The sequence below is a fragment of the Undibacterium sp. Di27W genome (assembly GCF_049340345.1).
In the GTDB taxonomy this organism is placed as follows: Bacteria; Pseudomonadota; Gammaproteobacteria; order Burkholderiales; family Burkholderiaceae_D; genus Undibacterium.
Genome location: NZ_JBMPOS010000001.1, coordinates 634,384 through 692,054, shown reverse-complemented (window position 1 = coordinate 692,054; position 57,671 = coordinate 634,384). Strand labels below are relative to the sequence as shown.

52 protein-coding genes (2 of these 52 only partly in view) are annotated in these 57,671 nt (G+C 49.7%); 18 read left to right on the top strand and 34 right to left on the bottom strand.

From position 1 onward, the window contains the following. A protein-coding gene (gene hrpA / locus ACO0LF_RS03100; protein WP_423011787.1) for an ATP-dependent RNA helicase HrpA crosses the window boundary here: on the bottom strand, positions 1-140 show its 5' portion. Its footprint begins 4,009 nt before the window's first position; only the first 140 of its 4,149 coding nucleotides appear in the window; its start codon is at positions 138-140; its stop codon lies beyond the left edge, outside the window. 209 nt (positions 141-349) lie between these two features. Here hrpA and ACO0LF_RS03095 point away from each other — a divergent pair, with 209 nt between their 5' ends. The 3 genes from ACO0LF_RS03095 (at position 350) to ACO0LF_RS03085 (ending at position 3,271) form a co-directional block, all read left to right on the top strand. Further along, positions 350-1,501 (top strand): tetratricopeptide repeat protein, encoded by a 1,152-nt coding sequence (locus ACO0LF_RS03095; RefSeq protein ID WP_423011785.1) that lies wholly within the window; start codon positions 350-352, stop codon positions 1,499-1,501. A 135-nt stretch (positions 1,502-1,636) separates the two neighbouring features. Further along, the gene (gene argA / locus ACO0LF_RS03090) at positions 1,637-2,947 is read left to right on the top strand and encodes an amino-acid N-acetyltransferase (RefSeq protein WP_423011783.1); all 1,311 of its coding nucleotides are present in this window, start codon (positions 1,637-1,639) and stop codon (positions 2,945-2,947) included. A 51-nt stretch (positions 2,948-2,998) separates the two neighbouring features. Further along, positions 2,999-3,271, top strand: a complete 273-nt coding sequence (locus ACO0LF_RS03085; protein WP_423011781.1) for an oxidative damage protection protein — start codon at positions 2,999-3,001, stop codon at positions 3,269-3,271. A gap of 82 nt (positions 3,272-3,353) precedes the next feature. Here the strand turns inward: ACO0LF_RS03085 and rpiA are convergent, their stop codons facing one another. Together rpiA and ACO0LF_RS03075 are read right to left on the bottom strand one after the other, a co-directional pair. Further along, positions 3,354-4,025 (bottom strand): ribose-5-phosphate isomerase RpiA, encoded by a 672-nt coding sequence (rpiA, locus tag ACO0LF_RS03080; RefSeq protein ID WP_423011779.1) that lies wholly within the window; start codon positions 4,023-4,025, stop codon positions 3,354-3,356. An 82-nt stretch (positions 4,026-4,107) separates the two neighbouring features. Beyond that, entirely contained in the window at positions 4,108-5,115 is a 1,008-nt protein-coding gene (locus ACO0LF_RS03075; RefSeq protein WP_423011777.1) for a serine/threonine protein kinase, read from the bottom strand. A gap of 111 nt (positions 5,116-5,226) precedes the next feature. On the opposite strand from ACO0LF_RS03075, the gene ACO0LF_RS03070 reads away from it, so the two are divergent. Both ACO0LF_RS03070 and ACO0LF_RS03065 read left to right on the top strand, forming a co-directional pair. Continuing rightward, positions 5,227-5,928, top strand: coding sequence for a UPF0149 family protein (locus ACO0LF_RS03070; RefSeq protein WP_423011775.1), 702 nt, complete (start codon positions 5,227-5,229; stop codon positions 5,926-5,928). Between the two features lie 106 nt (positions 5,929-6,034). Continuing rightward, the gene (locus tag ACO0LF_RS03065; RefSeq protein ID WP_423011773.1) at positions 6,035-6,289 is read left to right on the top strand and encodes an acyl-CoA-binding protein; all 255 of its coding nucleotides are present in this window, start codon (positions 6,035-6,037) and stop codon (positions 6,287-6,289) included. Between the two features lie 9 nt (positions 6,290-6,298). Here the strand turns inward: ACO0LF_RS03065 and ACO0LF_RS03060 are convergent, their stop codons facing one another. After that, positions 6,299-7,270 (bottom strand): 2-hydroxyacid dehydrogenase, encoded by a 972-nt coding sequence (locus ACO0LF_RS03060; RefSeq protein WP_423011771.1) that lies wholly within the window; start codon positions 7,268-7,270, stop codon positions 6,299-6,301. 420 nt (positions 7,271-7,690) lie between these two features. On the opposite strand from ACO0LF_RS03060, the gene fdxA reads away from it, so the two are divergent. Continuing rightward, the gene (gene fdxA, locus ACO0LF_RS03055) at positions 7,691-8,014 is read left to right on the top strand and encodes a ferredoxin FdxA (RefSeq protein ID WP_110253797.1); all 324 of its coding nucleotides are present in this window, start codon (positions 7,691-7,693) and stop codon (positions 8,012-8,014) included. Between the two features lie 74 nt (positions 8,015-8,088). After that, the gene (locus ACO0LF_RS03050; protein WP_423011769.1) at positions 8,089-9,159 is read left to right on the top strand and encodes an NAD(P)/FAD-dependent oxidoreductase; all 1,071 of its coding nucleotides are present in this window, start codon (positions 8,089-8,091) and stop codon (positions 9,157-9,159) included. Positions 9,160-9,228: 69 nt separating this feature from the next. Here the strand turns inward: ACO0LF_RS03050 and ACO0LF_RS03045 are convergent, their stop codons facing one another. Together ACO0LF_RS03045 and ACO0LF_RS03040 are read right to left on the bottom strand one after the other, a co-directional pair. Continuing rightward, positions 9,229-10,353, bottom strand: a complete 1,125-nt coding sequence (locus ACO0LF_RS03045) for a response regulator (RefSeq protein WP_423011767.1) — start codon at positions 10,351-10,353, stop codon at positions 9,229-9,231. A 71-nt stretch (positions 10,354-10,424) separates the two neighbouring features. After that, positions 10,425-14,717 carry a response regulator gene (locus tag ACO0LF_RS03040; protein ID WP_423011765.1) on the bottom strand — a complete coding sequence of 1,431 codons (4,293 nt, stop codon included), beginning with the start codon at positions 14,715-14,717 and terminating at the stop codon, positions 10,425-10,427. A gap of 475 nt (positions 14,718-15,192) precedes the next feature. Here ACO0LF_RS03040 and ACO0LF_RS03035 point away from each other — a divergent pair, with 475 nt between their 5' ends. The 3 genes from ACO0LF_RS03035 to nth all read left to right on the top strand — a co-directional run bounded on the left by ACO0LF_RS03035 (position 15,193) and on the right by nth (position 17,880). Continuing rightward, positions 15,193-16,428, top strand: a complete 1,236-nt coding sequence (locus tag ACO0LF_RS03035; protein WP_423011763.1) for a polyhydroxyalkanoate depolymerase — start codon at positions 15,193-15,195, stop codon at positions 16,426-16,428. A gap of 112 nt (positions 16,429-16,540) precedes the next feature. Beyond that, positions 16,541-17,236: an electron transport complex subunit RsxB gene (gene rsxB / locus ACO0LF_RS03030; RefSeq protein ID WP_423011761.1), complete on the top strand. Its 696-nt coding sequence runs from the start codon at positions 16,541-16,543 to the stop codon at positions 17,234-17,236. Next, the gene (gene nth / locus ACO0LF_RS03025) at positions 17,233-17,880 is read left to right on the top strand and encodes an endonuclease III (RefSeq protein WP_423011759.1); all 648 of its coding nucleotides are present in this window, start codon (positions 17,233-17,235) and stop codon (positions 17,878-17,880) included. Before rsxB ends, nth begins: the two co-directional genes overlap by 4 nt. 71 nt (positions 17,881-17,951) lie before the next feature. Here nth and ACO0LF_RS03020 read toward each other — a convergent pair whose 3' ends face one another. Continuing rightward, positions 17,952-18,533, bottom strand: a complete 582-nt coding sequence (locus tag ACO0LF_RS03020) for a malonic semialdehyde reductase (RefSeq protein WP_423011757.1) — start codon at positions 18,531-18,533, stop codon at positions 17,952-17,954. Between the two features lie 112 nt (positions 18,534-18,645). Between ACO0LF_RS03020 and ACO0LF_RS03015 the strand changes: the two genes are divergently transcribed. After that, positions 18,646-19,074 (top strand): DUF1841 family protein, encoded by a 429-nt coding sequence (locus ACO0LF_RS03015; RefSeq protein WP_423011755.1) that lies wholly within the window; start codon positions 18,646-18,648, stop codon positions 19,072-19,074. Positions 19,075-19,145: 71 nt separating this feature from the next. On the opposite strand, the gene bamC is transcribed toward ACO0LF_RS03015, so the two are convergent. The 17 genes from bamC to ACO0LF_RS02930 form a co-directional block, all read right to left on the bottom strand. Continuing rightward, on the bottom strand, positions 19,146-20,309 hold the full coding sequence (gene bamC, locus ACO0LF_RS03010; RefSeq protein WP_423011753.1) for an outer membrane protein assembly factor BamC: 1,164 nt from the start codon (positions 20,307-20,309) through the stop codon (positions 19,146-19,148). A gap of 76 nt (positions 20,310-20,385) precedes the next feature. Next, on the bottom strand, positions 20,386-21,270 hold the full coding sequence (dapA, locus tag ACO0LF_RS03005) for a 4-hydroxy-tetrahydrodipicolinate synthase (protein ID WP_423011751.1): 885 nt from the start codon (positions 21,268-21,270) through the stop codon (positions 20,386-20,388). Positions 21,271-21,369: 99 nt separating this feature from the next. Next, positions 21,370-21,933: a class I SAM-dependent methyltransferase gene (locus ACO0LF_RS03000; protein ID WP_423012445.1), complete on the bottom strand. Its 564-nt coding sequence runs from the start codon at positions 21,931-21,933 to the stop codon at positions 21,370-21,372. Positions 21,934-21,970: 37 nt separating this feature from the next. Next, positions 21,971-22,645 (bottom strand): site-2 protease family protein, encoded by a 675-nt coding sequence (locus ACO0LF_RS02995; protein ID WP_423011749.1) that lies wholly within the window; start codon positions 22,643-22,645, stop codon positions 21,971-21,973. 53 nt (positions 22,646-22,698) lie between these two features. After that, positions 22,699-23,322, bottom strand: a complete 624-nt coding sequence (locus tag ACO0LF_RS02990; RefSeq protein WP_423011747.1) for an L-threonylcarbamoyladenylate synthase — start codon at positions 23,320-23,322, stop codon at positions 22,699-22,701. A 335-nt stretch (positions 23,323-23,657) separates the two neighbouring features. Continuing rightward, complete coding sequence (locus ACO0LF_RS02985; protein ID WP_423011745.1) at positions 23,658-24,512, bottom strand: 3',5'-nucleoside bisphosphate phosphatase; 855 nt, start codon at positions 24,510-24,512, stop codon at positions 23,658-23,660. A 160-nt stretch (positions 24,513-24,672) separates the two neighbouring features. Continuing rightward, positions 24,673-27,039, bottom strand: coding sequence for a TonB-dependent receptor plug domain-containing protein (locus ACO0LF_RS02980; protein WP_423011743.1), 2,367 nt, complete (start codon positions 27,037-27,039; stop codon positions 24,673-24,675). Positions 27,040-27,227: 188 nt separating this feature from the next. Continuing rightward, positions 27,228-28,544, bottom strand: coding sequence for an ABC transporter permease (locus ACO0LF_RS02975; RefSeq protein WP_423011741.1), 1,317 nt, complete (start codon positions 28,542-28,544; stop codon positions 27,228-27,230). A gap of 63 nt (positions 28,545-28,607) precedes the next feature. Continuing rightward, positions 28,608-29,555 (bottom strand): ABC transporter ATP-binding protein, encoded by a 948-nt coding sequence (locus ACO0LF_RS02970; protein WP_423011739.1) that lies wholly within the window; start codon positions 29,553-29,555, stop codon positions 28,608-28,610. A gap of 177 nt (positions 29,556-29,732) precedes the next feature. Beyond that, positions 29,733-31,253, bottom strand: a complete 1,521-nt coding sequence (gene purF, locus ACO0LF_RS02965; protein WP_423011737.1) for an amidophosphoribosyltransferase — start codon at positions 31,251-31,253, stop codon at positions 29,733-29,735. A gap of 22 nt (positions 31,254-31,275) precedes the next feature. After that, on the bottom strand, positions 31,276-31,764 hold the full coding sequence (locus ACO0LF_RS02960; RefSeq protein WP_423011735.1) for a CvpA family protein: 489 nt from the start codon (positions 31,762-31,764) through the stop codon (positions 31,276-31,278). 23 nt (positions 31,765-31,787) lie between these two features. After that, a complete protein-coding gene (locus ACO0LF_RS02955; RefSeq protein WP_423011733.1) occupies positions 31,788-32,828 on the bottom strand; it encodes an SPOR domain-containing protein in 1,041 nt (346 codons plus the stop codon). Positions 32,829-32,888: 60 nt separating this feature from the next. After that, a complete protein-coding gene (gene folC, locus ACO0LF_RS02950) occupies positions 32,889-34,178 on the bottom strand; it encodes a bifunctional tetrahydrofolate synthase/dihydrofolate synthase (RefSeq protein WP_423011731.1) in 1,290 nt (429 codons plus the stop codon). 63 nt (positions 34,179-34,241) lie between these two features. Continuing rightward, complete coding sequence (gene accD / locus ACO0LF_RS02945) at positions 34,242-35,117, bottom strand: acetyl-CoA carboxylase, carboxyltransferase subunit beta (protein ID WP_423011729.1); 876 nt, start codon at positions 35,115-35,117, stop codon at positions 34,242-34,244. An 85-nt stretch (positions 35,118-35,202) separates the two neighbouring features. Next, positions 35,203-36,000, bottom strand: a complete 798-nt coding sequence (gene trpA, locus ACO0LF_RS02940) for a tryptophan synthase subunit alpha (protein ID WP_423011727.1) — start codon at positions 35,998-36,000, stop codon at positions 35,203-35,205. Positions 36,001-36,138: 138 nt separating this feature from the next. Continuing rightward, complete coding sequence (trpB, locus tag ACO0LF_RS02935) at positions 36,139-37,407, bottom strand: tryptophan synthase subunit beta (RefSeq protein ID WP_423011725.1); 1,269 nt, start codon at positions 37,405-37,407, stop codon at positions 36,139-36,141. A 59-nt stretch (positions 37,408-37,466) separates the two neighbouring features. Then, positions 37,467-38,132 carry a phosphoribosylanthranilate isomerase gene (locus ACO0LF_RS02930; protein WP_423011723.1) on the bottom strand — a complete coding sequence of 222 codons (666 nt, stop codon included), beginning with the start codon at positions 38,130-38,132 and terminating at the stop codon, positions 37,467-37,469. Positions 38,133-38,288: 156 nt separating this feature from the next. On the opposite strand from ACO0LF_RS02930, the gene ACO0LF_RS02925 reads away from it, so the two are divergent. Further along, on the top strand, positions 38,289-39,080 hold the full coding sequence (locus ACO0LF_RS02925) for a WecB/TagA/CpsF family glycosyltransferase (protein ID WP_423011721.1): 792 nt from the start codon (positions 38,289-38,291) through the stop codon (positions 39,078-39,080). 84 nt (positions 39,081-39,164) lie between these two features. Here ACO0LF_RS02925 and aceA read toward each other — a convergent pair whose 3' ends face one another. Together aceA and ACO0LF_RS02915 are read right to left on the bottom strand one after the other, a co-directional pair. Beyond that, complete coding sequence (gene aceA / locus ACO0LF_RS02920; protein ID WP_423001656.1) at positions 39,165-40,463, bottom strand: isocitrate lyase; 1,299 nt, start codon at positions 40,461-40,463, stop codon at positions 39,165-39,167. 322 nt (positions 40,464-40,785) lie between these two features. Beyond that, the gene (locus ACO0LF_RS02915) at positions 40,786-43,194 is read right to left on the bottom strand and encodes a hypothetical protein (protein ID WP_423011719.1); all 2,409 of its coding nucleotides are present in this window, start codon (positions 43,192-43,194) and stop codon (positions 40,786-40,788) included. 47 nt (positions 43,195-43,241) lie between these two features. Here ACO0LF_RS02915 and ACO0LF_RS02910 point away from each other — a divergent pair, with 47 nt between their 5' ends. Then, positions 43,242-44,573, top strand: coding sequence for an O-antigen ligase family protein (locus ACO0LF_RS02910; protein ID WP_423011717.1), 1,332 nt, complete (start codon positions 43,242-43,244; stop codon positions 44,571-44,573). Between the two features lie 24 nt (positions 44,574-44,597). On the opposite strand, the gene ACO0LF_RS02905 is transcribed toward ACO0LF_RS02910, so the two are convergent. The 5 genes from ACO0LF_RS02905 to ACO0LF_RS02885 are packed head-to-tail and all read right to left on the bottom strand — an operon-like array spanning position 44,598 to position 49,877. After that, positions 44,598-45,647, bottom strand: a complete 1,050-nt coding sequence (locus ACO0LF_RS02905) for an acyltransferase family protein (RefSeq protein WP_423011715.1) — start codon at positions 45,645-45,647, stop codon at positions 44,598-44,600. Between the two features lie 3 nt (positions 45,648-45,650). Then, a complete protein-coding gene (locus ACO0LF_RS02900) occupies positions 45,651-46,610 on the bottom strand; it encodes a glycosyltransferase family 2 protein (RefSeq protein ID WP_423011713.1) in 960 nt (319 codons plus the stop codon). Between the two features lie 6 nt (positions 46,611-46,616). After that, positions 46,617-47,555 (bottom strand): polysaccharide biosynthesis tyrosine autokinase, encoded by a 939-nt coding sequence (locus ACO0LF_RS02895; RefSeq protein WP_423011711.1) that lies wholly within the window; start codon positions 47,553-47,555, stop codon positions 46,617-46,619. Beyond that, positions 47,542-48,972 (bottom strand): Wzz/FepE/Etk N-terminal domain-containing protein, encoded by a 1,431-nt coding sequence (locus tag ACO0LF_RS02890; protein ID WP_423011709.1) that lies wholly within the window; start codon positions 48,970-48,972, stop codon positions 47,542-47,544. Before ACO0LF_RS02890 ends, ACO0LF_RS02895 begins: the two co-directional genes overlap by 14 nt. A 5-nt stretch (positions 48,973-48,977) precedes the next feature. After that, complete coding sequence (locus ACO0LF_RS02885; RefSeq protein WP_423011707.1) at positions 48,978-49,877, bottom strand: polysaccharide biosynthesis/export family protein; 900 nt, start codon at positions 49,875-49,877, stop codon at positions 48,978-48,980. Between the two features lie 297 nt (positions 49,878-50,174). On the opposite strand from ACO0LF_RS02885, the gene ACO0LF_RS02880 reads away from it, so the two are divergent. Both ACO0LF_RS02880 and ACO0LF_RS02875 read left to right on the top strand, forming a co-directional pair. After that, positions 50,175-51,092 (top strand): glycosyltransferase, encoded by a 918-nt coding sequence (locus ACO0LF_RS02880; RefSeq protein WP_423011705.1) that lies wholly within the window; start codon positions 50,175-50,177, stop codon positions 51,090-51,092. A 59-nt stretch (positions 51,093-51,151) separates the two neighbouring features. Then, positions 51,152-52,570, top strand: coding sequence for an undecaprenyl-phosphate glucose phosphotransferase (locus ACO0LF_RS02875; RefSeq protein WP_423011703.1), 1,419 nt, complete (start codon positions 51,152-51,154; stop codon positions 52,568-52,570). A 7-nt stretch (positions 52,571-52,577) separates the two neighbouring features. Here ACO0LF_RS02875 and ACO0LF_RS02870 read toward each other — a convergent pair whose 3' ends face one another. Then, a complete protein-coding gene (locus tag ACO0LF_RS02870; RefSeq protein ID WP_423011701.1) occupies positions 52,578-53,633 on the bottom strand; it encodes a GNAT family N-acetyltransferase in 1,056 nt (351 codons plus the stop codon). After that, entirely contained in the window at positions 53,634-54,887 is a 1,254-nt protein-coding gene (locus tag ACO0LF_RS02865; protein WP_423011699.1) for a YihY family inner membrane protein, read from the bottom strand. It abuts the gene before it with no gap. Positions 54,888-54,961: 74 nt separating this feature from the next. Between ACO0LF_RS02865 and wrbA the strand changes: the two genes are divergently transcribed. Genes wrbA through ACO0LF_RS02850 form a run of 3 tightly spaced genes read left to right on the top strand, consistent with a single transcriptional unit; the run spans position 54,962 to position 57,388 of the window. Beyond that, on the top strand, positions 54,962-55,573 hold the full coding sequence (wrbA, locus tag ACO0LF_RS02860) for an NAD(P)H:quinone oxidoreductase (RefSeq protein ID WP_423011697.1): 612 nt from the start codon (positions 54,962-54,964) through the stop codon (positions 55,571-55,573). Beyond that, the gene (locus ACO0LF_RS02855) at positions 55,570-55,962 is read left to right on the top strand and encodes a DUF2069 domain-containing protein (protein WP_423011695.1); all 393 of its coding nucleotides are present in this window, start codon (positions 55,570-55,572) and stop codon (positions 55,960-55,962) included. The genes wrbA and ACO0LF_RS02855 overlap by 4 nt, the downstream gene beginning before the upstream one ends. A 16-nt stretch (positions 55,963-55,978) precedes the next feature. Beyond that, on the top strand, positions 55,979-57,388 hold the full coding sequence (locus ACO0LF_RS02850; protein ID WP_423011693.1) for an FAD-binding oxidoreductase: 1,410 nt from the start codon (positions 55,979-55,981) through the stop codon (positions 57,386-57,388). On the opposite strand, the gene ACO0LF_RS02845 is transcribed toward ACO0LF_RS02850, so the two are convergent. Beyond that, on the bottom strand, positions 57,383-57,671 hold the 3' end of the coding sequence (locus tag ACO0LF_RS02845) for a methyl-accepting chemotaxis protein (RefSeq protein WP_423011691.1). The gene runs 1,334 nt beyond the window's last position; the window shows 289 of its 1,623 coding nt (coding positions 1,335-1,623); the start codon falls outside the window, past its right edge; its stop codon occupies positions 57,383-57,385. The genes ACO0LF_RS02850 and ACO0LF_RS02845 overlap by 6 nt on opposite strands.

The window sequence follows — 57,671 nt, the reverse complement described above, 5'->3', positions numbered from 1 at the left end:
GGCGGTGCAATTCCACTTTCCTCAGACTTTGCAGCAGTGACGCGCAATTGTTGTCGAAGTTCGCGCAAGCCCGATAAACCATCTATCGCACCGGGCATTGCTTTTTTGGGGGAGTTTTTTGGTGTTTGATTTGAAGACATAGCGCTGCGCATTATCCCAGATTTTCAAGCAGGGTGCGCAATGTTGTTTTTTGTCTATGCCAATTCATCAAAACAGATCCTGATCCTTTCATATTTTGTGGCTACAAGAAAATAGTGTGAACTAATTTCTCCAAAAATTAATCTATACTGAATAGATCAAAATCGGTCGAAACCGGTCATCATTTATCGAGACATAAATGGAGCTTAAGATGAAAACCTGGATCATACTTTTCCTCACTTGCATCATGACTGCTTGCGCCACTCCCGCCGCGCAAAAACTCGGCAATATACATTTTCACGACCAGGCATTCAGTCCAAGCTCGACTCCCGTCAATGCTGAAAATGTGCTGACTGTCAGTAAGGAAATGCATGCTTACTTACAAGAAGTGATCATGCCACTCGCGCATAGACGTGGGCCACAAAAAGCCTTGTTTGAAGCCTTATCCAGCAAGCATCAAATCAAGCTGGAATATGATGCAGAAATGACACGCAATGCGGCCCAGGCTTTTGCTGCGCGCTCTGGCAACTGCCTGTCACTGGTGCTCATGACTTCTGCTTTTGCCAAACAAATGGGTCTGGACGTGCAATATCAAAATGTCTTCATAGAAGAATCCTGGAGCCGCAACGACGATTTGTATTTCGCCGCTGGCCACGTCAACATCGTACTTGGCAGGCGTCCGGGTTTTTTACGTAATACAGAAGAATACCAGCAGTCCATGGTGATAGATTTTTTACCTCCCAGTGAAATTCGCGGCCAAAAGTCGACGGTGATTGGCGAAGCGACAGTACTCGCCATGTATATGAATAATCGGGCAGCTGAATTACTGGCGCAACATAATGTCAATGATGCATATTGGTTTGCGCGTGAATCCTTGCGCATAGACTCTGATTTTATGGTTGCCTACAATACCCTGGGGGTGATTTACCGCCAGCACGGTGATTTGCAATTAGCAGAAAATGTATTCAAACAAATACTGCAAAAAGAGCCAGAAAACACGCTTGCACTAAGCAACCTGGTCGAGGTTTTGCGTAAATCTGCGCGTTATCAGGAAGCACAAGCTTATCTCAGTACATTAGAAAGATTACAGCCTTATCCGCCTTTCCATTTTTTCAATCGTGGTATGGCAGCCATGCAGCGTGGCGACTTCAAGGAAGCCAAAGCCTTGTTCAAACGAGAAATCAAACGTGATGCCAATTATGATGAATTTCACTTATGGCTGGCCCTGGCGCATTTGAAACTTGGCGAAATAGCAGATGCCACTGATGAACTCATTCTTGCCAAGGCCAATAGCACCACCCACAAAGCCCATGATTTATATGCCAATAAACTGGAACGTATCAAGGCAACGTATACGCATTGAAAGCCTTGAACGCCTAGCAGGCACTGAGCACAGCAAAATTCAATAATCTGCGTTTTTCCTGGCATGTACGGGGATGTGGAAATTCGACCACGTTGAATGGTCATCCGTTTTCCCGACTCAGATTATAATTGGCGGATGGAAAATCCCGTTCAATTCGTTCATTGGTTGCGTTCAGTCGCCCCCTACATTCATGCCTTCCGTGGAAAAACCTTTGTGGTTGCCTTTCCCGGGGAACTGGTCATGGCAGGTGCCCTGCCGGTTCTGGCGCAAGATTTATCACTTTTACACGCTCTTGGCATCAAGATCGTTATTGTGCATGGCTCACGACCCCAGGTAGCCGAGCAACTGGCCCTGCGAAACGTAGAAGGGCGCTTTCACAATGGCATACGCATTACCGACACTGCCGCGCTGGAATGCTCAAAAGAAGCTGCAGGCGAATTACGTCTTGATATCGAGGCCGCATTTAGCCAAGGCTTACCTAACACGCCTATGGCACATTCTGCCATACGTATTATTTCTGGCAATTTTGTTACCGCAAAACCCATAGGCATAGTCGGTGGCGTAGACTTTCAACTGACGGGAATAGCCCGTAAAGTCGCTTATGACACCATCCATCGCATTCTCGATGCTGGCAACCTGATTTTGCTGGGCCCACTAGGCTTCTCCCCCACGGGCGAAGCCTTCAATCTGACCATGGAAGATGTGGCTGTTTCAACAGCGACAGCCCTGCGTGCAGACAAGCTGATCTTCATCACCGAAACACCAATGATGATGGATCAGGATAATGATGAAATCCGTGAATTGTCTTTCATGCAGGCCGAGCAGGAATTGAAGGCAAGCTACTTGCCACTTGATTCGGCCTTTTACCTGGAACATGCAATCAAGGCTTCACGTGGTGGCGTCCCGCGTATCCATATCGTGCCTTACGAAATGGATGGCTCGGCATTGCTGGAATTATTTACCCATGATGGCGTGGGCACCATGGTGTCTTCAGAAAACCTGGAAAGCCTGCGTGAAGCCACTATTGAAGACGTCGGTGGCATCATCAAGTTGATAGAACCTCTGGAAGCCGATGGCACCCTGGTCAAGCGTGGCCGCGAATTGATAGAGCGTGAAATCAATTACTTCTCAGTCATAGAGCATGATGGCGTGATTTTTGGTTGTGCTGCGCTCTACCCTTTCCCCTTCGAGAAAATGGCAGAAATGGCTTGCCTGACTGTCAATCCCGATGTGCAAAGCCAGGGAGATGGCGAGCGCATACTCAAACATATGGAAAAACGTGCACGCCGCGCTGGCTTCCACAGTCTGTTTGTCTTGACAACACGCACTGCGCACTGGTTCCTGAAACGTGGATTTGTCAGTGCCTCAGTTGACGATTTACCAAAAGACCGGCAGAAAATGTATAACTGGCAACGCAAATCCCTGGTTCTGATCAAGCAACTCTAAGCCAGTAGCCGTATAATTCAGGCTGTTTTCAAGATATGAAGGAGCAACAACATGGCCCGTCTGGTCAACTGCATTAAATTAGACAAAGAAGCCGAAGGCCTGGACTTTCCTCCCTACCCAGGTGAGTTGGGTAAAAGAATTTATGAAAGCGTGTCCAAAGAAGCCTGGGCTGCCTGGCTCAAGCATCAAACCATGCTGGTCAATGAGAACCGCCTGAATCTGGCAGATACGCGCGCCCGCAAGTATCTGGCAACCCAGATGGAAAAGCATTTCTTTGGCGATGGCGCTGATGCCGCAACTGGCTACGTGCCACCGACTGAGTAAATCAGTCTTATTTCAGCTTCAAATCAAATGAAAAAGCCCGCAATATGAGATTGCGGGCTTTTTCATTTCTAACCAGGGCGTATTAAAACTGCAAAGTCTTTACACCTTCAGCAGTGCCTAGCAAGCATACATTTGCACCCTGGCGAGCGAACAGACCTACCGTTACCACACCCACGATATTATTGATCTGCGCTTCCAGCACCAGCGGATCCTGGATTTGCATGCCATGCACATCCAATATCATATTGCCATTGTCAGTCAACAAGGCCTGGCCATCTTTCATGCGCAAACGCGCCTCGCCACCCAGGGCATTCAGCTTGCGGGCAACGACTGCATGCGACATGGGGATCACTTCGACTGGCAAAGGGAACTTACCCAGCACGTCCACCAGCTTGGAACCGTCGGCGATACAGATAAATTTTTCTGCCACTGAAGCAACGATCTTTTCACGTGTCAATGCTGCACCACCGCCCTTGATCATTGCACCGGATGGCGTGATTTCATCAGCGCCATCGATATACACAGGCATGGATGTCACCTCATTCAAATCCAGCACGGTAATGCCATGGGAACGCAAACGAGCAGCCGTCACCTCTGAAGATGCCACTGCTGCCTTGACTTTATGCTTGATCTTGGCCAACTCATCAATAAAGAAATTGGCTGTCGAGCCTGTGCCCACACCGACGATCTCGCCTTCAACGACGTAGGCAATGGCGGCCTGAGCTACTGCTAGTTTCAATTCATCCTGGGTCATGGTGCTTATCCATCTGGTTTATAAAATTGGCGGGATTTTACAGTAGCGAACAAGTTTCTTACCAGCCTCCCTACAAATACCATCAAATTGGCCACAAAGGCGGCTCCTCCATCAAGGCAACCTGTTCGCGCAATTCCAGTATGCGGTCTTGCCAGTAACGCTGACTATTAAACCATGGGAAGGCCGCAGGAAAGGCAGGATCACTCCAGCGCTGCGCCAGCCAGGCCGAGTAATGGATGAGCCTGAGTGTGCGCAAAGCCTCTATCAGATAAAGTTGTCGCGGCTCGAATTCAAAAAAATCTTCATACCCGGCCAGGATATCCGTTAACTGGCTCTGCATATCGCTGCGCTCGCCCGACAGCAGCATCCATAAATCCTGTATGCCTGGCCCCATGCGACTATCATCAAAATCAACAAAATGCGGCCCTGCTTCTGGCCCGGATTCCAGCCACAAGACATTACCCAAATGACAATCACCATGCAAGCGTAATTGCTGCACGTCCCCTGCCCTGTCATAGCAAGCCCGGATCCCATCCAGAGCTTGCTGGCTGACACTGGTATAGGCGGCCAGCAGATCCGGCGGAATAAAATCGTGTTCAAGCAGCCAGGCACGTGGCAAGACACCAAAGCTTTGCGCATCCAGGGCTGGCCTGAGCGCATAGCTGGCCGTGGCACCGACAGCATGTATGCGCCCTATGAAACGCCCCAGCCATTCCAGGGTAGCTGGATCACCTGTCTCAGGTGCACGGCCACTCTGGCGCTTGAATAAGGAAAAACGATAACCCTGATAGTGCCTGAGACTACTCCCATCCTCAGTCTGCAATGCAGCCAGCACGGGAATCTCATGCCCCTGCAATTCGCGCACGAATTCATGTTCCTCTTGTATGGCCGCATCTGACCAGCGCAAAGGGCGATAAAATTTGGCAATAACTGGAGCGGCGTCTTCTATGCCTATCTGATAAACCCGGTTTTCATAGCTATTCAGGGCCAGCATGCGACCATCGCTGCGCAAGCCACTGCTTTCTACGGCATCAAGGACGAATTCGGGCGTCAGCCCGGCGAAGGAGTCTGGGGGAGTAAAATCTGTCATAGCGCTATTGTACGTGTCCACTGCCCTGGATAACATAAAAGTCCTGCACAGCCAGCAAACAAAGCGCTAAACTGCCGATATTTTCATATTTACCTTTTCAAGAGCCACACCATGCATCTCGACGAACCACTTAGCGACAAAGAATTCAATGAACTCGACAAATTCCTGATGTCTGACAAGGTCGGCGACGATGGCATGACCATGGATGCCTTGCATGGCTACCTGACTGCCATTGCCCTTGGCCCGGAAATGATACCTATGGCTGAATGGTTGCCTCTGATCTGGGGCTTGCCTGAGCAGGGTGAACCCAAGTTTAAAAATGACAAGGAAATGCAACGCGTGACCAGCCTGGTAGCCCGTTTCATGAATGAGATCCAGATTACCTTTGAAGTCGCACCTCAGGAATACGAGCCCCTGTTTTGTGTCATGGAGCAAAATGGCAAGGAATTGATCGACGGTGAAACCTGGGCCTGGGGTTTCTGGGAAGGCATGCAATTACGTGAAGAAGCGTGGGAAGCTGCCTGGGAATCCGAAGAAATCGGCCCCCTGCTGCAGCCTATCTACCTGCTGGGCGCAGAAGAAATAGAAGAAGGCGAATTAAAATTCGTTGATACGCCAGAAAAATGCCATGAACTGGCATTGACACTGGAGGCATCCATTCCCGCCATACGCCGCTTCTGGGCACCTTTGCGCAAGTCAGGTGTCGCCACGGTCAAGCGCGAAGCACCCAAGGTAGGCAGGAATGATCCATGCCCTTGCGGTAGCGGAAAAAAATACAAAGTCTGCTGCGGCGCAGAGCCCACCCTGCATTAATACCGGAATAGCGGGTGCGCTGGAGGGAAACCTCTAGCGCAAAACTGCCCGGCCAGCATGTCTTCATGCTATTTTTGCGCTTCTTAATAACATGCTGGAGACTACCATGAGCTTGCAAGAACAATTCACCCAGGCACAAGCCGATTCCAAAAGCCTGTCCGAGCGCCCGGACAATATGACTTTGCTGAAAATCTATGCGCTGTTCAAACAAGGCAGCACAGGCGACGCTACTGGTGACCGCCCTGGCATGACCGACTTTGTCGGCCGCGCCAAGTTTGATGCCTGGGCTGGCCTGAAAGGCACGACCCAGGAAGCAGCAATGCAGCAATATGTAGATCTGATCACTTCGCTCAAGGATTAAGTTCCAGCCTTAAACCGTAGGATTCAGCCAATCCCTGGGCCTTCCTTCGGTCAGACCGGCGATCAGATTATCTGCCGCCCGGTTTGCCATTGCCCGCCGGGTTGCCTCAGAGGCGCTGGCAATATGCGGGGTCAGGACGACATTACTCAAGGTCAAGAAATCTGGATGAAATTTGGGTTCATTCTCAAATACATCCAGGCCTGCTGCTGCAATCCGCTTTTCACGCAAAGCGGTAATTAATGCCAGGTCATCAACAATGCCGCCGCGCGCCAGGTTCACCAGCGTCGCGCCAGGCTTCATCATGCGCAATTCGGCTATCCCTATGGTGTGATGGGAAGCTGTTGAATAGGGCAGCACCAGCACTACATGATCAGCTTGCTGCAGCAACTCTTCCTTGCTGACATATCGTGCATTGTTTGCATAAGCTTCTTGCTCAGCGCTGAGACGGGAGCGATTGTGATACACGACCTTCATGTCAAAACCTGTAGAACGCCGTGCAATGGCTTGTCCTATCCTGCCCATGCCGATAATGCCAAGGGTCGCACCATGTACATCCGCCCCCAGGAAGGAATCGTAGCGCCACTTGGTCCAGTGCCCCGCACGCAACCAGTGCTCAGACTCGGTTACCCGCCTGGCTGTCGCCATCAGTAAGGCCCAGCCAAAATCGGCCGTGGTTTCATTCAAGACTTCTGGCGTATTGCTGGCCATGACACCATGGGCAGTACAGGCTGGCACGTCAATATTGTCATAACCTACAGCCATGCTCGCGATCATTTTTAAATCTGGCAACTGCTGTAACAACTCAGTATTGATTTTGGCACTGGCAGTCGCCAGGGCACCTGCCTTACCCTTGAGCCTGGCAGCCAGTTCATTTGGTGATAAAATAGCATCATCCTGATTTGATTCCACTTCAAAATACTGTTCCAGCTTTGTCAAGACATCAGGAAAAATAGCGCGGGTGACCAGGATTGCAGGCTTCATGTCTAACCTTAGGTATGAAAATATCAAAAAGAAAAGGGTAACTTGTCCATCTATTGAGTTGTTGAGTAACAGACAAGCAGACAAGCTTGGTATTGCATGATACCGTTTAAATACCCTTTTTTCTAACCTTGATATCCCCGCTCAAAAAATTCATGCAGGCTATAATTGGTGCAAGAAAATTCATGAAGATGATGCAAATCAAGCCGTCAAACGACAGCCCATATTAAAATAATGCACTTCCGGCAAACCTCATAGACAAATCCCCTGGATACGCCTGCATTTGCTTATGCGCAAACTATATAAGCCTGATTTGTGAGAACTGCTAAATTGCCTTAAAATACAAGGCTTTGCAGCCCTGAGCCTATTTTTTGCACTCAGACTGCGCCTAAATCCCGAATTTTTAGTTTAGATTGGACTGTTATGACCCACGTTGTGACCGAATCCTGCATCCGCTGCCGTTATACCGATTGCGTGGATGTATGCCCGGTGGACTGCTTCCGTGCTGGCCCGAATTTCCTGATTATTGATCCAGACGAATGCATCGATTGCGCCGTGTGCGTTGCAGAATGCCCCGCTAACGCCATTTTTGCAGAAGAAGATGTGCCGGCAGATCAACAGCAGTTTATCAAGATCAATGCCGAGCTGACTCGCAAATGGCCGTCGATTACCAAGACAGTTGCTCCTTTGTCAGATGCTGACGACTGGAAAGATGTCAAAGACAAATTGCAATACCTGGAAAGATAAGTATCCCAGTCAGCAATTCGGGCTTTTACTAATCGGCTCAAACAAATCCGCAATATCAGGAATCAACTCGTCGTATGGAAAACAAACAAACTACCGCGGCCCAGGCCGCCATTGAAGCAGATGCCGTTATCATAGGCGCGGGCCCGGTCGGCCTGTTCCAGGTATTCGAATTGGGCCTGCTTGAAATCAAAGCACACGTTATTGACTCTCTGGCAGTCGTCGGCGGCCAATGCGTAGAACTGTATCCCGACAAACCGATCTATGACATCCCTGCCGTGCCAGTCTGCACAGGCCAGGAATTGACAGACAATCTGTTGAAACAAATTGAACCCTTCGAACCAACTTTCCATCTGGGTCAGGAAGTGACCCTGGTTGAACGTCGTGAAGATGGCCGCTTTGACCTGGAAACTTCAACAGGTACCCGCTTCATCACCAAAACCATTTTCATCGCTGCCGGTGTTGGTTCCTTCCAGCCGCGCACCTTGAAAGTCGAAGGCATAGAAGCCTTTGAAAACAAACAGGTGTTCTACCGCGTCAAAGATCCTACCCAGTTCTACGGCAAAAACCTGGTGATCTGTGGTGGTGGTGACTCTGCACTGGACTGGGCATTGAACCTGGTTGGCAAGGCTGAATCAGTCGTGGTATTGCACCGCCGTGAAGACTTCCGCGCTGCTCCCGCCTCAGTCGCCAAGATGAAAGAACTCTGCGACAACTATGAAATGCAACTCACCATAGGCCAGGTCACAGGCATAGAAACCAAAGACGATGTGCTGTCTGAAATCAAGGTCACCGGTGCAGATGGCGTTACCCGCCGCATGCCACTGGATACTTTGCTGGTCTTCTTCGGTCTGTCACCAAAACTCGGCCCTATCGCCGAATGGGGCCTGGACATAGAGCGCAAACAATTGAAGGTCGTCAATACTGAGAAGTTCGAGACCAATGTACCTGGCATTTTTGCCGTAGGTGATATCAACACCTACCCAGGCAAGAAAAAACTCATCCTGTCCGGCTTCCATGAAGCTGCGCTGGCTGCGTTTGGTGCTGCACCGTATATTTTCCCTGACAAGAAAATCCACATGCAATACACCACAACTTCACCAAAACTGCACAAAATCCTGGGCGTGGAAACACCGGTTTTCGATTAATCAGGAAACTGCTCAAACAAAAAAGCGCAAAGATTTCTTTGCGCTTTTTTGTTGTTTGCATCCGAGCTTTCAGTTCGCTGGGATATGGGAATCGGATTCCTTGAATTGATTGGCAATCTGATTAAACTCATCGGTAATTTGTAAGAAGGCATCCAGGATATCCGGATCAAAATGCGTGCCATGTCCCTTGCGCATGATGCTGATCGCTTCTTCATGCGAAAACGCTGGTTTATAGACGCGTCGAGAAATCAAGGCATCATACACATCAGCCACGGCCATCAGACGCGCTGACAGGGGTATGGCATCGCCAACCAGATTTTCCGGATAACCTGAGCCATCCCATTTTTCTTGATGCGAATACGTGATTTCACGGGCAAAGCGCAAAAACTCATTACTCTCGCCCAGGTATTTTTCTACCGAAATAATGGTTTCCCGCCCGTACACCGTATGCAGCTTCATGACTTCAAATTCTTCCGAAGTCAGTTTATCGGGTTTCAGCAAGATATTATCGGGGATACCTACCTTGCCTATATCGTGCAGAGGCGCTGACTTGTAGAGTAATTCTATATTCTCATCGGTCAGATCATTGCTGAAGCGCGCGTGATGTTTGAGTTTTCTGGCTAATGCAGCGACATAATTCTGAGTGCGGCGTATATGGTTACCAGTTTCATTATCTCTGGTCTCAGCCAGCGAAGCCATGGCCATGATGATGGCGTCCTGCATCTTGGCCAGCTTGCGGGTTCTGTCCTGCACCAGGCTTTCCAGGTGCTTGTTCTGATCTTGCAGTAAATGACGGGCACGCACCAGATTCAATTGCGTTGCCACTCTCGCCAATACGATGGGTGGGCTGATAGGCTTGCTGATGTAATCAACCGCCCCCAGACGCAAACCCATTTCCTCATCTTGCACCTGGCTTTTGGCTGTCAGGAAAATAATGGGAATATCGGAAGTAGCCGGGTCTGCTTTGAGACGTCGGCAAGTCTCATAGCCATCCATCTCTGGCATCATGACATCCAGCAAGATCAGGTCAGGACCTGGCAGGCTGGAGGCTATTTGGAGAGCTTTCAAGCCATTGGTGGCGATCTTGATTTTGTACTGGTCTTTCAATAATCCCGACAAGAGTGAAATATTGTCGGGGGTATCATCCACGATCAACACCACCTGTTTGGCATTTTGATCAAATACCTCACTCATAGATCACCTCGATAAGAAGTAATTGCCCCACATTTCTGTGTATGCCATGCATCAAACTGGATTTCATCAAATCAAAGTATTTCATAACCGAGGTTTTTCGCACTATTACTCAATAAATTCAAGGCTGCATCATAGTCAAACTGCCTGACCGCACGCATGATCTGCTTTTGCACATCGACACCAAATGCATTGGCTATCATGTCACCTGACTCTAACAGCAAGTCGACTGCTTCGCCATCGTAATCACGCAACAAGTTACAGCATTTTACAAGTAAGTCCTGCATAAGCTCATGATCAACCGGCAACAACTCAACTGGCTTGGCCTCGGCTTTATTTGCGGATTTTTCCAGCGTCAATACCTGGTCTATCGCATTGATGGTGAGCAGCATTGCTTGCGCACATCCATCCAGCACCGGCACTAGCTCCACTATATTGACATTGTCATGCAATTTCAATTCAAGTTCAGCCGCATAAGGCTGTATGGTTTTTGCACCTATCAAGCCAGCTACCCCTTTGAGGGTATGTGCCAGACGTTCTGCCAGCAAATTATCCCCTGCATCGAGCGCATTACGGATATGTTCAACCACATTGCGCTGGTCATCACAAAAACGCGATAACAATTCCAGATAAAACGAGCGGTTACCAAGGGTACGGCTCAAGCCCTCCTCCACATCGACGCCTTCAATCACCAAGCTATTGCTGATGTCCTGTATCGGCAGTTGCACATTATCAAAATTGCTGCCAGTCACATGATCCGGACACCAATGCGAAATAGCGTGGTACAACTCTTTAGGATTGATGGGTTTGGCAAGATGGGCATTCATGCCAGAAGCAAAGCAGAGTTCGCGCTCTTCCACCATGGCATGTGCCGTCATGGCAACGATGGGCAAGTCATCAAAGCGTGTATCTGCGCGTATCAAGCGGGTTGCCTCGTGCCCATCCATTTCTGGCATCTGCACATCCATGAACACTACACCGTAATACTCTGAATTGGTTTTATTCACCATATCCACAGCAATTTTACCGTTACCAGCGATATCAACAGCAACCCCCGCCGCCTCCATCAATTCACGGGCAATTTGCTGATTGATTTCATTGTCTTCAACCAGCAAGACGCGCAAATCCGTATATTTGGGGACCAGCACGCCATGGCTGACAGGAATGGTGTAACTACTACTTGAAAACAATTCCACCAGACAATCTACCAGAGTAGAGGCATTGACGGGTTTGGTTAAGAATCCATCAGGCAAGGCAATATCATCGCGGTAGCTGACTTCTTCACGTCCGTGCGCACTGACCAATACCATCAAAGGTGCGGGTTGCAAGGACCCATCGCGCTTCAGATAAGTGATCAGTTCCAGGCCATCCATTTCAGGCATGCGCAGGTCAGTGAATATCACACCATAGGGATGGGTAAGACTACATTCCCGAACCGCCTGCAAAGCAGCAGCACCGCTATTGACGACATTGATATCCACAGGCAATTCGGACAATATTTCCTGCAAAATTTCAGCAGCAGCGGGATTATCATCCACGATCAACAAGCGCATGCCATTGATTGCGCCAGGCACTACCTGACGCTGGACAACTGGCTGGGCAATCCCAAACCAGCCAGTGAAGTATACGCAAGTGCCGCGTCCAGCCTCGCTATTCAAGGCGATTTCGCCCCCCATTAATTCAACCATGCCCTTGGAAATCGACAAGCCCAAACCTGTGCCGCCAAATTTGCGGGTCGTCGATTCATCAGCCTGGCTAAATGGGCGAAATAATTTATCTGACTGCTCTTCCGACATGCCTATGCCGGTGTCTCGCACTTCAAATTTGAGCTTGACCTTGCCACCCGCCATTTCCATGGTCTGGCAAGTGACATAGATTTCACCTCGCTCGGTGAATTTAATGGCGTTATTGATGAGGTTGATCAAGACCTGCCCCAATCTCAAGGGATCGCCATTCAGATAACGCGGAATATCCGGCGGCGCACGGAACAGGAACTCCAAACCCTTCTCATCGGCTTTATCAGTCGTCACTGCCGAAATATTATTGAGCACGTCATCGAGATTGAAATCAACTTGTTCGATATTCAATTTCCCGGCTTCTATCTTGGAGAAATCCAGAATATCGTTGATGATGCCCAGCAGAGAAATACCTGCCTTGTGGATTTTCTCTACATAGTCTTTTTGTTTGGAATTGAGGTCTGTTCTTAAAGCCAGATGCGCCATGCCTATGATGGCATTCATAGGCGTGCGGATTTCATGGCTCATATTGGCCAGGAACATGGATTTGGCTTCCGTCGTTTCTTCTGCATGACGGCGCGCCATTTCGGCTTCTTTCAACTCATTTTGCATTTGCAGGGTTTGCAGGCGAATTTGCTCGGCCATGCTCTCTTTGAGTTGCGACTCCAGCAATTTTCTTTGCGTAATATCGGACACAAAAGACAGGGTCGCGGGGCGACCTTCCCAATCTATCATGACGGCAGATAACTCCACCCAGATGATGGAATGCGTCCGATTATTTTCTATACGAAAATGATAGTATTGCTCAACATCTTCACCACGCAAACGGCGGGTGTGGTGATCAATTACCATGGGCCTGTCATCAGGATAGATGGCCGTAATGAATGACATTTGCGCCAGCTCTTCTGACTGATAACCAGTCAAACTTTGCACACGTGGATTGGCAAAAACGATGCGACCATCCTGCACGACCAGTATGCCTTCCGTGACGTTATTGATGAGTTGCCGATAATGCTGCTCAGACTTGCTCAAGTCTTCTTCGAGCTGGCGACGGGTGGAAATATCCATGACTACCCAGACCGTGCCATGGGTCAGATTGTTTTTATCGACAGCACGTCCGGAAAAATGCACCCAGAACAGGCTGCCATCAGTGCGCCGCATCTTCAATTCAGCTTCATAAGCCTCGCCTCTCAAGACAGACTGATTGACGGCAGCGCCCGATTCCAGATAAGCATCACGTGACTCATAAAACGGTTCCAGCGAAGAACCCAGTACTTGTTCGCGCGCCACCCCAAATATCTGGCACAAGGGGGTGTTCACCCATTGCACCCGCCCCTGATTATTCAAAAAAACCATGCCGACAATGGAATTTTCCAGCACGGTTTCCCGCTCGGCCAGCATGCGTTTCAGTTCATCTTCCAGTTGACGACGCTCAACCATGGCGCGCTCGGCCATGCGTCTGGCCAATTCAGCTTCTTTTAATTCATTCCTGATGTGCAGCGTCTGCACGTGGACGCGAGTTGCCAGTCCTTGCGCCTTGGCAAACAGATCAAGGTAGCGTTTCTGCTCGTCGTAGGCTTCTTTCCATTCACCCAGCTCGGTAAATATCTCGGACAATTCCTTGATCGCCCTCAAAGGCATATAGATATAACCGTTGCCGCCAACCTCATCCACTGCCCTGCGCAAATCGCGGATGGCGTCAGGGTAGCGTTTGTGACAGCGATGCAAATGGCCACTGACCCACCAGCTATAGGGTTTCAGATGCTTGTCTTCAAAACTATCCAGTAAATCCATGGCGGTGTCACTGAGCTTGTCGGCCTCCTCCAACTGACCGCGCATGGCCAGGGTATATGCTGCCACTGACAAACAAAATGCCCTGCTGGAGTTGTCGGTGTTTTCACCGCTCTTGATTCCGCCTATATATGAGGCGATGGTCTGGTAAGCTTCTTCATATTTATCCAGCGAAACCTTGCACAAGGCCAGCATGGTAGACACAAAAGGTGCCAGCCAGCGCTCACTGGAATTGACGGCAATATCTCTGGCCTCCTGCAATAAGACTTCGGCGTCTTCGGCATTGCCGCTAACGTAAAAAATCTCCCCCAGATTGGCTGTCACTTGCGCTACGCGATTTGGTATCTGCAAGGCACGCGCATCATTAAGCGCTGTGTAAAAGTGGCGTATGGCTTCTTCGGTATAACCCAGTTCCTGTGACAAAATACCCAGGGTGTTATAGACCACAACAGAGATACGACTCACCCGCATGCGAAGCGCTGGCACAATGCGCGCGTGGCACAGGGCATATGCCTCCTGCACCTGACCACGGCGACGCCAGACAGCAATCGTGCCGAACAGGGCGAATGCCATGCCCTCATGCTCATCTACCGACTCAAACAAGGTCGCGGCACGCTCAAATACAGGCGCGGCCTGCTCCATGTGATCATCAAAATAATCGGCAAAGGCATCAATCAGATCCGCAGCAATCATGGCGGTGGGATTGGATTTACCAGGCTCTTGCAGACGCATGCTGGCAGCAATTTTGCGACCATCTGCGGGGTTGTCACGCATCAGGTCCAGGGCATCAAGACAAAGTTCGCGCCAGTGGATTTCTGCTAGAGAACTATCTTTACTCATTCTGCTCAGCTCTTCAGATAGAAATGATGCATTGAAAATCAAATTAACCTGAATATGACTCACACTACATTCAGGAACACATTTATAAGGCTGTCTGACAATATGACAATATTAATGCCAGAGTCGGGATTATGGATACAGATTGCCAATAACTGTGTCTTTTATCCGAACAAATCCATAAAGCAAACACTATTCAGTTTCACAAAGCAAATAAGACAAGTGATTCTTGAAAAATAACTTAAATTTCAACATTTCCGCAAGAAATGATTGCATTTAAATCAATTTTTTAACATTAATTCACACCAACAAGTTACGCAAGTCTTTTGCTCAGCCACAAATTTTTAAAACTGGTTTATGATGCATTGCAACAGTTCGATTAAGTGTTTTTTCTAAGCTTGCTTCGCCCTGTGTCATTTGCTCCTGGCTATTTGGTCAGGACAAATGAGTGCACGGCCCCTTATTTGAAAGATTCACTATGCTTTATCAATTTCATGAGCTCAATCGCGCCTTTCTGAATCCCTTGACTCAATGGGCAGAAGCATCTTCAAAACTGTTCACCAATCCCGTATCCCCGTTGGCGCACACTCCCTACTCGCAGCGCATTGCCGCGGGTTACGAATTGCTGTTTCGCCTGGGCAAAGATTACGAAAAACCAGAATTCGGCATTACTTCTACGACCATAGACAAACAAGAAGTAGAGATTGCGCAAAGCACGGCTGTCATCAAGTCCTTCTGCAAACTGCTGCATTTCAAAAAAGTCCTGAGCGACAAAGAACTGACCAAGCTGAATCAGCCCAAGGTCTTGCTGGTGGCACCTTTGTCTGGCCATCACTCGACCCTGCTGCGCGACACTGTGCGCGGCTTGTTGCCCAAGCATGATGTGTACATCACCGACTGGACAGACGCGCGCATGGTGCCCTTGTCTGCCGGACCTTTCCATCTGCATGACTACATTTATTACGTCCAGGACTTTATCCATTTCCTGGGTGCTGGCACGCATGTGATTTCAGTATGTCAGCCTACCGTGCCGGTACTGGCTGCAATTTCGCTGATGGCGACTGCCAAAGATCCTTTGCTGCCAAAAACCATGACACTCATGGGTGGGCCGATAGATCCACGCAAATCACCAACCCAGGTCAATAACCTGGCAACGGAAAAGAAATTTTCCTGGTTTGAAAACACCGTCATTTACAGTGTGCCAGCCAATTATCCTGGCTATGGTCGCAAGGTTTATCCAGGTTTCCTGCAACACACCGGCTTTGTCGCCATGAATCCTGACCGCCATGCGCAAAGTCACTGGGATTTCTATCAGCACCTGATACAAGGTGATGATGAGTCAGCCGAGCAGCATCGGAAATTCTATAATGAATACAATGCGGTGCTAGATATGCCAGCTGAGTACTACCTGGAAACCATTAAATCCGTATTCCAGGAATTCCGCTTGCCAACCGGCACCTGGGAAGTCGAAGGCAAGCTGGTCAGGCCGCAAGATATCAAGAACGTAGCCTTGTTCACCGTAGAGGGCGAGCTTGATGATATCTCTGGTCCTGGTCAAACCCAGGCCGCTCATGACTTATGCAGCGGCATACCGGCCAATATGAAGCAGGATTATGTGGCGCCAGGCGCAGGCCATTACGGCATTTTCTCTGGCCGTCGCTGGCGCGATATTATTTGCCCGAAAATTGGTGACTTCATCAAACAGCATTCTTGATAAACTCAAGGCAAAACATAGCCACGACCCGCAAAGCGTCGTGGCTTTTTTGTTTGTGGACGCTGATGTTTAGGGGGATAATCACGGTTCTCTATTGTTTTTTGTGAACTCCGTGTCAGATTCTCTCGCAGATCAGCTTGAAAATGCCTTGCCGCAAACCCAGTGCACCAAGTGTGGCTATCCAGCCTGTCGCCCCTATGCGGAAGCCATCGCCAATGGCACAGCCAACTATAATCAATGCCCGCCTGGTGGTCAGGAAGGCGTAGTGCGACTTGCCAATATCCTGCGCAAGCCAGTTATTCTACTGGATACCAGTCATGGCCTTGAAAGAGAAAGGCCGGTAGCAATCATAGAGGAAGCCTACTGCATAGGCTGCACCCTGTGCATACAAGCCTGCCCTGTCGATGCCATCATAGGCGCCCCCAAGCAAATGCATAGCATCATCAGTGAACTGTGCACTGGCTGCGACCTATGTGTTGCGCCCTGCCCTGTCGACTGCATCAGCATGCTGCCTGTCACGACAGGGCAAACTGGCTGGGATGCCTGGAGCCAGGCACAAGCAGATCACTCACGTCAGCTTTATACCTTGCGCAATCAGCGCCTGATCCGCGAAAAGCAGGAGAATGATGAACGCCTGACTGCCAAAGCTGCAGCCAAGCTTGTTGCACTGGAAGCTGAACCAGCATTGAGCGAAGAAGAAATCGCCAGCAAAGAGCGCAAGAAAGCCATCATTGCGGCAGCCATAGAGAGAGCGCGCATTAAGAAACTACAAACACAAGAAGACTCAACACAAGGTGACAAGCAATGAATGCAGCAAAACGCCAGGCCATTTTTGAACGACTGCGACAACAAAACCCGCATCCGACCACCGAACTGGAATACACCACCCCGTTCGAATTACTGATTGCCGTCTTGTTGTCGGCCCAGGCCACTGATGTGTCGGTCAATAAGGCTACCCGCCTGCTGTATCCCGTGGCGAATACGCCAGAGAAAATCCATGCCCTGGGCGTCGATGGCCTGATCCCGTATATACAAACCATAGGCCTGTTTCGTACCAAGGCCAAGAATGTCATCGAAACTTGCCGCATCTTGATGGCTGAGCACAGGAGCGAAGTGCCGCGCCAGCGCGAAGCCCTGGAGGCACTGCCCGGTGTGGGCAGGAAAACCGCTAATGTGGTCATGAATACGGCTTTTGGCGAACCGACCATCGCGGTGGATACCCATATCTTCCGGGTATCCAACCGCACTGGCTTAGCACCCGGAAAAAATGTCGACATCGTCGAGCAGAAATTGATGAAATTTGTCCCGGCAGAATTCAAGCAGGATGCGCATCACTGGCTGATACTGCATGGTCGCTATACCTGTATCGCCAGGAAACCCAAATGCTGGAATTGCATGATCGCTGACTTATGTGAATTCAAACAAAAAACACCCTTACCTGATTCAGTTTAAAGAAGCACACATACAAAAACAAAGAGCCTGCAAAAATGCAGGCTCTTTTATTTAGCGGCACATCAGGATATTCAAACTATCTTGCAAGCCTCATCAAAACTCAAGCGAGGTGAACGTGGGAACAATTGCTGTGCATCGCCATAACCGAGATTGCAGATGAAATTAACTTTAACCGTCGTACCTGCAAAAAAAGCGGTATTGAGTTTATCTGCATCGAAACCCGACATAGGACCGCAATCCAGGCCCACAGCACGCGCTGCCAGCATGAAGTAGGCGCCTTGCAGTGATGAGTTACGGAAAGCCGTCGCATCGATGTTGGCCTGGTTGCCAGCGAACCATGAGCGTGCATCTGCATGAGGGAATAATTGCGGCAGCTTTTCAAAAAACTCCATATCCATGCCGATGATGGCAGTCACTGGTGCAGTTTTGGTTTTTTCAAAATTACCTTGGGAAACACAGCCCAGCAATTTTTGTTTTTCGGCGTCAGACCTGACAAACACGATACGGGCTGGCGAGCAATTGGCAGAAGTGGAGCCCCACTTCATCAAATCATATATTTCTTGCAATTGCACATCGGTAACTGGCTTATCCAGCCAGGCATTGTGGGTACGTGCATTGGTAAACAAGGTATCGAGAGCGTCTTTGGATAACATGGAGTATTCCTTTCAAATAATCGGAGGATAATAACCCAAGTCGTCAAAAGCTTCAGCGCAGCAAAAGAAAATACCTTTTACAATAGGCGCACTTTTTCATTTGGACTTGTTCATGTTCACCCCTAGCCAGCACGATGTACGCCGTTTTTTTTGCGAAACCTTCAGGAAAACCCACGAAAACCTGGTCTTGACGCCACTGGAGATCATAGCCTCAGACTGGATCAGGCAACATCCCGAGTATGAACATGACCTGACAGATGTAGAACAGGCCTTGCAAGCCAATTACAGCGTCGATCAGGGGCAGACCAATCCATTCCTGCACCTGTCCATGCATCTGTCGATAGCCGAACAAATTTCAGTCGATCAGCCCCCGGGCGTCAAGCAGGCATTTCAGATATTAGCCAGGAAGCATCAGTCTGAGCATGAAGCCCATCATGAAATCATGGAATGCCTGGGTGAGATGATATGGAATTCTCAAAGAACAGGTTTACCACCGGATGGACAAGCTTATATAGAAGCGCTGAAGCGACGCTGCAGTTAAGTTAGTAATAAAAACGCAGCACACAACAAAAAAGCGAGGACCAGCCTCGCTTTTTTTATGCAGCCTACAAATTACTTCAGCTGGTCATTCAACAATTGCAGGATTTTCTCTGCGACTGCTGAAGAGTCGACCTTACCGTCGCTACCATGGACGGATACATGACTGACTTCGCCATTGGCTGCATTTTTAACCAGGATGCGGTATTTCTGTGCATTCTTGGTCGCATCGCTGGAAGAGCCAAACGAGAACAGACGTGAGAAGAAGCCTTCGCTGGCACCCTTGGTCTTGGCATCGATGTCCTGATCAACGTAACGGACAAAATACAGACCTTGTGAGCGGTCACGATCTTCAACTGTGAAGCCAATACGGTCCAGAGCCAGACCCACCCTGCGCCATGAACGATCGAATGCCTCATCCACTTCTACATAAGTTTTGCCATCATCCTTCAGTAATTGCGAATGGGCTTTGCCAGTGGCACTAGGTGCGGTGACGGCCGTTTTCGCTTTTTCACCATCTGAACCCAGGCGTACCATCAGACGAGCAAGGAATTCAGCTTCCAGACCAGGATCTGCTGCACGTGGCGTCCATACGGTGCCATCTTTTTGCGAGCCAACCAGCACTTCCTGAGCACCGCGATGGCTGATATAGATTTCTACCTCGCCATTGGCACCACGTTCCAGACGGGTACGGAATTTATCACGCTCGCCAGTGGAGTACAGTGAATCCAATACCTTGCCCAAGGTATTGCGGATAATGTCTTGAGGGATTTTGGCGCGATTTTCTGCCCAATCGGTTTCCATGACGCCCGCTTCCTGATTTTCCACATTGATCAGGAAACCCAGTTCCTGCCAAAAGTCTTTCAACTGTGGCCACAGGGCTTCAGGTGTATCTTTCACGACCAGCCAGCGGCTATTGCCATTGCGCTCTATGCGCATGTTCTGGACTTGCTTGGCAGCGACCAGGCCGCCACTGCTGACAACTTTATTGCCTTTTTCCAGATTGTAACTGGAGGCTGTCGCGCTACTTTTGTTTGCTTCAGGGATAGAAAAACGATTGTCGCGTCGAATTTGCGTCAAATCGGGGGGCACCTCCAGGGATGCGGTCGTTGCCTTACTGGCGCTTCTATAGTCGATCTTGTTAGGTTCGAGAATATTGCCGATTGAACTACAGCCAGTCAAACCTGCCAGCGCCAATGCGCCTATGATGCCGTTTTTAGCAACAAAGCTTTTTGCCATGTGAAAGTCCCTACGTATTAGTATCAATTAAAACTGCGTGAAGCAAACGGCCAGGTTTTCGGGCCGTTCAGGGGAATCATTGTAATACACCAGCTTCACGCATCGCTGCGCGAACGGTTTCATGATATTGCTCAGCCATAGTCACCAAAGGCAAACGGATACCAGTTGGTATCAAGCCCATTTCCACCATCGCCCATTTCACCGGCAAAGGATTAGGTTCAATAAACAATTTATTATGCAAAGGAATCAGGCGGTTATTGATGGCAATAGCTTCCTTGATATCACCACGCATGGCGGCCGCGCACAATTCATGCATGGCTTTAGGAGCAACATTGGCGGTTACCGAGATATTGCCTTTGCCACCGTACAACATCAACGCCACTGCAGTTGCATCATCACCGGAATACACAGCAAAACTAGCAGGTGCCAGACGTATCAGGTCGGTGCCCCTGGCGATATTGCCCGTGGCATCCTTGACACCAATAATGCCTGGAACTTGCGCCAGACGCAGTATAGTCTCATTCGACATGTCTGCAACGGTACGGCCAGGCACATTGTACAAAATGATAGGAATATCAACAGATTCAGCAATTTTTTTGAAATGCTGGTACATGCCTTCCTGGGTAGGACGGTTGTAATAAGGCACGACTTGCAAGGAAGCATCAGCGCCAGCCTGCTTGGCGAACTTGGTCAGATTGATGGCTTCTTCAGTTGAATTACCGCCAGAGCCGGCAATAATAGGAATGCGCTTATTGGCATGTTCCACAGCGACACGTATCAGCTCACAATGTTCTTCGACAGAAACGGTAGGAGACTCACCTGTGGTACCAACGATGACGATACCATCTGTACCTTCGGCAATATGCCAATCAATCAATTTGCGCAAACATGGCAAATCAAGACTGCCATCTGCATGCATGGGGGTTACGATCGCAACCAGACTACCCTGAATCTTTGTCATGTTAATGCAAGAAAAAAGTAAAACCCTGATTGTAGCGGATACACTGCTAAACGGGGCGCAAATAGCTGGAATAAGCCTCTAAACTTGTGAGCATTTGCTTCAAAGCTGGTTTAAAACGCCGACTTCCCCAGCTTTTCTGGCACAAATACGCTGCACCATGGCAGGTTTTGGCTGCTCGACATAGCCATCTTCATAGGCAATGACCGTCATACCAACTTCTGGATTAGACTGCATTTGCGCAAGAAGTTCGCCGGGACGCAATAAAAAAGCCGGATTAGAGGGTTTACCAAAATTTTCATTGCCAGCGGCAAAGGTTTCATAAATCAGGATACCGCCTGGCTTCAGACTGGCAAGCAAATGCGGGAATAGTGGCCGGTGCAGGTAATTGCAGACGATGATGGCGCTAAAGCTGCTTTCGCCAAACGGCCAGTCATACCCCTTATCCCCCACCTCCAGATCGTGTGTTTTAGTTTCTATACCCTCAAGCTGCAGAGCATGCAAACTCTGAGCATCCCTGTCCAAAGCCAATATAGGCAAACCGAGAGTATGCAGATAGAAACTATTCCTACCTGTCCCACAGGCAAGATCAAGTACTTGTCCGGCATTTGCGCTGAGCAAATGATGGAAGCGCCTGAGCCAGGCAGATGGAGCAATTTGTTGCACAATCAAAAATGCATCCTCAAAAATTGATTTCTCACATTCAAAATGCACCCAACAGCAGATTAAACGGATACATACACAGTGACAGCAAGATATTGGCAATCAACATCACTGGCCCCATCCAGAATTGCAGCACGTGCATCATCACCAGGCCCATGACAATAAAAAAACCATAAGGCTCAATCTGGGCGAATTGATAAGCCAGCTTGTGCGGCAAAAGACTAAAGAGTATACGGCCACCATCCAGCGGTGGAATGGGGAAAAGATTAAAGGCAAACATGACCAGATTGGTGATCACCCCAGCATCTGCCATTTTCATGAAAAACTCTTCCTGAACATGCAGTGCCTGCAACAAAGTGGCAAATAAAAGCCAGGCAAATGCCATAATGAAGTTTGCTCCTGGACCAGCCAACGCCACCCAAGCCATATCACGTTTGGGCTTTTTCAAATTGGAGTAATTGATAGGAACAGGTTTTGCATAGCCAAATAAAAATCCACTACCAGTAGAAACGTAAATAATAGCCAGCACCGTAGGTATCAGGATAGTACCAACTGGATCAATATGCACAATGGGGTTTAAACTCACCCGCCCCTGGCTATACGCGGTCAGGTCGCCAAAATATTTGGCCACATAGGCATGAGCTGCTTCATGTAAAGTAATCGCGAAGATGACAGGTAACGCAAAAATGGCAATCGTTTGAATTATTTGTTCCATTATGAATTTCTATTTAAGTAAATCATTGAAGCAACAGCAGCAAAAACCAACCATTACAATCCAAACAAAGCCGCATCACCGCGTCCCTGTCGCACCAGTTCCGGGGCATCGCCAGTCATATCGATCACGGTGGTCGGTACCAGGCTGCAGGCTCCCCCATCGATGACCAGTTCAACCAGTTTTGCCAGTCTCTCCCTGACTTGCTCAGGATCAGTCAATGGCTCTTCTTCATCTGGCAGTATCAGCGTCGTGCCCAATAGCGGTTGCTTCAACTCTTCCAGCAAGGCATGGGTGATAGTGTTTTCTGGTACGCGCAGGCCTATGGTTTTGCGTGAGGGGTGACTAAGGCGGCGCGGCACTTCCTTGGTGGCTTCCAGGATGAAGGTATATGGCCCGGGCGTTGCCGCCTTCAACATGCGGTACTGACTATTATCGACCTTGGCATATTGCGCAATTTCAGACAGGTCGCGGCACAACAAGGTCAGGTGATGCTTATCATCGACGCCGCGGATTTTGCGCAGGCGCATAACAGCATCCTTGTCATCCAGATGACATACCAGGGCATAACAAGAATCTGTAGGCAAGGCAACGATGCCGCCATTATCAACAATCTGTACCGCCTGTTTGATCAAACGCAACTGCGGATTATCGGGATGAATTTGAAAAAATTGGCTCATAAAAAGAAGAAAGGCAGTAGCACAGCTACCGCCGCAAATTAATGATTGAAATTAACGCATGTTCTGCAATGCCACACTACCCTGCTCTACTGACGGAAGCGAAGGGAATAAAGCACTACCGCCAGGACTATCACGCATACCAGATGCTGTCACGGATTTTGGCATTTTGGTAGCTCGACTCTTGCAAACTACCCAGCTTCGCCCATGTCCGCATCATGACATAACAACGACAACTGTCAGATTGCTCAGCAAAAACAGGATTATGCGCTTCGTGAACGCCTTCCGGAGGAAATTACATGATACCTGCGCATTAAATGTGGCCTATCCCTGCCATTTCAAGTCAGGGACCACTGTTCCCACACTGGCTTGGCCATTTTAGGCAGAGCTGGCAAGCGCCCTATATCTACCTCAGCATCTTGTGGGGAATGGAAATCTGAGCCGCGTGAGGACAAGAAACCGTAATGAGCTGCGATTCTGGTGTACTCATCGTATTGATCCACCGTATGACTGCCCGTCACCGTCTCTATCGCCTTACCCCCCAGGTTTTTGAATTCCGTAAAAAAAGCATCCATTGCCAAGGGACTGAGTTCATAACGGCCAGGGTGCGCCACCACTGCCACACCACCGGCTCCACGTATCCAGCCCACCGCCTCCGCCAGCGTCGCCCAGCGATGAGGAACAAAACCTGGCTTGCCATCTGCCAGATAGTGCCTGAACACATCGGACACCGTAGCGCAAGCGCCGATCTCCACTAAGTAGCGGGCAAAGTGCGAACGTGAAATCAGATCAGGGTTGCCGACATATTTGAGCGCGCCCTCATACGTGTTTGCGATACCTGCCTTGCTTAATAACTCTGCCGCCATATCACGCGCACGGCGCTCACGGCCTGAGCGTGTCTGCGCCAGGCCCTTGACCAGATCAGGATTGGTTTCATCGATATTGAGGCCAACAATATGGATAGTCTTGCCTGCCCATGTAATGGAAATTTCTACGCCAGCAATATATCCCATGCCCAGATCAAGGGCAGCGGCACGCGCCTCAGGGATACCGCGCACTTCATCATGGTCAGTCAGCGCCCAGACATCAACGCCATTGGCTTTGGCACGGGCGGCCAGTTGAGATGGTGTCAATACGCCATCAGAGACGACAGAGTGGCTATGCAAATCGGCATTTAATTCTGGAGATAACATGATGAATACGATGGAAAATCAGGCTGACGGCGTTCACCTTTTCCCAGTCTGCCTGTTTTAGCCAGGAATTACTTGTACATGCCACCGTCTTACCCAAGTATTGTACTCCCCATGCCCAGATCGTGCTGCACTGCACGATCCTTTGCTTTTATGGCATGACTTACAACTTCATCTCAATACGCAAGGTCCAGGTGGTGTAGGTTTTGGATGTGTTGTAGTCAATACGGTTAAGTGTGTCCGAGTTCACTATGCTGCCACTCAGATAATCATTGGCCCGCAGATTATTGGCAGACAAACGCAATTGCAAGTTCGGATTGAATTTCCACAAGCCATACAGGTCCAACTGCCGTTTGATACCCGTCTGATTAATTTGGACGTTGCTACTTTGTATCTCATAAGCTGGCGTCCAGTTGATATTACCGCCCACGGTTAGCGGGATACCAGCTGGACGATAATCGAGGCCAAAATTGGCAGTTTGCGTAGGTTGCTGGTCAAGGCGATTATTAGGCCCCTTGATATCATCCACACTGGACCAAAAATGACTATAGTTACTGCGTACATCAATAGCAGGTCCAGCAGGGAAAAATTCCTGCAACTGAAATTTTGCTTCCAGTTCTATACCTTTAGTTGTTGCGTGACCGATATTCACAGGCTTGGAAACCTGACGGGTCTTATACAGGCCATCTGTCGTATCCAAAACTTGAACCGGATCTGTGCTTCTGCGAATCAGATTATCAATATCACGAACAAAAAAATTCGCACTAATAATGCCTGCACGCGTAAGGTAATGCTCAAAGGCGAGATCAATACCTTTTGATAACTCCGGCTTCAAAAACGGATTGCCGGTACGGTCAGGGCGGTAAAAACTATTCTGATTAGAAATGCTGGTCACAGCGATCAAATCATTCAATGCCGGGGCACGATAGCTATGTGTCAGACTAGCCCTGATCTGGTCCTTGCCAGCACCAGGAATACGCCAAACACCATGCAAGACCGGGCTCCAGACGCTACTGGTGTTTTCGATGGCATTGCCACCCACAGTGCTGCTGGTTTTAATGCCCTCCCAGCGCAAACCTGCATAAGCGGAGAATTGTGGATTGATATCAAATTCATCTTGCGCAAAAGCGGCCAGGCGACGGGTATTTGCATCCAGATTATCACCAGATTCGGCAAACTGCGCCTTACCATTATCCAGTGAAATACGGGTCTGGCTGCGCTTGCCCATTTCCAGATCCCAGCCAGCGGCCAATGTGTGCCCCTCACCATAAGGTTTGGTGAATTTACCACCGGTATTGATACTGCTGTCGCGGGTATTATTGACATCGCTGATCAAGTCGACCTGGTTGCCATTTTTATCAAACTGATAGCGCAAGGAATTACTCTCCATCTTGCCCAGGCCGCCACCAAATTTGATATTCAATTTCGAGTTACCCTCGAACTTATGCTGCCAGTTACCAAAACCGCGCAAGAATGTTGTTTCAGCATGTGCAGATCCGGTCGCTACCGCAAAATCCCCGTTAGTAACAGATTCTTTGAAGTTATTAGCGTTATTAGGATCGTTCGGGTTATTTGATTTAGTTACATAGTGATCGATCAAATTGACATCACTTCGGGTACTGGAATCACTGCGCGAATTCATCAGGAATGGCTGCACCATCAAAGTGTCACCATTTTCAAACTTATAGTTAAAACGCGGTGTTAAATGAATGCCTGTCGTCTTACGGTTAGTTTGATCATATTGATTCTGTATTAAAGTCTCAGATAGAGTTGCAGGATCGCGCTGCGAACCGTGATCATAAGAATTGGTAAAAGTACTGCCTTCATCATGCTGGCGATTCTGGAAAACAGAACCACTCAAGGCATACGACAAGCTACCAATTTCACCAGGCACAGTCAGGGAGACATTCGGTGCCAGCCTGCCCTGCTCATAACCCATGGATAATTTCAGGTCGATATCTTTTTGCTTGTACTCTTCACGCAAAACAATGTTGATGGTACCGGCAATCGCCTGAGTACTGTACTCAGCCACGGTGCCACGAATGATTTCTATGCGCTCTACCTGATCTGGTGACAAACTATCCATGGAAAAACCGCGTGGTGCTCTTTCACCATTGAGCAATATCTGGGTATAGCCATTACCCATGCCGCGCATGCGTATATCGCCACCTCGTCCAGGTCGCCCGCCCACGGTTACGCCAGGCAAGCGCTTGAGCACCTCACCCAGATTGCTATCACCGTTTCTATCGAGCTCTTCCCTGCCGAAAATAATTTTGGCAGCAGTCGATTGACGACGCTCATCCTGATCAGTACGCCCACCGTTAATAGTGACTTTTTGTATCCCATCCCTGGCTGCAGATGTATCTGCTTTTTTATTGCCAGATTTTTCTTTGGCTTTGCTATCCTGGGAATTTTCTTCAGTATTTTTGACTGATTCTTGAGGAGTGGTTTGCGCATAAGCAAATGAGCTTACTGAAAAAACACTGGCAACTGCCAATGTCAGGGTACGCAATCTTAATTTTGGAGACATAGATTTCAAACTTAAAAAACACAAGCGCTTGAGCGCGAGCAAGCCTCGCACCCTCATGTCCAGATTGTATTTTTAAGCAAGAATGAATACCAGTAAAGCCAGGCCCATATTTGTATGGAATTGAAACAGCAGGCACTGCACCGTTACTTTGCGATACCAGACAATAACTGTGGTTAATCCTGCCTGGCTCAAACTTTACGGAAACGCCACAGTGCGATGACACCAAAAACCGTAGCAAAAGCCAGTTGCACACCCACTGCTGGCAAGGCAGCATCCAAGCCTAGGCCACGCCATGTCATGGCATCCAGGCCGTCCACTGCCCAGCGTGTAGGCACGATGAGGGTAAGGCTTTGCAACCATTGGGGGAACATGAAGGATGGCATCCAGGCACCACTGAGCATGACCATGATCAAGGTCGCAAAAACAGAGATACCCCGCGCAGCCTCGGGGGTTTTACCAAAGGCGGCAATCAATAAACCAAAACTGGCGGTCATGAGTGAAAACGAAATGACTACGCCAAAGAAGCCAGGCAGGCTTCCTGCTATATGCACATTAAATACAAAAACAGCGACGAGAAATATAAAACACATGAGGCCACAAGCGATCAAGGCACATGAGAGTGCTCTTGCGATCAGCACGGTATTCAAACCTACCGGCGCCGCCAATAAACGACTCCATAAACCCAGGCGCCTGGCCAGCAATATGCCTATGCCAGCATCAATCGCCATGAATAAAATAAATTGCACGCTCATGCCAGCAAAAGAATGCGCATAACCATTGTATTTATTGGCAACCGGATCACCCGCCGTCATGGCCTGGTCTCTGGTCACAAAGGGCATGCTTAATCCTGCATTTGCGGTATTTGTAGTGGATGCAGTGGTGCTGACAGCACCTGCATCCTTATCAGCTTGCTGGCTTACCTGGAATTTTTTCAAGCTCCCCAGAAAATCATGTAACTCCCCATTCTCTTTTTTCGCCTGATCCATTTTCTCCAGATCTTTCAAAGTCTGGTCTATGAATGTAGTGCCGGTCTTGCCACCAAACATTTCAGCGCTGACACTTTGCATGACTTGCTGCGTCAGCATGCCCTTGACCATGGCCAGTACTGCTGTTTGTGAAGGGTCATAGTAAATATCCAGCTCAGGTTTTTCCTTGCCACCAAACAGAGCACCACCAGCACGTTCACCAAATTTTTCCGGGATCAGCACAGCCATATTCAGCTTGCCTTTTAAAACCTGGGCTTTGGCTTCCTCTAAAGACATTTCCTTGACCAGCAGAGTAGATTCTTCTTTCAAGCCCTTGACGACTTTTTGGCTGATGACATGCTCATCCTGACTGACTACGGCAATCTCTATCTTGGCCGCATCTTTCGTATCCCTGCCTCCAGTGATGAATCCAAAGAATGCACCCAGCAAGATAGGCATCACCAGGTTAAGCAGCAAGGCACGGCGGTCAGCCAGAAACAGGATCAAGTCTTTTCTGATCAGTGCGATCAAGGCAGTCATCATAGCTCCTCGGTTTGCCGCATTGTTATAGCATTGTTATACGGCGGGGCTTATTCAATACAATCAGTCGCGCAAACTGCGCCCGGTCAGGGTCAGGAACACAGCCTCCAGATTGGTCTTCGCGGTAGCAAAATGACTGGTCTTGTAACCAGCTTTGTCCAGCCAGTTCAGCAAACCCATCGCCACTTCATGCTCAGTCAGCGCCACATGCAAATGCTTGCCATGGTCATTCATATGCACGCTGTCCACCCCTGGCAATACACTCAAGGCAGCAACATCGATATCTGATATTTTTCTATGCAAGTCCACTTCCAGTGCAGCCTTGGCGGGCAACTGGCGGTACAAGTCAGCCGGGGTTTCATTGGCGATCACTTTGCCATGGTCGATAATCACAATATGGTCAGCCAGGCGCTCAACCTCTTCCATGTAGTGACTGGTATAAATCAGCGTACGGCCTTGCGCTTTTAATACATCAAGGCTATCAAAAATGGCATTGCGACTTTGCGGATCAACGCCGACAGTTGGCTCGTCGAGTATCAACAATTCAGGATCATGCAAAAGTGCTGCTGCGATATTCAGGCGTCGCTTCATGCCACCGGAAAAAGTCGCAGGCTTATCACCTGCTCTGTCAGCCAAGTTCACCAATTCCAGCACTGCATCGCAGCGTTCTTGCAACTTGCTGCCAAAAAGGCCATACAAGGCACCAAATAACTTCAGGTTTTCTCTTGCTGGTAATTCGTCATACAGCGCCAGGTCTTGTGGCACCAGCCCGATTTTGAATTTGACGGCATTATTACCTGCCCCCATGGTTTGGCCATCCAGCAAAACCTGCCCTTGATCAGGTGGCAATAAACCACAGATCATGCTGACGGTCGTCGACTTGCCGGCCCCATTCGGTCCCAGCAAGCCCAAAGTTTGCCCGCGCATGACAGAAAATGAGATGTTATCGACTACCTTGCGGCTTCCATAGGTTTTTGTCAGGTGTTGTACATCCAGCAGCATACCAGTCATGGGATTGCCTTTTTTTGGAGAGCAGGTGTAGGCAATGGTAATTCAAACATTGCTTTTTCAGCAAACAAGAAACCTCTTTGTGCACACCTGATTGCAACAAATACTGTAAAAAAATGAAAAAAGCCTGCACGCTTTACACGTACAGGCTTTCTTTCGCTGAACGAGCGAAGCTATATCTTAATCAGTCTGGGCAGCCAAATTCAAATTCAATTGCGAGCGCAGCAAGTCTTCCGTTTCGGGACGAGGGCTATTACGTGCAGTTTCCAGCTTATCGAGATAAGCAGATGTGACATCTCCTGTGATGTAAAAACCATCAAAGCAAGAAGCTTCTATGTTTTTCAAGCGTGGATTGACATCAGAAATCGAACGCTTCATGGCGGCAACATCCTGATACACCAGGGCGTCGGCAGTGATTTCGCGGCAAACTTCTTCTTCACTACGGCCATAGGCGATCAATTCACTACGGGTGGGCATGTCTATGCCGTAAACGTTAGGGAATTGCACTGGAGGCGCAGCAGAAGCAAAAATCACGCGCCTGGCACCGGATTCACGCGCCATTTGCACGATTTCACGGCTAGTCGTTCCACGGACGATGGAGTCATCGACCAGCAAGACGCTCTTGCCCTTGAATTCTGAACCGATGGCATTGAGTTTCTGGCGCACAGATTTACGACGTATCGCCTGACCAGGCATCATGAAGGTGCGGCCTATATAGCGGTTCTTGATGAAGCCTTCACGATAATCCAGATTCAGTTTCAGTGCCAGTTCCATCGCCGATGGACGGGAAGAATCAGGGATAGGCATGACGACATCAATTTCACCATCGCGGAATTGATTGCGCACTTTCTCTGCCAGATACTCACCCATTTTCAAGCGAGTCAGGTAAACCGAAGCGCCATCGATAATCGAATCAGGACGAGCCAGATAGACGTATTCAAATGCGCATGGATTCAAACTAGGGTTATCAGCACATTGCTGGGTATGCAGTTTGCCATCCATGTCGATGAACAGCGCCTCTCCCGGCTCAACATCACGCAGGAACTTGAAGCCCAGACCTTCCAGGGCAACGGATTCGCTGGCGATCATGTACTCGGCACCGGTTTCGTTTTGCGAAACACCGATACACAAAGGACGAATACCATATGGGTCACGGAAAGCCAGCAAGCCATAACCGGAAATTTGCGCCACGACAGCGTAAGAACCACGTACACGTCTGTGCAGCATGGACACCGCACGGAACAGGCCCTCAGGGTCCAGCGAATAGCCGCTGGTGACTTCCTGTATCTGATGCGCCAGGATATTGAGCAAAACTTCAGAGTCAGAATCCGTATTCAAATGACGGCGGTCATTCTTGAACAATTCTATCTTCAGTTCTACCGCATTGGTCAGGTTACCATTGTGTGCCAGCACGATACCAAACGGTGCATTGACATAAAATGGTTGTGCCTCTTCTTCACTGGTAGAACCGGCAGTTGGGTACCGCACCTGGCCGATACCAACATTACCAGGCAGAGAACGCATATTGCGGGTACGGAATACATCGCGCACCAGGCCATTCGCTTTGTGCATGGCGAATTTATTGCCATGATTTGTTGCGATACCGGCTGCGTCCTGACCGCGGTGCTGCAACAACAGCAGCGCGTCATAAATCAATTGATTGACAGGATTATTTGAGAATACGCCTACGATGCCACACATGGTGGACTCCTAAAAAAAACAATTAAAACTTTACGTGCTCCGAAACCGAGGCTGGCAACAGTGGTATCACTGTGCGCGCTGCAGCTTCTGCAAGCGGACTGAGCCAGGCTTCAGTCCAGAATGTCTGCTGAGGTATGGAGGTCATCCCACATACCAGTACACCAGCCAGCACCAGGATGCAACCCCGTGCCAGGCCAAACAATCCACCCAGGCCGCGATCTGCCAGAGTCAGGCCACTAGCCTTGATCAAGGCATCCACTGCCATCATGATCAGGGCCATGATCAAACGCACACCGATGAACAAGACAATAAAGGCAACAATCAGCCTTAATACTTGCCCTGGCACCGAGGATGGCAACCAGCTCGCCAATACATCACTATAGGCATTGGCAATGACAAATGCGACTATCCAGCTAAGCAGCGACAAAATTTCTTTGATTAAGCCGCGCATGGTGCTGATCACGATAGAGCAAACCAGGATCAACAACACGAGATAATCAAACAGGGTCACGCCAGGTATTCCTTACTTTTCACTCAGTTCGGTGGCAGGCTGGCACTCAAACCCAACTTGCTTAACTTGGCACGCATTTTCTCAGCCTCTTCTTTAGAGGCAAAGGGGCCTACCCTTATCCTTGTCACTTCACCATTCGTTGTGATGATCTTTTGCGTATAAGAATGAATGCTGGCAGCATTGAGCTTGGCTTGCACTTCATCCACTTTGCTCTGGGTAGAAAATGCGCCGGCCTGTACGGTGTAGGATGATTTCTCTGCCGCTTCAGGCTTGCTGACAACAGGTTTAGCAGCCGGTGGCGACTTACCCTCAAGTATGGCCAGAGCGCGCGCAGCTTCATCCTCAGAATTACCAGGTTTGGCAACTACAGGTTTCGCCTCAGTCTTGGCAGGTTTGGTTTCTGCTGGTTTTGTTTCAGGCTTAGTATCGACTTTAGTCTCATTTTTTGCCGTCACGACTTCCTTTTCTACTGGTTTGGAAGGAGTTTGCACAGGCTTTACCTCAACTTTTGGTTCAGGCTTGGCTTCTGGCTTTACGGCAGGCTTGGTTTCAGTTTTTGCTTCAGGCTTAAGCTGAGCTGCAGGCGGCAGAGGCGCAATCGCATTTGCAGCAGTTGTTGCTGTTTTTACCTGACGGTCTGTGTTCTCGTTAGCCGCAACTTTATTTTTAGGCGAAGAAGGGACTTCTATGATTTCTTCTGGCGGCTCAACAGGTAGCTGGCTCTTTGTCTTTGGTGGCACTGCATCAGCAACATCACCAACTTTGTCCTTGGAGGGGATACGGATATTGATATCGTCCGCCAAAGGCTTGGGGTCAGAATCCAGTATCATCGGCAAGCCTATGATTGCTGCCAGCGCCAGGGCAACCGCACCTATCAGGCGACGTCGGGCACGTTTTTTTTCTGGCAGTATGGGATCATCGACCTTGGAGCGCCGTCTCGGCTCCGCTTTCTTCGTCCTGGCGCGAGTTTCAATACTCTCCTCTTCGGCGCGGGAACGGAATTCGCCACTATCCTGAGTATCGGAAGTTTCTTGCTTCTGTGTAAAACGCGAGAGCAAACCCATGTGCAAATTTCTGGTTGGTTAGCCAAAACTCTGTCATTAACAGCGCTTTGGCAAAAAACATCAATGGAGTGCCGAACGACGGGCGCGCATCACGCCAGCTACCGTCAGGAAAGATCCAAAGACCACTATTCTATCATTTTCGCCCGCTTTGCTGATGGCGTCCGCATATGCCTGCTCTGGCGACTCGAAACCAGTGACGGTTTTTTCGGTATCGGCCAGCACGCCAGCAGTAATCAGCTTGTCTTTCAATACCTCAACTGGGGCCGCACGCGGTAAAGGCAAGGCCGTGACGCACCAGTGATCAACTTTTTCTTTCAATTGAGCAATGACGCCGTCGATATCCTTGTCGAGCATGGAACCAAATACCGCATAGGTATAGGCATGAAAACCCATATTATCGAGATTTTGTGCCAGCGTAGCTGCTGCATGCGGGTTATGCGCCACATCCAGCACTACAGTCGGGCGACCCGGCATGACCTGGAAGCGCCCCGGCAAGTCCACCATGACCAGACCAGTACGCACTTCTTGCGCACCGACTGGCAATTCCAGCTTCAAAGCTTCCAGCGCAGCCAGCACGGCAGACGCATTCAAGAGCTGGTTGGCACCACGCAGGCTGGGGTAGCCAAGGGAGTTGCGGCGCTGGCTGCGACCGGCGAAATTCCACTGCTGCTTGTCGCCGTTATAGTTAAAATCACGGCCAAACAACCACAGGTCAGCGCCTATGTCATTAGCATAGTCTATCAGGGACTGAGGCGGCAAAGGATCACCACAGATCGCTGCCTTGCCCGGGCGGAAGATACCGGCCTTTTCAAAGCCTATCTTTTCGCGGGTATCACCGAGATAATCCACATGATCGATATCGATGCTGGTGACGATGGAGACATCGGCATCAATGACGTTTACAGCATCCAGGCGACCACCGAGGCCAACTTCGAGGATGACCACATCAAGCCTGGCATCAGCCAGCAATTTGCATATTGCCAGGGTAGTAAATTCAAAATAAGTCAGCGAGATATCGCCACGTGCTTCTTCGACTGCATTGAAAGTCGAGATAAATACATCATCCTTGACCATCTCGCCATTAATACGGGCGCGCTCATTGAAGTCGAGGAAATGTGGCTTGCTGTACAGGCCAACACGGTAACCGGCTTGCATCAGCACGGCTTCGAGCATGGCGCAAGTCGAGCCTTTGCCATTGGTGCCAGCCACCATGATGACGGGGCAATCGTAGTGAATGGCCAGCTTGCTCTTGACCGCAGCAACGCGATCCAGGCCCATATCAATTTCTTTGGAATGGCGGGTTTCGAGTACGGCCAACCAATCAGCCAGGGTGGCAGGTAAATTTGTCATAAGATAAAAAAAGCCCGAACAAAATGCTTCGGGCTTGATAGGTATTTAGGTATTCAATATATATCAGGAGGATACTGCTTCAGCAGGCTGGTTTTGCAACAGCGCCAGCAAACGCGCGATTTCTTCACGCATCTTGCGACGATCAATGATCATGTCGATTGCGCCTTTTTGCAGCAGGAACTCAGAGCGCTGGAAGCCTTCTGGCAATTTTTCACGCACAGTATTTTCAATCACACGTGGACCAGCAAAGCCGATCAAGGCTTTAGGCTCTGCTATCACTACGTCACCCAAAAAGGCGAAAGAAGCAGACACCCCACCCATGGTAGGGTCAGTCAACACCGAGATGAAAGGTAATCTCTTTTCAGACAATTTGGTCAGCATGGACGTGGTTTTTGCCATCTGCATCAGGGACAGCAAGCCCTCTTGCATACGTGCACCACCAGTAGCAGTAAAGCAAATGAAAGGTACTTTTTGCTCCAGCGCAGCTTGCGCACCGCGCACAAACCGCTCACCAACGACAGAACCCATGGAACCGCCCATGAATTCAAACTCAAAGCAAGCTGCCACGACAGGCACTGCCATGATGGAGCCACCCATGACGACCATGGCATCCGTTTCACCCGTAGTTTCCAGCGCATCTTTCAGGCGATCAGGGTATTTTTTGCTATCTTTGAATTTCAGCGTATCGATAGGCAAGACTTCCTGGCCGATTTCATAACGGCCACCTGCATCGAGCAAGGCATCCAGGCGTTCACGTGCACCTATGCGCAAATGATGGCTGCACTTGGGGCAAACATGGATATTGGCTTCCAGATCAGAACGGTAGAGCACCGCTTCGCAAGATGGGCATTTGACCCACAAACCTTCGGGAATCGACTTACGATTTGCAGATTCCGAGCGTTGTATACGCGGTGGTAACAGTTTTTCTAACCAACTCATGTTTTCTCCTTATGGCAGCCAGGCTGTCTTTTTAACAACCTGGCATCAGGTTCATTCTGGTAAAAGAACCAGTCAGGCGCGTATTTTACTCGTCCAAAGCCTGTCTGACACCAGAAATAAAGCTTTTCACTGCAGCAACTGCGTTTTCACTCGGGTTATTTTCCAGTTCCTGGATGATGCGCGAACCTATCACCACTGCATCCGACACTGTGGAAATAGCTTTCGCCGTCGCCCCGTCACGTATGCCAAAGCCCACGCCTACCGGTACGCTGACATGCTTTTTGATACGCGGGATCATGGCGGCAACTGCATCCAGATCCAGCGCACCAGAACCAGTGACACCTTTTAGTGATACATAATACACATAACCACTGGCAATTTTACCAACTTGCGCAATGCGCTCATCAGTCGATGTAGGTGCCAGCAAGAAAATGGTATCCATACCCTGTTGCTGCATTTTACTTACAAACTCTTCACATTCTTCCGGCGGGTAATCCACTACCAGCACACCATCCACCCCGTTTTCAGCAGCCTTGGCGATGAAAGCATCCTGACCCATGCGCTCTATGGGATTGGCATAACCCATAAGCACAACTGGTGTCTTTTGATTACTTTGCCGGAATTCGCGGACGAATTGTAATACATCCCGCAGGCCAACTCCAAATTGCAGCGCTCTTTCAGAAGCGCGCTGAATGACAGGGCCATCTGCCATGGGGTCAGAAAATGGCACACCCAGCTCAATAATATCGGCCCCGCCCTCGACCAAAGCATGCATCAAGGGGACGGTTAACTCAGGCGCAGGATCACCAGCGGTGATGAAAGGGATTAAACCTTTTTTATTGCTGGCCGCCAAAGCAGCCATGGTATTTTGAATTCTTGACATCTTGTCGGTCCTTATTTGATGCGCTATGCGTTGTCCAGGACATCATTCCTGCGATGGCATCAATCTAAATTCTTGATAGGGAAGACATGCAGGCCGCATCTACATATCTATGCGCCTGCATGATTACTCAATGGCTGATCAGAACTTCAAACCGGCGCGCTCTGCCACGGTATGCATGTCTTTGTCACCACGGCCCGACAGATTCGCCAGGATGATCTGATCCCTGGGCAAAGTCGCGGCCAGCTTGGCTGCATAAGCAAGAGCATGACTGGATTCCAGCGCAGGGATGATGCCCTCAATGCGGCAGCAATCATGAAAAGCCTTGAGCGCCTCATCATCGGTAATCGTTACGTATTGCGCACGGCCACTTTCTTTCAACCATGCATGCTCAGGGCCAACACCCGGGTAATCAAGACCAGCCGAGACAGAATGCGTTTCTATGACCTGGCCATTGTCATCTTGCAGCAAGTAAGTGCGGTTACCATGCAAGACACCGGGCGAGCCTGCCGTCAGCGAAGCAGAATGCTTGCCGCTGTCCAGCCCCTCGCCTGCCGCCTCGACACCGATAAGCCTGACTTGCTGATGATCGATATAGGGATAAAAGATGCCCATGGCATTTGAGCCACCGCCTACGCAAGCCACCACATGGTCTGGCTGACGCCCGGTTTGCTCAGGCATCTGCCATAAACATTCTTCACCAATGACAGATTGAAAATCCCTGACCATCATGGGATAAGGATGTGGGCCAGCTACCGTGCCTATGATGTAAAAAGTATTATCAACATTCGCGACCCAGTCACGCATGGCTTCATTCAGTGCATCTTTCAGGGTCTTGGAGCCAGACTCCACGGGCACTACGGTTGCGCCCAGCAATTTCATGCGATAGACGTTTTGCGCCTGCCGCTTGACGTCTTCTGAGCCCATGTAGACCACACATTCGAGTCCAAAACGGGCACAGATGGTTGCTGTAGCTACGCCATGCTGACCGGCACCAGTTTCAGCAATCACGCGCGGCTTGCCCATGCGCTTGGCCAGCAAAGCCTGACCGATGACATTATTGATCTTGTGCGCACCGGTATGATTCAAGTCTTCACGCTTGAAATAGATTTGCGCCCCACCCATCAAATCAGACCAGCGTTTGGCGTGATACACAGGTGATGGACGACCAACAAAGTACTTTAATTCATTGCGAAACTCAGCCAAAAATTCAGCATCATGCTGGAACTTGGCATAGGCTTCTTTGAGTTCAGTCAGCGCATGTGTCAACGTCTCGGACACAAAAGTGCCACCGAACTGACCAAAATGACCACGTGAATCGGGTAAATGATATTGAGCCGACTGATAAATTGCCTGACCGGCGATAGACTGACGCTCGAACTGAGCGCCCAAAGACTGAAGTTCTTTCATTTTCTTTCCTTCAAACTGGCTTGAAAGCGATGCTCTGGGCAGATACCCATGCAACATCACTATTCCTGATTGTCTGCCAGACGCACCGCAGCGATAAACGCGCGCACGCTGGCCTCATCCTTGATACCCTTTGCCGCTTCGACACCACTGCTGATATCGACCGCAAACGGGCGAACCTGACTAACTGCGCCAGTCGCGTTCTGTACGCTCAAGCCACCACTTAAAACGACCCGAGGCGCGAGCTCTTTTGGAATGAGAGACCAATCAAAAACCTTTCCACTACCGCCATACCCATCAACATGGGTATCTAGCAATAAACCACTGAATAAAGGACTAGCCTTACGATAAGACTGCTCACATTCTAGCAAATCCTCAGGCCTTGTGTCAGTTTTGACGCGATAAGCACGAATAAAAGGACGATTGACACTCGCCGCCAGGCTGGCACATTGCTCAGGCGTCTCATCGCCATGAAATTGCAGCAATTGCACGGGAGCCTTGCTAATCACCTCCCGAAGACTGGCTTCATCAATATTCACGAACAAGCCTACTGACATGACAAAGGGTGGAATTTCCTGCAATAGCTTCCCGGCAGTCTCAGCCGTAATATTGCGCGGGCTGGGTGGATAAAACACGAAGCCGAGAGCATCAGCTCCAGCCGCGACGACGAAACGCACATCTTCTGGCCTGGTCAAGCCGCAAATTTTGATTCTGGTTCTCTGATGCATATCGACTAGCCTTCTCTAGATTACTGAATGTTTTCAATCCACCTGCTTAGCTCCATTCTAACATTTGCCAAATATGCTTTAACAATTGCTAAAACCACTAGCAATACCCCGTACGGCCTATGCGATAATCAAAACACCATATTCCCTGACCTGATCATGAGCTCATCCACCAATACCCTACCAAGCACCTGGCTGTTTGGTCTCCATATCTGCAATATGCGTTTTGCAGAAGCCAATCAGCATTTGCTGGAAGTAGCCAGCAACCGTGATCATGCCAGCCGCGTAGTGGTGACGCCGAATGTGGATCACATGACTAAGCTGGAATATGAGCCTGAATTCAAGACCCTGTATGCGACCTCAGATTATATTTTTGCCGATGGCATGCCCATCATCTGGGCCAGCAAGATGTGCGCCCTGCCCTTGCCAGAACGTGTGACCGGTGCCGATTTGTTTGTCTCGCTTTGCCAAGGCTGCATACAACAAAACATGTCCATCTTTGTACTGGGCGGCATGCCCGGCCAAGAGCAACTCTTGCTGGACTCATTTGCCAAAACCTACCCCGGCCTCAAGGTCAACATCTTTTGCCCTTCCATGCAATTTAGCGCCGACGGCCTGGAAAGTGACACCGCCATCGAACGCATACAAGCAGCCAGACCCAACATCCTCTTCATTTGCCTGGGCATGCCCAAGCAAGAAAAACTGGCCTTCCGCTACCGCGAGCAATTCAAGAGCGACAACGTACCGCTAATACTGTGCGTAGGCGCCGCCATGGAGTTTGCACTAGGCCAAAAAAAACGCGCTCCACTATGGATGCAAAAAATAGGCATGGAATGGTCCTGGCGCCTGGCCAGCGAACCACGCCGTCTTTGGCAGCGCTACACGACACAAGCCTGGCGTTTTGTCGGGCTATTGCTGCGCGAGAGAAAAGTGCAAAAGCAAATGCGCTGAACTTCACCTCAATGTAATAAAAAAACCGCACAGATTTTTATCTGCGCGGTTTTTTATTGGGAGACTACTTATTTATGCTACTTCTCAGGCAACCTTTTTCGCATCGAAGAATTGCTCATCTTCAGTAGAACCATGCAAAGCTGTCGTCGATGATTTACCTTGCTGGATAGTTTGTGTCACCGCATCAAAGTAACCAGTACCAACTTCACGCTGATGCTTAACGGCTGTAAAGCCTTTTTCTGCTGCTGCGAATTCAGCTTCCTGCAATTCAACGAAGGCAGACATCTGGCGACGTGCGTAGCCGTGTGCCAGGTTGAACATGCCGTAATTCAATGCATGGAAACCTGCCAGTGTGATGAACTGGAACTTGTAGCCCATTGCGCCGAGTTCTTTCTGGAATTTGGCGATCGTTGCATCGTCCAGGTTTTTCTTCCAGTTGAAAGAAGGGGAGCAGTTATAGGACAGCAATTTACCTGGGAACTTGGCATGGATAGCGTCAGCAAATGCTTTGGCAAATTCCAGGTCAGGTTTGCCAGTTTCACACCAGATCAAGTCTGCATATTCTGCATAAGCCAGGCCACGGGAAATTGCTTGTTCCAGACCTGGTTTGGTTTTGTAGAAACCTTCAACTGTGCGCTCGCCTGTGCAGAAAGGTTGGTCGTTAGGATCAACGTCAGATGTCAGCAAGTCAGCCGCTTCAGCATCGGTACGTGCCAGTATCACGGTGGATGTACCCATGATGTCGGCAGCCAGACGTGCAGCATTCAGTTTTTCAATCGCTTCACGGGTAGGAACCAGAACCTTGCCACCCATGTGGCCGCATTTTTTGACGGAAGCCAGTTGATCTTCGAAGTGAACGCCTGATGCGCCTGCTTCTATCATGGCTTTCATGAGTTCAAAGGCATTCAATACACCACCGAAACCGGCTTCAGCATCCGCCACGATTGGGGCGAAGAAGTCGATGTCATCTTTACCTTCAGACCATTGGATCTGGTCAGCGCGTGTCAGTGTGTTGTTGATGCGTTTGACAACCAGTGGTACGGAGTTAGCTGGATACAGGGATTGATCAGGATACATTTCACCGGCAACGTTGGCGTCGCCTGCAACTTGCCAGCCAGACAGGTAGATGGCTTTCAAGCCAGCTTTGACCTGCTGCATGGCCTGGTTACCAGTCAGCGCGCCCAGGGCATTGATGAAAGGCTCGTTATTCACCAGGTCCCACAATTTGATCGCGCCGTTTTTTGCAATAGTATGTTCGACCTTGATGGAACCACGCAGGCGAACTACGTCTTCTGCTGTGTAGTTACGCTTGATACCGTTCCAGCGTGGATTGGTATCCCAGTCTTTTTGCAATTCTGCTACTTGTTGTGCGCGAGTTGTCATATTTCTCTCCTGTGGGCAAATCAAATGAAAAGGTGCATCCGTTGATAGAAATAATAGGGTATTTTTTGCGCAGCAACAAGGTCTTATATAAGACATATGACAAATATTTAATCGTTTAAAATCAAATACTTAAAATCTATTTTTTGCGATGTGAAATCATATTTCTTAGAATGAGAAAAATAATTTGTGCAGTGAGATAGTCATTTTTCACATTATGAAATGCAAAGTTCACATTATAAAATTCGGCAATTTAATTCATTACATAAAGAAAATTAAGTTTCAAATTCTCAAAAGAAATTGCAAGTTTTTTGTTCAATCGCCCTTAATCAAGCACTATTTCATACCAGGGCGAAGGGAAATCAAAATTCAATTCAAAACCATCCGGTTTGTGGGTAACCGCCGATGCTGGCAAAGCCTTCATGCGCACACCGCTGCCATCCAGCGGATAGATGCTTATTTTCTTGTTTTTGCTTGTATGAAATAAGCTGACAGGTACACGCTCCAGCCAGACAGGTGCATTGCCATCAAGAGAACCTGAAGGCTTCCTGGCTGTGTTGATATCTGGCTCCAATGTCCACCATCCCATTTGGCCTTCATAATTGATTAATTGCTTGGGCCGCTCAGGTTGCGCACCTGGCTGCGAAGTAGTAGTTGCACCGCTCAATACCAATAACAAGCGACGGGAGTCTTTCAAAGGCAGGGCATCGCGGCTGGTCAGCAAGACAACGCCATATTGCCGTCCTTTTTCTGTAAATGCCGGCAGATATTTATCTGCGTCCATGAGCGTTGAAGCTGATGCTTTGCGCCCTGCAAATAATCTTATATAAGCTGCATCAGCCGCCAGCCAGGGGCCGGTCTCGCTATACCGCAACTCAGCACCAGGCGCACTCCACCTGCTATCATCCTCAGACCATGGTTTCACGGCAGGCTGGATGATAGCTGCTGACTTGGTCTGTGTGTCGTATAGCATAGCCAGACGCGTATAAAAAACATGCTTATGGTCTACTCCATATTGTGACTGCAAATAAGCAGGCAAACCACCGCCTGAGACACCATCACGCAGAGCACCCAGCATGGTCCGCACATCTGGGCTCAGATGAATAGCCATCTGTGCTGACAAAGGACGCAACTGATACTGTCTGAACAAAGCGGCTGAAATACCACTGGTGACCAATTGTCCTGAATGTCCGCTAAAGCCAAAACTGTCAGGCACAGACCGCCATTGGTCGCCATCTATGTAATGAAACAAAAATAGCCCATCCCAATCCTGAGCAGCAGCCATTGCACTCATGACAGGTAAAATTTCTGCAGACTGACGATTAGGGAAAGCCTGATTAAATTCACTGACGACAAAGGGCTTGCGTGCATCGCGTACAAAAGCCCGTTGCAGCAAGGATGGCCAGCCCTCACGCAAGACCGAGCTATCACGTATGCGCCAGTCATTTCTATCCCATTCCTTATGTGGAAAATCATAATGATCCACATAGAAATGCTCATCAACATAATCCATTTGCTGCTGGGCATCGGCCAATGCGACACCGCCGAAATACATTTGCGTACCCGTCAACGGCAACAAGTCCCCTACTTCCTGGCGTATGGTTTTGCGCATGACGCTCAGGTATTGCTGATCCAGCTCAGATAAAAAGCGCACATAGTCCAGCACCCTGCGCCCATTACCCTGCTGGTGAACCTGGTATTGCTGCTGCAAGTTAGCTGGGGTATCCCAGCCCAGTTTATTGATAGCGCGTCGCGAAAAGCGTTGTGCACCAGCCAGCCAGCCTTCGCCATATTCCAATATGCTTGATTCCGAGGACTTGACGTTGATGATACCTTTGCGCGTCAAGGAGCAGCTATCCCAGAGTTTACAGGCATGGTCGGCATGCCCATGCTGGCGCAATACCCATTTTTGCCATTGCTGCTGCAAGGCTCTTTCATATTCGCCCGTCAAACCATCCAACTGGCCACGCTGCCATGCTCCCAGTAACGAAGATTCATTATTGATCTCCACCATAGCCAGAGCAGGCTCATCCTTAAGTTCCAGGCGGCGCAATAATTGCTGCACATATTCTGCCTGCAAGCTGATCATGCGTGGCTCAAACAAATGCAGGGGGTGGCTGGCAAAAGGCATGTGCTCACCAGCCATCAAGGGTGTAACCTGGTCAACAGCGGGACGAAATTGATAACCCACATGCAGGTTCAGATTGACGTACAGGCCTTCTGCCTTGAGCGCATTAATCAAGACCCGCAGGCGCCGCAGGGCAGCTTCATTAAAGCTGGGGTAGGCAGCTGTCGTCAAAATGCCACGCGGCTGTTCCTGGCTATCGCTGAGTATGGTGTCGAGATGATGCAGGCGCACGGCATTAAAACCAAGCTTGCGCAAGCGCCGCGCTATTTTTTGCGCATCTTTTTCTTCAGGAAAATTGGCAGCACTGGCAAGACTGATACCAAAGAAACGCACCCGCCCATCATCTTTGGTCCCTGGCTTGCCATCCTGGCCCACGCGATAAAAATGCCCTTGCTTGACGAATACCCTGTCACTTGCATCAAGGGCGTGATTCATGCCTGCAAAATCCACGACTGGCGACAAGGCATCTTCATTGACTTCAAAGCGATACCAGGAGATATCCCCAGCCGCCACAAAAGACGGGCAAAGCATGCCCAGCATGGTCACACTAAGAACAAAAAGAAGGCGCAATCGAAAATACTTCATGGTTTGGGTCGCAACTGACATGGTAGCCATTAGAATATCGCACAAACACATGACAACAGTATTGAGAAATGCAAAATTTGCCCGTACTGCCCGGAGAAAGCAGCCTGAACCAGCTGGAAACCAGAATCGTCAAGCTGATGATCGTTCTGTTCGTGGTTTTTTCCCTGTTGCCCTATGGCATATCCTGGGATTACACAGGTTCCTCTGCCCTGACCATGGAAGGCTCGCTGACCACCAAATTGCAATGGGGCAGCCTGTTCGTGCTGGCGACCTTCATCCTGTATCGCCACCTGCCTGAAGCCTTGCAGGATATACGCGCCATGAACCCTTTCCTGGCCATCGTCCTGATCTGGTGTCTGGCATCAAGCATCTGGTCTCCTTTACCGGCAACCACCTTTAAACGCGCCATACAGTTATATGGCCTGGTGATGATAGGTTTCAGCATACAGCTGGCTAAACAACCGCTGAAGATCATGGTGAACTATATTTTGGCCACGCTGACCGGGATGCTGATATTGTCTTTTTTCATGGCAGTTGCTGTTCCCAGCATAGGCATAGACTATGACCTCGGTGGTGCCTGGCGGGGTGCCTTGTCGCAAAAAAATGAATTGGGCCAGGTAGCAGCCCTCAGTATCCTGCTATGGCAAATCAAGGCTTGCACTGAAACCGTGGGGTTCAGGAGCCTGGCGATAGGCATATTGTTTTCTTTCTTTATGCTGGTCATGAGCAAAAGCTCGACCAGCATGATCATCACCCTGCTGACTTCGGGTGTATTTCATTTACTGCGCAAGCGCCATATTTCATCTTCTTATTCGCTGACACGTGCCAGCCTGGTGATTATTTGCCTGCTCACCATTGCTGTTTATATGTTCTTCATGCGCGAGTCACGCCTGCCCACCTGGCAGGAAGCCGCCTCCCCGATTGCCGGACTATTTGGCAAGGGTACAGACTTGACTGGCCGCACGGATGTCTGGCAACTGGTGGAACTGGAGATCAATAAACACTATTTGTTCGGCCTGGGATATGGCGCATTCTGGCTGGGGCCAGACAGCCTTTCACAATTCGTCATTGATGCCCTGCACTGGATACCCCTGCAATCGCACAATGGCTATCTCGACATCTTGAATGAGCAAGGCCTGGTCGGGCTGATCCTGGTGGTGTGCACCCTGCTGATGCAGGCAAAAATGCTGATCACCCTGTCGCATCAGGACAGGCAACAAGCTGCTTTTTGGTCTGCAATGCTGGCGGTGGTGGTCATTACCAACTTCACCGAAAGCAGCCTGTTCCGCGGCTTTGTATTTCAGAATGTCTTCTTTATCTTCAGTCTCATCGCTGTCAGTTCATCAAGCCGCAGATACCGATTGGCGCAGCAAGCATTGGCACACAACTTAGTACATTAATTAGTACATTAATTAGTACATTAATTAGCGCATTAATTTGTGGCCCAGCCGCTGGAAAGTCTGCTCTATATAACGATAAGACAAATGCGCAAGTAGCAATGAGAGCAAACTGATGAGGCTTATTCTCAGCCAAGTCGCCGCTTCAGGAAAGAAATGGGCAACACTATGTGTCACCAGCCAGTGATACAGATAAAGAGAGTAACTGATGCGCCCCAGATAGACCACAGGTGAAGATTGCAGAAAACTGTTCAGAGCATTTTTTTCAAACACCAGCATGGGTAACATATAAAACAAAGCCACTCCCTGCAAGGAATAGCGCAAGGATTCACGAAACGCTTCGTTACGGATAGCCAGGGTCAGCACCAGCAAGAAGACACCACATAGGAAAGTCTGCAGACGCGATAATCTGGCAAAAAATTGCGGATAACGTGCCAATATGATAGACAAGGCCGCCCCATACAAAATGGAATCAGCGCGTGTATCCGTACCAGTATAAATCCTGTAATGCGGCAGATTATCCAAACCTACGCCTAGCACCAGGTAGACGCGCCAGGCCAGCATCGCCACCAGAATGGTCGCAATCAAAACCAGGAAGCGTCTGGGCACACTGGCAAAACCCATAAAAATAAACGGGAAGATAAAATAAAAATGCTCTTCCACCGCCAGTGACCAGGTAATCGCCAGAGGTTGTTTGATCAGCTCGCCACTGAAGCTGGAGTAGATACCAAAGTAATTCGCAAAATACAAAAATACCGAAGCAACTTCTTGCCAGCTCCAGACATCCCCTACCAAAGTCATCATACCCAAACAGGATAAAACGAACATCAGTAAAGCTGGCGTTAGCCTAAATACCCTGCGCACATAAAAATTCCGTATGCTCATGCTGCCGGTGGCGTCCCATTCAGCCAGCATGAGCTTGGTGATGATGAAGCCACTGATGAAAAAGAAAATAGTCACCCCTAAACCACCGGGGAAAAGATGACCAAACCCTATATGCGATAAAAATACCAGGGCAATGGAAACGGCACGCAAACCATCCAGGGCTTGCAAACGTTGAGATGGCTGTGCGGTCATGAATTAATTCTTTGCTTCCTGATTAGCATTGCCATAGGCATGACTGGCCTTGCCCCAGAAATAACTGAGCTTGCCCAGCTGCGAGGCCGCCACCCTGAGCCAGCTAAAGCTGCGCAGGGCTTTGAATGGCAATAGCAGCAAGGCAAATAGCAATGCCAGGATGAACTGCAGACCAGCACGCGAGCTGAGTATCAATGCAGTGCTGAGTTTTTTCATCCCCGTCTGCATCGCCAATTCTGTGCGCATAAATAATTGGCCAGTGCGATAAGATCTTTGCAATAACCATTTTGCGGTAGCGCGCTCGCCTGGAATATATTCATCTGCAGGTGCCTCATCGCACCAGACCATGATCGCCCCCATGTGATCAAGGCGGCGAAACAGCATGCTGTCCTCACCACCAGTGGTACCGAAGGCAGGATCAAATGGACCCAGGCCGTCTTGTCGTGCCTCAGTAAGTGACTGCAATAGTGAGCGGCGGATCAGCACATTGCCGCTGCGGGCATCCCTGTGATCTATCCTGGTTCCGGTGGGCAAGCGGCGGCGATCAAAATAACCACCCTCACGTATCCATTGCGGCGTGGATACAGCATACTCTGGCAAGACCGGGGCAAATACTACATCTGCTTGCTCGCTTGCTTGCACTTTCAGCAGTTGTGCCAGCCAGTCTGTGACCGGGACTTCATCGTCGTCTATCATGACTATCCAGGCACTGCTGGCAGCGGCAATGGCAGCATTCCTGGCCAGGGAAATATTCGAATTTGCCAGATTCAGGGCTTTCAATCTATTGCCGAAGATAGCCTGCATTTCATGCAAAACGGTCGCAGCAGACTGCTCATGATCATTATCCACCACCACCACTTCGACAGCCACATCGCGCAAACTCTGTGTCAATATGGCTTGTAAAAGGCGTCGCAACAGCGCTGGCCTTTTATAGGTGCAAATGCAAATACTCAGCACAAACATATAAACTCAGTTTTTTCTGCGGAACAAGCCGGATAACAGGCGTACCGCCCAGGTAAACGGTGCAAAGCGTACCGCACCCGCCGACTCATATTGATTGAATATCGTCCCTAATACCTCGACACCTGCAGCTTGCATATCTGCCTTGGCTTTACGCAGGTCATCGACATAAGTGTGATCTTTCCTGGCCACCAGCAAAACGCTGCCCGTCTGATGAGCAACCATCTGCGCATCAGATGCATGGGTAGCCGTGTGTGTGTCGACGACAAAGGCATCAAACTGGCCGGAACAGGAGTCCAGCAACTCACGCATGCGTGGAGCACGCAAAATCTCCAGTGGATTCGGCGGTTGCGGCCCGGCAGGTAAAAAATGCAGATTCGGCATGAGTTGTATCAATGCATCTGACGCAGTAATACGTCCCGCCAGCACAGATGACAAACCATCTGGCTTACCCAGGGAGAAATACTCATGCAACTTGCCACTACGCAAATCGGCATCGATCAACAAAGTACGCTTGCCTACCTGGGACAAAGCAATCGCCAGGCTGGCCGCCATATACGACTTGCCATCACGCCGCGCCGGGCTGACCAGGGTAATCTTGATTTTTTCTTCACCGCTGAATTTCAACAGCAATTCACTGCGCAGACGACGGATTTCTTCAGCCTCTTTACTAAAGGGGAAGTAAAAGAATTTCAGGGATTTGTCGGCACTGCCATTGATCAAGTCCTTGGTCGAGTAGCCGAATTGCTCGCCCAGGGCCTGGTCCAGTTGTGACTGGCTCAAATAGCCAAGAGACAGGGCAGCATCGCCGAACCTGAGCTTCTTTTCTTTTTGCAGTTGCGCGACCTGGTCGATTTGCTCGGGTGTGAGCAAACCTTTTTGTAGGAACAACTCACCAAGCCGTCCTATTTTTGATATTGGCGGGCTCAGTGGTTCAACTGCTTGCATGCAAACCACCCTGTCCGTTATCTATCAATTTTTCATTAAATCCTATTTTTGCCATGACGGGCTCATCAAATTCACGCTCCAGGTCTTCCAGGCAGCGGACACGCCTGTTCATCAATTCCAGCAAGAAGGCCAGGCCAAATCCAAATACAATGCCCGCCAACAAACCAAATACCAGGTTATTTCTCAGCAAAGGCTTGGCATGTTTCTCAGGTAACTCGGCCCATTGCATGACTGAGGCATTGGAAATTGCCACATTACTGGTCATCAGCAACTCATCAAACTTTTGAATCGCGGCATTGTAGATTTTTTGCACACTATCTAACTGACGTTGGTATGAACTGATGACATCCCTGTGCTTCTTGTTTTCAAAGGTCTTTTTCTGGTAGCTGGCAATTTCTGTTTCTATGGCTTTTTCTTGTTGATTCAGACGCGCCTCTGCGGCCCCCAGCATTTCAAAAGCCGTCGCAGATTCTCGTTTCAACTTATCCATCAATGCCTGGCGCTCATCATTGATGGCCATGTATTTGGGATGACGTGGACCCAGGGTGATCTTGGCATTGGCCAGTTGCGTATCCAGGGAAATCAAGGCTGCTTTCAAACCTGAAATATGGCCTATGCCAGCGATTTCCGGGATATCGGATTCAGGATTTCCTTCCCTGACCAGTTTCTCCAGGGACTGGCGCTTGGCCTGTGCCTCTACCCTCTGCAATTGGATGTCGATGAGACGCACACTCAGGGCATTCATTTGCTTGGATTCCAGGTCTGACCTTTCATCCACATCGACGATTTGATATTCCTGCTGATAAGCCGTGAGTTTTTTTTGCAACTCATCTATCTGTCGGCTCATGGATTCCAGCTGTGCATTGTATTGATCGCGCCTTGCCCTGGCTGGCGCATTCATCATTTCCAGCGACAAATCTATATAGGCCTTGACCACGGCATTGGCCACGTCTTTGGCATGCCTGGGGTCACTGGAGGAATACTGAATTTCTATGACGCGGCTATTCTTGTGCGGTGAAACATCGGTGTTTCTGACAATGGATTCGGCCAGCGCCCGCAAGCCACGCTGCTCGCCATATCTTTGCACAAAGCGCTTGGCCTCGGGCGTGGTCTGCAAACCCAGGGCCTGTATCACGCGCTCGGCTACCTGCACGCTCTTGATGACATCAAATTGCGTCTGCAAATAGCTTTCATCCTGCATGGGGTGAAACTGCCTTCCACCTATCGGGTCATTGACGCGATAATCGATAAAGATATCGGCATTTGCCACATAAGTCTTGGGTAACACCAGGCTGGCAACACCTGCGCCAACCACGGCGACAATCATTACCACGGCGATCAACACCTGGCGCGCACGCAGCATCGCACCAATCTGTGCAAAGGATAAGACCAACTCGCTAGGTGAGGTTTTTATCATACGCGTCAGAATATTCTTTCGTTGATAAACACCACATCACCTGGCATCACTTTGTCCGTGATCCCTGCCGAAATTTCACGCAACTCTCCACTTTCTGTCTTGCGGTGGATAATGATGCGCCTGACCGATCCCCTGTCCGTAATACCGCCACCTATCGACAGTACCCTCATGACATTCAAATCTTCTTCCATGGGATAAATGCCGGGGCGACGCACTTCGCCATAAACATAAAAATTCTTAAGCTGGGGCACGAACAAAACATCATTGGCCTGTATCTTTTGCGCCAATTCAGGTGCCAGCTTGCTGGCATCCAGCTCCAGCTTGATGGATGCGTATTCTTGCAGTTCAGAAGCAGGCTTGCCTGGCTCGCGGCGCAGTATACGCAAGTTTTTCTCGGCCTTTTGCGAAACCCCGCCAGCCAGCCCCAGAGCCTCAAGTATGCTGATTTGCCCCTGCAAGGGATAACGCCCTGGTCGTAATACCTCACCCAATACAGAGAAAGTCCTGCTAAGCTGTTGTATAACCTTGATGGAAACCCTGGGGTTTTTAATGTATTGCCCTTGTTCGAGTTTTTTGGCAAACGTGGCGGCAATCTCGGTGGCAGTCCTGCCCTTGACCTCTACCGTACCTACCAGAGGCAAGGTAATGACACCGCTTTCGCCTATGGTGACATCGGCGGTCAGATCAGGTTGACCAAAGACGGTAATCAGCAATTGATCACCTTCGCCTATGACATCGGCAGCAGCTTCGCCTGCATTGTCATCAATGCCTGCTTTTGCCGGAATGAGCGTTTTTTCTGTTTGTGTGGCAGATGGAGTCTGTGGCAATTGTAAAAGCTGGCTTTCCAGTTTCATGCCATTTGCAGGGATAGTCGTGACTTCTTGCCCGTGCAGTGGGATGGCCAAAGCAAACGCCAACACGGCAATCAGCAGTTTGCGGGCTGAATTTTCAGCTGGATTTACGCTATAAGCAAAAAATTTTGACCAAATTGTCATCTGACTTCAGACATTTCATAGAAAGAACTTCATTTTATATTGCAATAGTAAGAATAGATGCAAATTTTTGTCAGGACAACAAAACCCTGCAGCAATATGATCGTAGACTGGATATCATTGCTATTCAATAACAAAAATTAACCTTTGTTGAATTGTGGGCAACTCAAAGCTCAGTTAACATTCAAATAAAAGTCAGAAAGATGAATTATGCCAAGTCCGAGCACACCGCCATCAGTTTCAGAAGCAAAAGTGGTGCCCCTGGTCATCATTGCGCCTGTCCGTGACGAAGCTGACCTGATCAGACTGACCCTCGACTCCATGGTTGCCCAAACCGTTAAACCAGTTGAATGGATTATTGTCGACGACGGTTCGAAAGATGGCACAGCCGATATCGTGCGTGAATATGCAGCCAAACACCCTTTTATCAGGCTGGTGCAGCGTCAGGACCGCGGCTTTCGCAAAGTTGGCGGTGGCGTAGTCGCTGCCTTTAAATTTGGTATCACCCAGATTGAACACAAAGATTACGAATATATCGCCAAGCTGGATGGCGATATGTCATTTGGCCCCAGATACCTGGAGCACATGTTTGAGCAATTTGCCCTTGAGCCCAGGCTTGCCGCCGTGTCCGGCAAGGTTTTTCGTGAAGAAAATGGGCAAAAAATAGAAGAAATCATCATCGATGAACATGTCGCTGGCCAGTTCAAGCTCTACCGCAGGACAGCCTTTGAAGAAATCGGCGGCTTTGTCGAAGAAGTCTTGTGGGATGGCATAGATGTGCATACCGCCCGTATGAAAGGCTGGACGACCAAGAGTTTCCTGCACCCGGATGCCATACTCATGCATCACCGCCTGATGGGTTCATCTGACAAGAATGTCTATCGCGGCCGTTTGCGCTGGGGACGTGGTATCTGGTTCATGGGCTATCACCCGTTGTATGCCCTGGCTTCAGGCGTTTTCCGCATGCGTGAAAAACCTTTTGTGATTGGTGGCTTGCTCATCATTGCCGGTTATCTTGGAGCGGCGATCAGACGTGCTCCCAGATATGACAATCCAGAATTCAGAGAACATTTGCATCGCTGGCAGCTAGGGCAGATCAAGAAACTCTTCTCAGGACAAAAAAACTAAGCATGCATACCAAAGCAGTTGTATCAACCCCAGGAATATAAGCGAAAAGCCCCAACACCATGCTCAATGCCTCACCCGCCTCTAATACTTCACAATCAGCGCAGCTCCTGGCGGCGTTGACAGGTGTTGCATTTGGCATTACGACCTATCTGACATTGCTAGGCATCATCCTGTATTCCGATCATACGGATGTCGAAATTTTTGGCGTACGCATGCTGATTGCCTGCCTGAGCAGCATCATCGTTTTCTCCAGCCAGCAATTATTGGGGACGCTACAAGAAAAACATGTACTGGCCGCCTTTCCCAGTATTACAGCGCGCTGGTTTGTCGTGTTCATGGTGGTGCTGCTAAGTGCCTATGTAGACAAATCTGCTGAACGGCTGTCGCGCGCCATCATGCTGATCTGGCTGTTCACAACACCATTCACACTGTTGTTGACTGCCTTTATCATGCGCAAGCTGGCAGTGTTTTACTATTCGAAACCTTCAAGAAGACGCAAGGCCGTGCTGATATGGTCAAACTCTGCCTGCGCCGACCTGGTGGAGTCCTTGCGCAATACCCCACTGGCCGCGATTGATTTCGTCGGCTTTTTCGATAACCGGAATGAATCGCGCCCGCCCAGCAACCTCGAAAGGCTGGGAGATTTAAGCGACGCCGCTGCCTGGATCGTTGATGACGATACAGGCCATATCAATGTGGATGTCGTCTTCATTGGACTCAACACCAAGGAGCCACCAGAACTAGCAGAGATTATTGCCATCCTGGAAGACAGCACTGCATCCACGTACTTTGTGCCTGAATCCCTGATTTTTGGCATGCCAGGCATACAATTGCGCGAATTGGCTGGTCGCCCGGTGTTGGCCTCGACAGAAACGCCTTTCATAGGCCTGGCCGCTTTACCCAAGCGCATGCTGGATTTACTGGGCTCTTTCTTTGGCCTGATTGCCCTCTCTCCGGTACTGCTGTTGATAGCGATAGGCGTCAAACTGAGTTCTCCTGGCGCTGTATTTTTCAAGCAGGTCAGGTACGGTATCGCTGGCAGGCCTATCAATGTCTATAAATTCAGAAGTATGCGCCAGAGCAATCCAAATGAGCGTGTGGTTCAGGCTACCGTTGGCGATCCACGGGTGACCAAGTTTGGCGGCTTTTTACGACGATCTTCCCTGGATGAGTTACCGCAGTTATTCAATGTACTCAAGGGCGAGATGAGTCTTGTCGGCCCGCGCCCGCATGCGGTCGAGCACAATGAGCTATATAGAAAGCTGGTCAGTGGCTATATGTTCCGTCACAAGATCAAACCTGGCATCACTGGCTGGGCGCAGGTAAATGGTCTGCGCGGTGAAACCGAAACCCTGGAAAAAATGGAAGAGCGCATAGAATACGATCTTTACTATATCCAGCACTGGTCTATCTGGCTGGATATCGTCATTATCTGGCGCACCGTGAAAGTTGTCCTTGGCGACAAAAATGCTTATTAAAAGCGCTTCATTTTCCAGTCTGGCGCAATGTGCGTAAATATTGCCCCAGGCTGGATGCCTTCAATGCCTGTTTAGCCTGATAAACGCCAGCCTGCATCTTACCCAAGATGGCGGGCGAGCTGATAGCCCCTTCGCATAGTTGATGTGCACCAGTGGCAAAACGCAATTTATAAGCCTGATCTCCCCTACCCAGATCTATAGACTGGATACCGATTTGCGCCGCGTGCCTGGCGCATTGAGCCAGCAATATCAGGCCGGGTGAAAATTCAGCAAATGCCGTGTCATACCAGGGGAACCAGTAATGCAAGACCTTACCAGAGCGCATACCGAAATGCGCAGCAATGAGGGTATCGCCAGCATATAGTGTCGACAGCATGCCAGCAAAATCAGGGCTATTGCTTAGTCTGATTTCATCAACGACCTGTCTGACCCAATCCCTCTTGAAGATGTCATGTTCAGCACCCACGGTGCGCTGGAATTGATCACTCTTGCCAGCCAATAAGGCCAGGTAATCAGCGTGACTGCCACTTTGCAATTCAAAGCGCAATTCGCCATGTTTTTTACTGAGCTTGCGCTCATTGGTGGCAACCTTCTTGAGCAGGGAAGCATCACGTTGCTCTGTCAAGCGCTGAGCGTAGGCATCGAAACCACCCGCCAGATCCAGGATATGGGACTGACTGTGCATCCAGGCATATTGCTGGAACTTGCCCAGTCCCACAGGCATATGATTAAAAGCAAAGTGACGGCACTGCATAGCCGCCAGCATTTCGCCAAATGGCATATCCAGGCCCGACCTGCTTATCGGCCCCTGGTAGTCGGCAAGAAAATCACCTATGGATACAGCACGAAATTTATCCCATGCATGAAAAGGCAGGATAGCAGCAATCTCGCCTGCATCTTCACATAGCAAGATACGGGCATCCGCCCTCGCCTGCGCAACGATGGTGCTAAAGGCAGGCGCATAATAAGGGCTGTCATAGACCAGGTCATGCTTACGCAAAGCTGCCCACTGCGTCATCAAAGACGCATCCAGTTCATCCGCCTTGATCAAACTGAACTTCATTTAGCCTGGCCCTACCGGATAAAAATAAGTCTGCAAGTTATGCTGCAAACCATTTTCTATGCTCTCATCCACCAGCTTGGAAAGCTGGCTTTGCTTGGTCGCGTCAAACACAAACAGGCGATAAATATCGGACAAACGCAAACTGGCTGGATTCATCAGCATAATCCATAACTCGGCACCAGCTTCATTTTTACGCAGCCAAAAGCGACTGCGTGAAGCCGTGGTATTGACATTGACCCTGGCCACCCAGGCAGTTTCTGACATACGTTCCAGCAAGCCTTCAATTTCATCCATGCCCAGCCTAGTCTCGGCGCGTATGGTGTTAACGCTGACAGCGGCATTGGCATCTGCCAGACGCGCATCCACCAGCACCTCCAGGATACTGACTGCGTCCTCAAAAGCACTGCCAGGGGTAGGCACATGCCACCAGCGTTCAAATTTCACCACGGGCAAGGCCGCGGCAATCACCGCGCCTATCAGAATGATAAGCCAGGAAACATAGATCCAGACCAGGAAGATGGGCACGGCGGCCAGCGCACCATACACGATGGTATAGGTAGGGAACTGGATAACAAAGCTGGCAAATATGCGCTTGGCAATTTCAAATGCCAGCGCCGCAAACAAACCACCCCAGACAGCGTCACGCCACTCGACAGCTCGATTTGGCACCAACAGGTACAGTAAAGTGAATGCGCCTGTGGTAAAAGCGATCGAAGTCAGGGTATAAAATACCGCACCCAGAAAAGGTACCGCCCCGACCACCCCACTGGTAGCAGTAAACAGATACGATGTACTGGAGATGGAAACACCCACCAGCAAAGGCCCGAGGGTGACGATGGCCCAATACACCAGCAACCTTTGCAAGGCCGGGCGCGAGCGTTTCACTTGCCAGATCTGGTTGAATGACTTGTCTATCATTGCCATGGTGGTAATGGCAGTCACCATCAAGGCCACACCACTAATGGCAGATACACGGGTCGCCTTGGTGGCAAATTGCGTCAAATAGCCCAAAATGGTATTGGAAATCCCCTTAGGCATCAGACTTTGAATAAAATATGCCTCCAGCGAAGTACGAAAGGTATTAAATAGCGGAAAAGCCGTAAAAATGGCAAAAGCCACGGTCAAAATCGGCACCAGGGCCAGCACCGTGGTAAAAGTCAGGCTACCAGCAACCTGTGGCAGGCGGCCTTCCTGCAAGCGCTGCAGGGCAAATTTGAAGAGATTGAGTATTTGTTTCCACGACAGACCACGCATAGTTTTTGCAGCTAGAGAGATAAATGCCTCGATTTTAACCAGAGACCAGGAAAAAAGACTTCTATAATACAAGCATGACTACACAAGAACTCACGATTTTAGTTTTATTTTACTCACGACATGGCAATACCAGAAAAATGGCAGAATTTATTGCCCAGGGTATAGAAAGCGTACCTGGTTGCAATGCCCTCCTGCGCACCGTGCCTGCTGTTTCCACCGTAGCAGAAGCAACAGCATCTGAGGTCCCGTCTGAAGGCGCGCCTTATGTTGAACTGTCTGACCTCAAGGACTGTGCCGGACTGGCGATGGGCTCCCCCACCCGTTTTGGCAATATGGCTGCTGCCCTGAAGTATTTTCTGGATGGCACGGCAGCCGACTGGCTATCCGGCACCCTGACGGGCAAACCGGCCTGTGTCTTCACCTCCACCGGCAGCATGCATGGTGGCCAGGAATCGACCCTGCTGAGCATGATGCTGCCTCTCATGCATCACGGCATGCTAATGCTGGGCTTACCTTACAGCCACTCCGAACTGATGACCACCAAAACTGGTGGCAGCCCCTATGGCGCGACCCATTGGGCAGGCCAGGATGGGGCGCAAGCCATTTCAGAAGACAGCCGCAAGCTGGCAATCGCCCTGGGCAAACGCCTGGCAGAAACCAGCAAAAAATTACAGGCTAAGGCATGAGTAGCGCAACACCAGAAAAAAAGTACTACCTGCTGGCTTCAGCCAGCCTGATCGCCTTGCTTGTGCTGTGCATAGCCTGGGAATGGTTGCTGGCACCGCTGCGCCCGGGCGGCTCATGGATGGTACTCAAGGCCCTGCCCTTGCTGATCCCCTTGCGGGGCGTACTCAAGCGTGACAACTACACCATGCAATGGTCATCCATGCTGATCTGGCTATATTTTACTGAAGGCATAGTCAGGGCTTATAGTGACCGCACGGTGTTGTCCATGGCCCTGGCGTATGCAGAAGTTGCGTTGTCCATGCTGTTCTTTTTGAGCATCATACTGTATCTGCGCCCCTTGAAAAAAGCTGCGAAGGCATTGGCAAAAGCAAAAGCGGCCGCGGAATGAGATTGAAGGCGACATCATGACATCCGATTTTCTGTCTGCCTGTAGCGCTATCGTAGGCAGTGACTTTGTCCTGACCAAAGAATCAGAGCAATATCCCTATCTGACAGACTGGCGTCAGCGCTATCTGGGCAAGGCGCTGGCAGTGCTACTGCCGCAATCGACAGAAGAAGTGGCGCGCCTGGTACAACTCTGCGCCTTGCATCAGATTGCCTGCGTACCCCAGGGAGGCAATACTGGCCTGGTGTTGGGCAGCATACCTGACCAGTCTGGCAACGCCGTCGTCATTTCTCTCAAACGCATGAATCGCGTGCTGGCCGTGGATGTCAGCAACAACACCATGACAGTAGAGGTTGGTTGCCTGCTGGCGGACGTACAGACAGCAGCGGCTGCACAGGATAGATTATTTCCCTTGTCACTGGCATCTGAAGGCAGTTGCACCATAGGTGGCAACCTGTCGACCAATGCCGGCGGCACGGCAGTACTCCGTTATGGCAATACCAGAGAATTATGCCTGGGGCTGGAAGTCGTCACTGCCCAGGGCGAAGTCTGGAATGGCCTGCGTGGTTTGCGCAAGGATAATACCGGCTATGATTTACGTGACCTGTTCATAGGCGCAGAAGGCACACTGGGCATCATCACTGCTGCTGTGCTGAAATTATTTCCACAGCCACGCGCACAAATTACCGCATTCGCAGCGCTAGATAATGCCGATGCTGCCCTGGACTTGCTCAGACTATGCCAGCACGCGCTGGGACCGACGTTGACAGCATTTGAATTGATCTCTGACTTCAGCCTGCAACTGGTGCTAAAACATTTTCCGCAATTGCAGCACCCGTTTGTAGGTAATTATCACTATTACGCCTTGCTGGAAATATCGGATCACGAATCAGAAACCCATGCCATCGCATTGATGGAGCAAGTGCTGGAACAGGCGATCAATGATGGTCACGCAGTCAATGCCGTCTGCGCCACCTCCATCAGCCAGTCCCATTCCTTATGGAAGCTGCGCGAATCTATTTCAGAAGCACAGGCCAGGGAGGGCAAGAATATCAAGCATGATATTTCCATCCCGGTGTCGCAAATCCCCCAATTCATCTACGTCACTGATGCAGAATTAGCAATCGCATTTCCAGGCTGCCAGATCGTCTGCTTTGGCCACATGGGAGATGGTAATTTGCATTACAACGTCTCGGCCCCAGCGGGTAGCAGCGATGCTGATTTCATCTTGCAACAGCCTGCCATCAACCGCATCGTCCATGACCAGGTGCACCAGTTCAAAGGATCGATTTCTGCTGAACACGGTTTAGGCATGTTGAAGCGGGATGAAATCAAACTCTATAAATCCGAATTGGAAATGGCGATGATGCGCGCCATCAAGACTGCGCTGGACCCGCAAAACCTGATGAACCCTGGCAAGGTCTTATGACTCCCTATTGCCCAACTGCCTGGGCGTAAAACGACGCGCTTGTGGGCCAGCGTCTGCAGCTTGCATGGTCGATGGCAATTGAAATACGCTGACGGCCTTTGCCAGCGTCACGGCCTGCTCTTCCATGCTTTCTGCCGCTGCGGCTGCCTGCTCTACCAAGGCCGCATTCTGCTGCGTCATTTCATCCATTTGTGTAATCGCCAGGTTCACTTGTTCTATGCCTGAACTTTGTTCCTGGCTGGCGGCCGTGATCTCGCTCATGATGTCAGCCACATGCTGGACA

Coding starts and splice junctions, on each gene's coding strand:
- ACO0LF_RS03020 (WP_423011757.1), bottom strand. CDS start 18,533: ATGTTATCCAAAGACGCTCTCGATACCTTGTTTACCAATGCACGTACC.
- ACO0LF_RS03045 (WP_423011767.1), bottom strand. CDS start 10,353: ATGAGTGAGGTATTTGATCAAAATGCCAAACAGGTGGTGTTGATCGTG.
- fdxA (WP_110253797.1), top strand. CDS start 7,691: ATGACCCACGTTGTGACCGAATCCTGCATCCGCTGCCGTTATACCGAT.
- ACO0LF_RS02955 (WP_423011733.1), bottom strand. CDS start 32,828: ATGGGTTTGCTCTCGCGTTTTACACAGAAGCAAGAAACTTCCGATACT.
- argA (WP_423011783.1), top strand. CDS start 1,637: ATGGAAAATCCCGTTCAATTCGTTCATTGGTTGCGTTCAGTCGCCCCC.
- rpiA (WP_423011779.1), bottom strand. CDS start 4,025: ATGACCCAGGATGAATTGAAACTAGCAGTAGCTCAGGCCGCCATTGCC.
- ACO0LF_RS03070 (WP_423011775.1), top strand. CDS start 5,227: ATGCATCTCGACGAACCACTTAGCGACAAAGAATTCAATGAACTCGAC.
- ACO0LF_RS02970 (WP_423011739.1), bottom strand. CDS start 29,555: ATGACTGGTATGCTGCTGGATGTACAACACCTGACAAAAACCTATGGA.
- ACO0LF_RS02865 (WP_423011699.1), bottom strand. CDS start 54,887: ATGCGTGGTCTGTCGTGGAAACAAATACTCAATCTCTTCAAATTTGCC.
- ACO0LF_RS02985 (WP_423011745.1), bottom strand. CDS start 24,512: ATGTTATCTCCAGAATTAAATGCCGATTTGCATAGCCACTCTGTCGTC.
- aceA (WP_423001656.1), bottom strand. CDS start 40,463: ATGACAACTCGCGCACAACAAGTAGCAGAATTGCAAAAAGACTGGGAT.
- folC (WP_423011731.1), bottom strand. CDS start 34,178: ATGACAAATTTACCTGCCACCCTGGCTGATTGGTTGGCCGTACTCGAA.
- ACO0LF_RS03075 (WP_423011777.1), bottom strand. CDS start 5,115: ATGACAGATTTTACTCCCCCAGACTCCTTCGCCGGGCTGACGCCCGAA.
- purF (WP_423011737.1), bottom strand. CDS start 31,253: ATGTGTGGCATCGTAGGCGTATTCTCAAATAATCCTGTCAATCAATTG.
- ACO0LF_RS02895 (WP_423011711.1), bottom strand. CDS start 47,555: ATGCAAGCAGTTGAACCACTGAGCCCGCCAATATCAAAAATAGGACGG.
- ACO0LF_RS02930 (WP_423011723.1), bottom strand. CDS start 38,132: ATGCATCAGAGAACCAGAATCAAAATTTGCGGCTTGACCAGGCCAGAA.
- ACO0LF_RS02850 (WP_423011693.1), top strand. CDS start 55,979: ATGACATCCGATTTTCTGTCTGCCTGTAGCGCTATCGTAGGCAGTGAC.
- trpB (WP_423011725.1), bottom strand. CDS start 37,407: ATGAAAGAACTTCAGTCTTTGGGCGCTCAGTTCGAGCGTCAGTCTATC.
- ACO0LF_RS03060 (WP_423011771.1), bottom strand. CDS start 7,270: ATGAAGCCTGCAATCCTGGTCACCCGCGCTATTTTTCCTGATGTCTTG.
- ACO0LF_RS02870 (WP_423011701.1), bottom strand. CDS start 53,633: ATGAAGTTCAGTTTGATCAAGGCGGATGAACTGGATGCGTCTTTGATG.
- ACO0LF_RS02880 (WP_423011705.1), top strand. CDS start 50,175: ATGCCAAGTCCGAGCACACCGCCATCAGTTTCAGAAGCAAAAGTGGTG.
- ACO0LF_RS02890 (WP_423011709.1), bottom strand. CDS start 48,972: ATGATAAAAACCTCACCTAGCGAGTTGGTCTTATCCTTTGCACAGATT.
- ACO0LF_RS02915 (WP_423011719.1), bottom strand. CDS start 43,194: ATGTCAGTTGCGACCCAAACCATGAAGTATTTTCGATTGCGCCTTCTT.
- ACO0LF_RS03085 (WP_423011781.1), top strand. CDS start 2,999: ATGGCCCGTCTGGTCAACTGCATTAAATTAGACAAAGAAGCCGAAGGC.
- ACO0LF_RS03050 (WP_423011769.1), top strand. CDS start 8,089: ATGGAAAACAAACAAACTACCGCGGCCCAGGCCGCCATTGAAGCAGAT.
- ACO0LF_RS03095 (WP_423011785.1), top strand. CDS start 350: ATGAAAACCTGGATCATACTTTTCCTCACTTGCATCATGACTGCTTGC.
- dapA (WP_423011751.1), bottom strand. CDS start 21,270: ATGACAAAGATTCAGGGTAGTCTGGTTGCGATCGTAACCCCCATGCAT.
- ACO0LF_RS02910 (WP_423011717.1), top strand. CDS start 43,242: ATGCAAAATTTGCCCGTACTGCCCGGAGAAAGCAGCCTGAACCAGCTG.
- ACO0LF_RS02980 (WP_423011743.1), bottom strand. CDS start 27,039: ATGTCTCCAAAATTAAGATTGCGTACCCTGACATTGGCAGTTGCCAGT.
- ACO0LF_RS03035 (WP_423011763.1), top strand. CDS start 15,193: ATGCTTTATCAATTTCATGAGCTCAATCGCGCCTTTCTGAATCCCTTG.
- trpA (WP_423011727.1), bottom strand. CDS start 36,000: ATGTCAAGAATTCAAAATACCATGGCTGCTTTGGCGGCCAGCAATAAA.
- ACO0LF_RS02855 (WP_423011695.1), top strand. CDS start 55,570: ATGAGTAGCGCAACACCAGAAAAAAAGTACTACCTGCTGGCTTCAGCC.
- nth (WP_423011759.1), top strand. CDS start 17,233: ATGAATGCAGCAAAACGCCAGGCCATTTTTGAACGACTGCGACAACAA.
- ACO0LF_RS02975 (WP_423011741.1), bottom strand. CDS start 28,544: ATGACTGCCTTGATCGCACTGATCAGAAAAGACTTGATCCTGTTTCTG.
- ACO0LF_RS02875 (WP_423011703.1), top strand. CDS start 51,152: ATGCTCAATGCCTCACCCGCCTCTAATACTTCACAATCAGCGCAGCTC.
- ACO0LF_RS03040 (WP_423011765.1), bottom strand. CDS start 14,717: ATGAGTAAAGATAGTTCTCTAGCAGAAATCCACTGGCGCGAACTTTGT.
- wrbA (WP_423011697.1), top strand. CDS start 54,962: ATGACTACACAAGAACTCACGATTTTAGTTTTATTTTACTCACGACAT.
- ACO0LF_RS02900 (WP_423011713.1), bottom strand. CDS start 46,610: ATGTTTGTGCTGAGTATTTGCATTTGCACCTATAAAAGGCCAGCGCTG.
- ACO0LF_RS03015 (WP_423011755.1), top strand. CDS start 18,646: ATGTTCACCCCTAGCCAGCACGATGTACGCCGTTTTTTTTGCGAAACC.
- ACO0LF_RS03065 (WP_423011773.1), top strand. CDS start 6,035: ATGAGCTTGCAAGAACAATTCACCCAGGCACAAGCCGATTCCAAAAGC.
- accD (WP_423011729.1), bottom strand. CDS start 35,117: ATGAGTTGGTTAGAAAAACTGTTACCACCGCGTATACAACGCTCGGAA.
- ACO0LF_RS02905 (WP_423011715.1), bottom strand. CDS start 45,647: ATGACCGCACAGCCATCTCAACGTTTGCAAGCCCTGGATGGTTTGCGT.
- ACO0LF_RS02990 (WP_423011747.1), bottom strand. CDS start 23,322: ATGAGCCAATTTTTTCAAATTCATCCCGATAATCCGCAGTTGCGTTTG.
- bamC (WP_423011753.1), bottom strand. CDS start 20,309: ATGGCAAAAAGCTTTGTTGCTAAAAACGGCATCATAGGCGCATTGGCG.
- ACO0LF_RS02995 (WP_423011749.1), bottom strand. CDS start 22,645: ATGGAACAAATAATTCAAACGATTGCCATTTTTGCGTTACCTGTCATC.
- ACO0LF_RS02925 (WP_423011721.1), top strand. CDS start 38,289: ATGAGCTCATCCACCAATACCCTACCAAGCACCTGGCTGTTTGGTCTC.